Origin of the sequence: Photobacterium sp. WH24, from assembly GCF_019204055.1 — a bacterium.
GTDB classification, from domain to species: domain Bacteria; phylum Pseudomonadota; class Gammaproteobacteria; order Enterobacterales; family Vibrionaceae; genus Photobacterium; species Photobacterium arenosum.
Genome location: NZ_JAGSOZ010000008.1, coordinates 1 through 55389 on the forward strand (window position 1 = coordinate 1; position 55389 = coordinate 55389).

Annotated in this window: 66 protein-coding genes and 1 pseudogene (1 of these 67 only partly in view); 6 read left to right on the plus strand and 61 right to left on the minus strand. The window is 51.0% G+C overall.

Annotation, left to right across the window (positions count from 1 at the left end; genetic code table 11):
- Window positions 1-38: 38 nt before the first annotated feature.
- The 51 genes from KCG43_RS11125 to KCG43_RS11375 form a co-directional block, all read right to left on the minus strand.
- The gene (locus KCG43_RS11125; protein ID WP_218384834.1) at window positions 39-926 is read right to left on the minus strand and encodes a hypothetical protein; all 888 of its coding nucleotides are present in this window, start codon (window positions 924-926) and stop codon (window positions 39-41) included.
- Window positions 927-932: 6 nt separating this feature from the next.
- Complete coding sequence (locus KCG43_RS11130; protein ID WP_218384835.1) at window positions 933-4538, minus strand: toxin VasX; 3606 nt, start codon at window positions 4536-4538, stop codon at window positions 933-935.
- 224 nt (window positions 4539-4762) lie between these two features.
- Window positions 4763-5254 carry a methylated-DNA--[protein]-cysteine S-methyltransferase gene (locus tag KCG43_RS11135; protein ID WP_218384836.1) on the minus strand — a complete coding sequence of 164 codons (492 nt, stop codon included), beginning with the start codon at window positions 5252-5254 and terminating at the stop codon, window positions 4763-4765.
- Complete coding sequence (locus tag KCG43_RS11140) at window positions 5251-6657, minus strand: DNA-3-methyladenine glycosylase 2 family protein (RefSeq protein ID WP_218384837.1); 1407 nt, start codon at window positions 6655-6657, stop codon at window positions 5251-5253. The genes KCG43_RS11135 and KCG43_RS11140 overlap by 4 nt, the downstream gene beginning before the upstream one ends.
- Before the next feature lie 126 nt (window positions 6658-6783).
- Window positions 6784-7098, minus strand: a complete 315-nt coding sequence (locus KCG43_RS11145) for a YbjQ family protein (protein WP_046221044.1) — start codon at window positions 7096-7098, stop codon at window positions 6784-6786.
- Between the two features lie 78 nt (window positions 7099-7176).
- Window positions 7177-7929 (minus strand): dienelactone hydrolase family protein, encoded by a 753-nt coding sequence (locus tag KCG43_RS11150; RefSeq protein WP_218384838.1) that lies wholly within the window; start codon window positions 7927-7929, stop codon window positions 7177-7179.
- 440 nt (window positions 7930-8369) lie between these two features.
- On the minus strand, window positions 8370-8777 hold the full coding sequence (locus KCG43_RS11155; RefSeq protein WP_218384839.1) for a phage tail assembly chaperone: 408 nt from the start codon (window positions 8775-8777) through the stop codon (window positions 8370-8372).
- Window positions 8777-10156 (minus strand): hypothetical protein, encoded by a 1380-nt coding sequence (locus tag KCG43_RS11160; RefSeq protein ID WP_218384840.1) that lies wholly within the window; start codon window positions 10154-10156, stop codon window positions 8777-8779. The genes KCG43_RS11155 and KCG43_RS11160 overlap by 1 nt, the downstream gene beginning before the upstream one ends.
- Window positions 10156-10758 (minus strand): YmfQ family protein, encoded by a 603-nt coding sequence (locus KCG43_RS11165; RefSeq protein WP_218384842.1) that lies wholly within the window; start codon window positions 10756-10758, stop codon window positions 10156-10158. The genes KCG43_RS11160 and KCG43_RS11165 overlap by 1 nt, the downstream gene beginning before the upstream one ends.
- The gene (locus KCG43_RS11170) at window positions 10749-11825 is read right to left on the minus strand and encodes a baseplate J/gp47 family protein (RefSeq protein WP_218384844.1); all 1077 of its coding nucleotides are present in this window, start codon (window positions 11823-11825) and stop codon (window positions 10749-10751) included. The genes KCG43_RS11165 and KCG43_RS11170 overlap by 10 nt, the downstream gene beginning before the upstream one ends.
- On the minus strand, window positions 11815-12249 hold the full coding sequence (locus KCG43_RS11175; RefSeq protein WP_218384845.1) for a phage GP46 family protein: 435 nt from the start codon (window positions 12247-12249) through the stop codon (window positions 11815-11817). Before KCG43_RS11175 ends, KCG43_RS11170 begins: the two co-directional genes overlap by 11 nt.
- Window positions 12246-12830, minus strand: coding sequence for a phage baseplate assembly protein V (locus KCG43_RS11180; RefSeq protein ID WP_218384847.1), 585 nt, complete (start codon window positions 12828-12830; stop codon window positions 12246-12248). The genes KCG43_RS11175 and KCG43_RS11180 overlap by 4 nt, the downstream gene beginning before the upstream one ends.
- Window positions 12823-13875 (minus strand): phage baseplate assembly protein, encoded by a 1053-nt coding sequence (locus tag KCG43_RS11185; protein ID WP_218384850.1) that lies wholly within the window; start codon window positions 13873-13875, stop codon window positions 12823-12825. The genes KCG43_RS11180 and KCG43_RS11185 overlap by 8 nt, the downstream gene beginning before the upstream one ends.
- Window positions 13868-15091 carry a DNA circularization protein gene (locus KCG43_RS11190; RefSeq protein WP_218384853.1) on the minus strand — a complete coding sequence of 408 codons (1224 nt, stop codon included), beginning with the start codon at window positions 15089-15091 and terminating at the stop codon, window positions 13868-13870. The genes KCG43_RS11185 and KCG43_RS11190 overlap by 8 nt, the downstream gene beginning before the upstream one ends.
- A 10-nt stretch (window positions 15092-15101) precedes the next feature.
- Entirely contained in the window at window positions 15102-16982 is a 1881-nt protein-coding gene (locus KCG43_RS11195) for a phage tail tape measure protein (RefSeq protein ID WP_218384857.1), read from the minus strand.
- Window positions 16983-17092: 110 nt separating this feature from the next.
- Window positions 17093-17485 carry a phage tail assembly protein gene (locus KCG43_RS11200; protein ID WP_218384860.1) on the minus strand — a complete coding sequence of 131 codons (393 nt, stop codon included), beginning with the start codon at window positions 17483-17485 and terminating at the stop codon, window positions 17093-17095.
- 41 nt (window positions 17486-17526) lie between these two features.
- Window positions 17527-17880, minus strand: a complete 354-nt coding sequence (locus KCG43_RS11205; protein ID WP_218384863.1) for a phage tail tube protein — start codon at window positions 17878-17880, stop codon at window positions 17527-17529.
- A gap of 32 nt (window positions 17881-17912) precedes the next feature.
- Window positions 17913-19367, minus strand: a complete 1455-nt coding sequence (locus tag KCG43_RS11210; protein WP_218384866.1) for a phage tail sheath subtilisin-like domain-containing protein — start codon at window positions 19365-19367, stop codon at window positions 17913-17915.
- A gap of 3 nt (window positions 19368-19370) precedes the next feature.
- A complete protein-coding gene (locus KCG43_RS11215; RefSeq protein ID WP_218384868.1) occupies window positions 19371-19559 on the minus strand; it encodes a DUF2635 domain-containing protein in 189 nt (62 codons plus the stop codon).
- Window positions 19556-20161 carry a hypothetical protein gene (locus KCG43_RS11220; RefSeq protein ID WP_218384870.1) on the minus strand — a complete coding sequence of 202 codons (606 nt, stop codon included), beginning with the start codon at window positions 20159-20161 and terminating at the stop codon, window positions 19556-19558. The genes KCG43_RS11215 and KCG43_RS11220 overlap by 4 nt, the downstream gene beginning before the upstream one ends.
- Complete coding sequence (locus tag KCG43_RS11225) at window positions 20158-20697, minus strand: phage virion morphogenesis protein (RefSeq protein WP_218384873.1); 540 nt, start codon at window positions 20695-20697, stop codon at window positions 20158-20160. The genes KCG43_RS11220 and KCG43_RS11225 overlap by 4 nt, the downstream gene beginning before the upstream one ends.
- A complete protein-coding gene (locus KCG43_RS11230) occupies window positions 20697-21137 on the minus strand; it encodes a gp436 family protein (protein ID WP_218384875.1) in 441 nt (146 codons plus the stop codon). Before KCG43_RS11230 ends, KCG43_RS11225 begins: the two co-directional genes overlap by 1 nt.
- A gap of 3 nt (window positions 21138-21140) precedes the next feature.
- Complete coding sequence (locus KCG43_RS11235; protein ID WP_218384877.1) at window positions 21141-21566, minus strand: hypothetical protein; 426 nt, start codon at window positions 21564-21566, stop codon at window positions 21141-21143.
- A gap of 60 nt (window positions 21567-21626) precedes the next feature.
- Window positions 21627-22514, minus strand: a complete 888-nt coding sequence (locus KCG43_RS11240; protein WP_218384879.1) for a Mu-like prophage major head subunit gpT family protein — start codon at window positions 22512-22514, stop codon at window positions 21627-21629.
- 6 nt (window positions 22515-22520) lie between these two features.
- The gene (locus KCG43_RS11245) at window positions 22521-23480 is read right to left on the minus strand and encodes a phage protease (protein WP_218384882.1); all 960 of its coding nucleotides are present in this window, start codon (window positions 23478-23480) and stop codon (window positions 22521-22523) included.
- Between the two features lie 92 nt (window positions 23481-23572).
- Window positions 23573-24307 carry a type II toxin-antitoxin system death-on-curing family toxin gene (locus tag KCG43_RS11250; protein ID WP_218384884.1) on the minus strand — a complete coding sequence of 245 codons (735 nt, stop codon included), beginning with the start codon at window positions 24305-24307 and terminating at the stop codon, window positions 23573-23575.
- Window positions 24308-24609: 302 nt separating this feature from the next.
- Window positions 24610-25365 (minus strand): phage minor head protein, encoded by a 756-nt coding sequence (locus KCG43_RS11255; RefSeq protein ID WP_218384886.1) that lies wholly within the window; start codon window positions 25363-25365, stop codon window positions 24610-24612.
- Window positions 25358-26911, minus strand: a complete 1554-nt coding sequence (locus KCG43_RS11260; protein WP_218384889.1) for a DUF935 domain-containing protein — start codon at window positions 26909-26911, stop codon at window positions 25358-25360. The genes KCG43_RS11255 and KCG43_RS11260 overlap by 8 nt, the downstream gene beginning before the upstream one ends.
- 15 nt (window positions 26912-26926) lie before the next feature.
- Entirely contained in the window at window positions 26927-28513 is a 1587-nt protein-coding gene (locus KCG43_RS11265) for a hypothetical protein (RefSeq protein WP_255558006.1), read from the minus strand.
- Entirely contained in the window at window positions 28510-29088 is a 579-nt protein-coding gene (locus KCG43_RS11270; protein WP_218384891.1) for a DUF3486 family protein, read from the minus strand. The genes KCG43_RS11265 and KCG43_RS11270 overlap by 4 nt, the downstream gene beginning before the upstream one ends.
- Window positions 29085-29264: a hypothetical protein gene (locus tag KCG43_RS11275; protein WP_218384893.1), complete on the minus strand. Its 180-nt coding sequence runs from the start codon at window positions 29262-29264 to the stop codon at window positions 29085-29087. The genes KCG43_RS11270 and KCG43_RS11275 overlap by 4 nt, the downstream gene beginning before the upstream one ends.
- Window positions 29265-29274: 10 nt before the next feature.
- Window positions 29275-29571 (minus strand): ArsR family transcriptional regulator, encoded by a 297-nt coding sequence (locus tag KCG43_RS11280; RefSeq protein WP_218384895.1) that lies wholly within the window; start codon window positions 29569-29571, stop codon window positions 29275-29277.
- Entirely contained in the window at window positions 29571-29885 is a 315-nt protein-coding gene (locus KCG43_RS11285) for a DUF2730 family protein (protein WP_218384897.1), read from the minus strand. The genes KCG43_RS11280 and KCG43_RS11285 overlap by 1 nt, the downstream gene beginning before the upstream one ends.
- Window positions 29882-30103 carry a TraR/DksA C4-type zinc finger protein gene (locus KCG43_RS11290; RefSeq protein WP_218384899.1) on the minus strand — a complete coding sequence of 74 codons (222 nt, stop codon included), beginning with the start codon at window positions 30101-30103 and terminating at the stop codon, window positions 29882-29884. The genes KCG43_RS11285 and KCG43_RS11290 overlap by 4 nt, the downstream gene beginning before the upstream one ends.
- Window positions 30100-30732 carry a hypothetical protein gene (locus KCG43_RS11295; RefSeq protein ID WP_218384901.1) on the minus strand — a complete coding sequence of 211 codons (633 nt, stop codon included), beginning with the start codon at window positions 30730-30732 and terminating at the stop codon, window positions 30100-30102. Before KCG43_RS11295 ends, KCG43_RS11290 begins: the two co-directional genes overlap by 4 nt.
- Window positions 30732-30992 (minus strand): hypothetical protein, encoded by a 261-nt coding sequence (locus KCG43_RS11300; RefSeq protein WP_218384903.1) that lies wholly within the window; start codon window positions 30990-30992, stop codon window positions 30732-30734. Before KCG43_RS11300 ends, KCG43_RS11295 begins: the two co-directional genes overlap by 1 nt.
- Window positions 30992-31414 (minus strand): DUF5675 family protein, encoded by a 423-nt coding sequence (locus KCG43_RS11305; protein WP_218384905.1) that lies wholly within the window; start codon window positions 31412-31414, stop codon window positions 30992-30994. The genes KCG43_RS11300 and KCG43_RS11305 overlap by 1 nt, the downstream gene beginning before the upstream one ends.
- A gap of 139 nt (window positions 31415-31553) precedes the next feature.
- Window positions 31554-31838 carry a hypothetical protein gene (locus tag KCG43_RS11310; protein WP_218384907.1) on the minus strand — a complete coding sequence of 95 codons (285 nt, stop codon included), beginning with the start codon at window positions 31836-31838 and terminating at the stop codon, window positions 31554-31556.
- 9 nt (window positions 31839-31847) lie between these two features.
- On the minus strand, window positions 31848-32270 hold the full coding sequence (locus KCG43_RS11315; RefSeq protein WP_218384910.1) for a Mor transcription activator family protein: 423 nt from the start codon (window positions 32268-32270) through the stop codon (window positions 31848-31850).
- 125 nt (window positions 32271-32395) lie between these two features.
- On the minus strand, window positions 32396-33295 hold the full coding sequence (locus KCG43_RS11320) for a hypothetical protein (RefSeq protein ID WP_218384912.1): 900 nt from the start codon (window positions 33293-33295) through the stop codon (window positions 32396-32398).
- 220 nt (window positions 33296-33515) lie between these two features.
- Window positions 33516-34097, minus strand: coding sequence for a gp16 family protein (locus KCG43_RS11325; RefSeq protein WP_218384914.1), 582 nt, complete (start codon window positions 34095-34097; stop codon window positions 33516-33518).
- Window positions 34090-34533: a hypothetical protein gene (locus tag KCG43_RS11330; protein ID WP_218384917.1), complete on the minus strand. Its 444-nt coding sequence runs from the start codon at window positions 34531-34533 to the stop codon at window positions 34090-34092. The genes KCG43_RS11325 and KCG43_RS11330 overlap by 8 nt, the downstream gene beginning before the upstream one ends.
- Before the next feature lie 66 nt (window positions 34534-34599).
- On the minus strand, window positions 34600-34782 hold the full coding sequence (locus tag KCG43_RS11335) for a hypothetical protein (protein ID WP_218384919.1): 183 nt from the start codon (window positions 34780-34782) through the stop codon (window positions 34600-34602).
- Window positions 34779-35036, minus strand: a complete 258-nt coding sequence (locus tag KCG43_RS11340) for a hypothetical protein (RefSeq protein WP_218384921.1) — start codon at window positions 35034-35036, stop codon at window positions 34779-34781. Before KCG43_RS11340 ends, KCG43_RS11335 begins: the two co-directional genes overlap by 4 nt.
- Before the next feature lie 9 nt (window positions 35037-35045).
- Window positions 35046-35660 carry a DUF3164 family protein gene (locus KCG43_RS11345; RefSeq protein ID WP_218384923.1) on the minus strand — a complete coding sequence of 205 codons (615 nt, stop codon included), beginning with the start codon at window positions 35658-35660 and terminating at the stop codon, window positions 35046-35048.
- Window positions 35661-35897, minus strand: a complete 237-nt coding sequence (locus KCG43_RS11350; RefSeq protein WP_218384926.1) for a hypothetical protein — start codon at window positions 35895-35897, stop codon at window positions 35661-35663.
- 67 nt (window positions 35898-35964) lie between these two features.
- Window positions 35965-36486, minus strand: coding sequence for a helix-turn-helix transcriptional regulator (locus KCG43_RS11355; protein WP_218384927.1), 522 nt, complete (start codon window positions 36484-36486; stop codon window positions 35965-35967).
- Window positions 36483-37022: a hypothetical protein gene (locus tag KCG43_RS11360; protein ID WP_218384928.1), complete on the minus strand. Its 540-nt coding sequence runs from the start codon at window positions 37020-37022 to the stop codon at window positions 36483-36485. The genes KCG43_RS11355 and KCG43_RS11360 overlap by 4 nt, the downstream gene beginning before the upstream one ends.
- Window positions 37000-37701 carry an AAA family ATPase gene (locus KCG43_RS11365; RefSeq protein ID WP_218384929.1) on the minus strand — a complete coding sequence of 234 codons (702 nt, stop codon included), beginning with the start codon at window positions 37699-37701 and terminating at the stop codon, window positions 37000-37002. Before KCG43_RS11365 ends, KCG43_RS11360 begins: the two co-directional genes overlap by 23 nt.
- 69 nt (window positions 37702-37770) lie before the next feature.
- The gene (locus tag KCG43_RS11370) at window positions 37771-40002 is read right to left on the minus strand and encodes a DNA-binding protein (protein WP_218384930.1); all 2232 of its coding nucleotides are present in this window, start codon (window positions 40000-40002) and stop codon (window positions 37771-37773) included.
- Entirely contained in the window at window positions 39995-40222 is a 228-nt protein-coding gene (locus tag KCG43_RS11375; RefSeq protein WP_218384931.1) for a hypothetical protein, read from the minus strand. Before KCG43_RS11375 ends, KCG43_RS11370 begins: the two co-directional genes overlap by 8 nt.
- A gap of 248 nt (window positions 40223-40470) precedes the next feature.
- On the opposite strand from KCG43_RS11375, the gene KCG43_RS11380 reads away from it, so the two are divergent.
- The 4 genes and pseudogenes from KCG43_RS11380 to KCG43_RS11395 all read left to right on the plus strand — a co-directional run.
- Entirely contained in the window at window positions 40471-41283 is an 813-nt protein-coding gene (locus KCG43_RS11380) for a S24 family peptidase (RefSeq protein ID WP_218384932.1), read from the plus strand.
- A 292-nt stretch (window positions 41284-41575) separates the two neighbouring features.
- A complete protein-coding gene (locus KCG43_RS11385; protein ID WP_218384934.1) occupies window positions 41576-41908 on the plus strand; it encodes a YegP family protein in 333 nt (110 codons plus the stop codon).
- An 833-nt stretch (window positions 41909-42741) separates the two neighbouring features.
- Window positions 42742-43707 (plus strand): TDT family transporter, encoded by a 966-nt coding sequence (locus tag KCG43_RS11390; RefSeq protein WP_218385176.1) that lies wholly within the window; start codon window positions 42742-42744, stop codon window positions 43705-43707.
- Window positions 43708-43890: 183 nt separating this feature from the next.
- Window positions 43891-44092: pseudogene (locus tag KCG43_RS11395) on the plus strand (hypothetical protein); the annotation flags it as partial.
- Window positions 44093-44149: 57 nt separating this feature from the next.
- Here KCG43_RS11395 and KCG43_RS11400 read toward each other — a convergent pair.
- Entirely contained in the window at window positions 44150-45607 is a 1458-nt protein-coding gene (locus KCG43_RS11400; protein WP_218384937.1) for a sensor histidine kinase KdpD, read from the minus strand.
- Window positions 45585-46262, minus strand: coding sequence for a response regulator transcription factor (locus tag KCG43_RS11405; protein ID WP_218384940.1), 678 nt, complete (start codon window positions 46260-46262; stop codon window positions 45585-45587). Before KCG43_RS11405 ends, KCG43_RS11400 begins: the two co-directional genes overlap by 23 nt.
- A gap of 155 nt (window positions 46263-46417) precedes the next feature.
- Between KCG43_RS11405 and KCG43_RS11410 the strand changes: the two genes are divergently transcribed.
- The gene (locus KCG43_RS11410; RefSeq protein WP_192017239.1) at window positions 46418-46903 is read left to right on the plus strand and encodes a heme-binding protein; all 486 of its coding nucleotides are present in this window, start codon (window positions 46418-46420) and stop codon (window positions 46901-46903) included.
- Between the two features lie 103 nt (window positions 46904-47006).
- Here the strand turns inward: KCG43_RS11410 and KCG43_RS11415 are convergent, their stop codons facing one another.
- From KCG43_RS11415 to KCG43_RS11445, 7 genes are all read right to left on the minus strand, one after another.
- Window positions 47007-47756 (minus strand): carbonic anhydrase, encoded by a 750-nt coding sequence (locus KCG43_RS11415; protein ID WP_218384941.1) that lies wholly within the window; start codon window positions 47754-47756, stop codon window positions 47007-47009.
- Between the two features lie 270 nt (window positions 47757-48026).
- The gene (locus tag KCG43_RS11420) at window positions 48027-48626 is read right to left on the minus strand and encodes a pentapeptide repeat-containing protein (protein ID WP_192017241.1); all 600 of its coding nucleotides are present in this window, start codon (window positions 48624-48626) and stop codon (window positions 48027-48029) included.
- A gap of 20 nt (window positions 48627-48646) precedes the next feature.
- Window positions 48647-49075 carry a VOC family protein gene (locus KCG43_RS11425; RefSeq protein WP_218384942.1) on the minus strand — a complete coding sequence of 143 codons (429 nt, stop codon included), beginning with the start codon at window positions 49073-49075 and terminating at the stop codon, window positions 48647-48649.
- Window positions 49076-49319: 244 nt separating this feature from the next.
- Window positions 49320-50423, minus strand: coding sequence for an ABC transporter ATP-binding protein (locus KCG43_RS11430; protein WP_218384943.1), 1104 nt, complete (start codon window positions 50421-50423; stop codon window positions 49320-49322).
- A gap of 5 nt (window positions 50424-50428) precedes the next feature.
- Window positions 50429-51286 (minus strand): carbohydrate ABC transporter permease, encoded by an 858-nt coding sequence (locus KCG43_RS11435; protein ID WP_161458743.1) that lies wholly within the window; start codon window positions 51284-51286, stop codon window positions 50429-50431.
- Window positions 51286-52203, minus strand: coding sequence for a carbohydrate ABC transporter permease (locus KCG43_RS11440; RefSeq protein WP_218384944.1), 918 nt, complete (start codon window positions 52201-52203; stop codon window positions 51286-51288). Before KCG43_RS11440 ends, KCG43_RS11435 begins: the two co-directional genes overlap by 1 nt.
- Before the next feature lie 143 nt (window positions 52204-52346).
- Window positions 52347-53567, minus strand: coding sequence for an ABC transporter substrate-binding protein (locus tag KCG43_RS11445; protein WP_370630686.1), 1221 nt, complete (start codon window positions 53565-53567; stop codon window positions 52347-52349).
- A gap of 1070 nt (window positions 53568-54637) precedes the next feature.
- Here KCG43_RS11445 and KCG43_RS11450 point away from each other — a divergent pair.
- On the plus strand, window positions 54638-54880 hold the full coding sequence (locus KCG43_RS11450; protein ID WP_218384946.1) for a hypothetical protein: 243 nt from the start codon (window positions 54638-54640) through the stop codon (window positions 54878-54880).
- 41 nt (window positions 54881-54921) lie between these two features.
- Here the strand turns inward: KCG43_RS11450 and KCG43_RS11455 are convergent, their stop codons facing one another.
- Window positions 54922-55389: the 3' portion of an AAA family ATPase gene (locus KCG43_RS11455; RefSeq protein WP_192017247.1), read on the minus strand. Its footprint extends 1296 nt past the window's final position; the window shows 468 of its 1764 coding nt (coding positions 1297-1764); its start codon lies off the right edge, out of view — the gene reads right to left on this strand; the stop codon is at window positions 54922-54924.

The window sequence follows — 55389 nt, forward strand, 5'->3', positions numbered from 1 at the left end:
CCTGGTAACTGCATCCATACTCAGTCCCTATCCTTCAATTAACTGCATTGCTCAGCATTATCAAGATGTGGTGAGGTTTGTGCGACTATGTCTTTAATCTCCTGAGGCGGCACATATTCATACAGTTCATCAAAAACATCTTTTTTATCACTCGGTATCTGACCATAAGGATAGAAACCATTAATCATAGAGATAATTTTATCTTTGTCCCCTTGTTGACAATATATTGATGTAGAAAAAAAATCATAATCTTCTATTTCAATATTATTCTCATCTTCTTTATAATTTGTATAGCGATGAAATAACAAAAACAAATCCCTTGGTTCATCAGAATCATCATGCTCTCTTAAAAAAAAGATATCATCATAGGTACTGATACGCTGTGACAACATATACTTATCTAAATTCGTTCCGCTCAATACCAGCCAGGTCACGCCCAGCCCGGCAAAACCCGCTAACGCCGACGGACCAATAATAAACACCGCCGCCAGCGAGCCAACAGCGGCAACAGCCAGCAACTTTCTTAGAATTGCGTTGCCTGTTTTTGATGAATGAACATGATCTTCAGTAATCAGACCATAACGGCTCAAGATGTAGTGATGACGAAACCTGGGAAATAAAGTGATCTTTCCAAGGGTGAGGCTTGCAAAAATCACAATACCATACATCGGCCAAGTAAATGGTTCAGTAATTGCAGCGATAACATTAAATTCAAATGCAATCAAAAGTATGAGAAATGAAAACAGCACAGATATTAACGTCATCAACATCACATAATATTTACGCCGACTCGGATAAGGTTGCTGAAAGGCTATGACTTCCCATTCAATTTTATCCGGATCCGAGTTTATTTTTTCATATAGATCTTTAACTTCCATTTCTGTTGGTACCTTAGCTTTTGTCAATGGCCTGCTAACCTGTTCCATTTCTTGTTAACCTTCTATAAAAATACGATTGTCTGGCGTAAAAGCAGGCAATAACCCACTATATTTTTGTTCCAGCTCTGTTTTTGTCAGTTTTTTGGCGATCAGTTGTCCATTTCGAACCCCGAAACTAAAATGATAGAGTTGTGTGTTCTGACTTTCATCACTGTGCATGGACTTACAATAGCCCAATACAAGCGACATCTCTCTCTGATTCTCATCCAGCGGCAGATAGCACTGGTAACTCATCCGGCCGGTTGATTCATCCTGTTTCCACAGCCCACCTTCTAAACTTTCAGTGACAAGGAATTGATAGTTGCTTCTTTCTTCAAACATCACTCCGAGAGTGTTACCCCCGGCATATGGCGGCACGGAGAAGTTCAGATAGACGCCTTTCAAAACCTGGCTGATTGAATTTCGGTTGGTATAGGTTTCAGTCTCCGGATATTCCTCAGTAAGATGAGGGATGACTTCAATCTCAGGCTGCAGCTGAATATGTTTCAGCTCATTGAATGCCAGAAGGGATGCGTGACTCTTGGCTTCTGGTGTCGTTAATGTGAGCCACTTGGGCGATTTTTCAACGCCCCAGGCACCATTAAACAACCATTGCTGGTAATCATTCTTCTCATGATAACTGATGAGTCCATTGATTATCATCACCACAAAATTTGAAAGAAATATCCCAGCCAACACCCAAGGGTTAAATGCCAATGGGACAACACCCCGTAAGAGCGTAACATTAAAAAGTTGCCAACCTCCAGCGACTGATTGAGTTAAAGTAATCGCTCCTTTCGCAGCATATAACTTTTTCAATTCGCCGTTATTAGCCAAAGCAGCATTAACGGCCAAAATAGTATCTGTTACAGAAGCCACAATCGTAAAGGTTGCCGCATACCTTGTGATATTTACAAACCGCATACCCGCCTTCACCTGAGCTGTAGACATTAGGGTTGGATCGGGCGATTTCGCTAAGCCTTTCAATCTTTTTAAACTCAGATTCTTTGTTTTATCCGTTACCTCAAACACACTCCATGCGGGAGCCTGGAATACTGCGGCCAGACTTGCTCCGGTGGCTGACATGCGCTGGACAGCACCCAGAGTTTCATCAAAAGTGAGGACATTATTGGATTTCAGACTGTCCATATAATCCAGCAGGTCGTTTAGTGTGACAATAACCACCAGTAAATCCACACTGCTGGATGCCACCACAGAGCCGGCTTTCTTTGCCGCCTGGTTGATGTTTTCCGTGACAACCCTGATGCCTTCGTCTTTCAGGTGCCTGGCTCTGATTTGAACGCTGTTTGGCTTTTTATCAAAATGGGCCTCTTTTTCCCTTGCCAGCTGTATTCGCTCTTTTAACAGAGTGTCAGTTTCATCTGTCATACTTTCAATTGGCTGGCCTGTCCGTCTGGCCATCAGAACATGGTGAGCTTGATTGAGCTTATTGGCTTTTGCCGCATAGATTCTGTCGGTTGCCCGAAGTTTTTTGTTGATGTTACTCAGCTCATCCTGCCAGTCATTCAGTTTGTTCCTGTATTTTGTGTCAACCTCAATGTCTGTGTCAGTGGCAAAGCTTTCAGCCAGCATGGCGGTCTCAAGTGCCCGTTTGGTAAAGGCGGTTCCACCCACCAAAGAAAGCGTAGCGGTAATACCATGCGCAACACCACTGACTGTTTGCGTCGCGCCCGCTTTTAGTGGCGCACTGATCACTTGGGTGAAACTGTCATGGATCTGGCTCAACTGTGTGGCGAGTTTGCCAAGTACCTTATGGGATTGCGCGCCGGGATCGTGAATAAAAGCCTGGAAAGCGGCGTAACTGACGGTGAAATCTTTCCCCGGAGTGGCACCGCTTTCTTCTAACGCTAACTCATCTTTGGAGATCAGTGAAAAGTCCCCGCCGCTTCTGAGGTACAGATGATATGTGTCATACAGTTCGCTGCTGAATCCGGCGAAACGCAGCGGTATCATTGTGGTGGGTTGTTCAAACTCTCTGGCTAGCCATTCACGCTGTGGCGCCGTCATCGGACACAAGACGAGCGGCGTTTCAATACTGGCATAAATGTCTGCCAGATATAGCTGTACCGGGACCGAATAAATGTCGGCAAAGCCCTTTCTGATGAAGTCTTTCCCGAACACTTGCAGCATTTTCAGTGCGATGTCTCTGTGCCTTTCCACTGCCGGGTAGCGTTTTTCTTCCTGTTCAAGATAAGCAATATTGTCTTCATACAGCTTTTCAAGATCGACCATCCGGCGGTTTTTACTCAGCTTATTCCAGTCCTCGAAATACTTTCTGTAAGCGATGCTGCCGTGTTTTTTCCTAAATGCCTGTTCGGCTTGCGACAATCGGGCAAACGAGCCAGCCCCTGCGGTGATCCCCGAAGAGTTCGCTTTATCATTTTCGTGGATTCGTCTTAATTCAAAGAGTTCGTTGATTTCCTGATACACGGCAACCTGCTCACTGCGCGGCATGTCATCCAACAGGTACGGATAGCGAATGTCCAGATCCTGAGGAATGTCTGTTGCAGTCAGTTGCATTACAGCGTCCATCAGCTGTTTGGGCGCGGCTTCATATTCAAACCAGTCTTGCCATTCACCCACCACATGCGAAAAACGAAACCCCATTTCCGCAATATCGCTTAAGGGGTCATTGATAGCCACAATATAAGCGGCCTCATTGGCTGGCATTTGATTTTTTATTTCACCTGCTTCAGCGACGGGTTTGATCTCATGTTCTAACTGAACAGTTATCTTTTCCTGACGATCCGGGTCTTCAACTTCAACCGTGGTTTCTTCCGGTGTTTTGGTATGTACCAAGCCTGAAAAGCGTTCGATTTCACCGCCCTGCTGATCAATGTCGGCAACTTGCTCGAGTAAATCCAGGCTCGCAACATGCTCATCAGGATGACTGGCTAAACTTGAACACCGCACATGACGAGCATAAAAACGGGCGAGCGGGCTGGTCGCAAACTGATAAAACATTGGCCAGGACCAACGCTGTTTGCTCCAGACGATACGGATGGAGGCATCGCTGTTATAAGTGAGAAAAGGTTTGCTGCTGCCGGGCTGACCACGTTCTGTCGGACCATCCATCTCATCCAATGCGCGAAAATCATAGGCCTCCTGCTCGTATTTCGTCAGGGTGATACCATTGAACTCGTACTCATCCAGTGTTTTGTCTGTCTCGTTATAGACATACAGCCAGCCATCACGCAGTTGGCGCAAGGTGTTGTGATAAGGCGCAATTGCCTGACCAAAGAAAAAACCTTTGCCGCGCCAACCTTCAGGCAGACCATGTTTAGGTTTTTCGTTTTCATCATTCTCATCCAGGGCGTAGCGCACCGGGAACAGGTGACAAGACGTCACCGGCTTCTTTTTACGTTTCTTCACCGGCGTTTTGGGTTCGAGTGGCTCCTGCTTCAGTTGTTCATCATGCCACATCATAGAACGTTCCGGTGGCTTGGTCCTTGGCTGGCCGCCGTTCGCTTCCAGATTCACAGGACGTGAATGAGGTACTGTTCCCTGTTCATACAAGGCTTTTGCTTCATCGTAGGTGTACTGGTGGTCATCCCAGAACATGGAATGCCGGGGTGGGTAAGGAAAAATGGGATCTGCCATACTGACGCTCATCTTGATTTAATGCTGTTTAATTCAGGGATTCCAGCAATTTTCGCGCCAATAACCAGCGCTTTATAAATCAGTATGTTACCGGATTGGCAAGACCAAACTTGCCAAGAAGTTGGAAAATTTTCTCGTTTTTTGAACCAGACATGCAGTTCATTGAATAAAAAGCCGCGTAAAAACAACATAAGGGGCGAGCACCGCCCCATTTACATTGTAAATTACGCCTTGATACTTAATCCTTCATGCTCAAGCAGCCAGCGTTTTTTATCCAACCCGCCGGCATAGCCGGTCAGGGTGCCGGAGCGGCCGATAATCCGGTGGCAAGGCACCACGATAGGGATTGGATTCTTGCCATTTGCGGCGCCCACGGCCCGGACGGCTTTAGGCCGGGCGATTTGTAGTGCAACATCTGAATAAGAGCAGGTGACACCAAAAGGCACATCCGTGAGTGCCTGCCAGACCTCGCGCTGAAAAGCGGTGCCCGGCATGGAAAGAGGTAAGTCAAAGTGCTTGCGCTGACCGGCGAAATACTCGTTCAGTTGCTGCACACCCAATTCGGTGACGGCGTTACTGACATCATCAGGGGCGGGCTGTGCGTCGAACTCAATGGTCGTGATGGCCTGATGATCGGCCACCACGGCCAGCCAGCCAATGGGGGTATCAATCCGTTGCCGGAATCGCTGGATAGTGCGCGTCGTGGTTGAGGTCATAACAAACTCCATAAATACAAAGTGAGGTAACTGCGCCAGGGTGCGGCGGCGGTTTCATCAACCGGATTATCCAGTGCCGCCAGCGCTTTCTTCACACCTAAATCACCTGAAAGAAAGATATCCGGGTCGCTGTGACCCCGCATACGCATGTAATGTACCGTCCAGGGGCCAATCCCGGGCAGCGCCAGCATTTCTTTCTCAGGGGCGTCCATACCGAGCGGGTGTGTCTGGGCAAAACCGGCCAGATTTTTCAGGGTCTCCCTGCGTTTCTGTGGCATACCAAGTTGTTGTAAATCCATCTCAAGCACCTGAGCTGGCGTGGGGAAATACTTGAGATCCTCGCCGCTGTCCGGATTCAGCGTGACCAGTTTTTCCACCAGGTTCCGCGCCGCTTTCACCGATACCTGTTGCCCCAATACCGCACGCATACCGGCTTCAAACGGACTCCAGATACCGGGCAGGCGTATTCCTGCATCCGGTTGTGAGGCAGGCATGGACAGGGTCGCCTGACAAATCGCGTTTGCGATACGCTCACTGTCTGCGTCCAGGTCCAGGCAGCGACGGATGTTTCGGATCACAGGTATCAGCCCACTGAGGTTATCAATCTGAAGATCTACATCGAAACCGCATTTTTCAGGGCAGTGAGTTGCAGTAAAGTGTCCCTGATAATGTCTCGTCGCATCACCTGTACGCGAATAAAAAGTGCGGCCGTAGCTGTTTTCTGTTTGCCACTCCAGCCCGGGAATAAGCCGGGCGGCATAAAAACCCTGCACCTGTCGCCAGTCGTAAGGCGGCCGGTAGGCCAGTTGCAGACGAATGCCCTGCCCCGCCCCTTGTTCGGCTCTACCCTGTTTACGCAATTGGGAAGGTGAAAGCGAAAACTGCTTCTGAAAACAGTCGTTGAACCGGCGCACGCTGTGAAAACCACTGGCAAACGCCACTTCTGTGACGGGCAACCGGGTTTCATGCAGGAGTTTTTTTGCCATCAGGCATTGCTGATACAGGCTGTAAGCTTTGGGAGAAAGCCCAGTGGCCTGAGTCACCAACTGACGCAGATAACGGTCGGTCACGCCCAGACGAGCCGCAAGATGCTCGGTGGACTGAGACATCAATGCCCCTTCATCCAGCAGTGACAAAGCACGCTGCACTGTCGCCCCGGTTCCCAGCCATGCCGGGGAACCAGGAGCACTGTCCGGACGGCAGCGCAGGCAAGGGCGGTAGCCAGCCTGAGCCGCTTCTATAGCGGTGCGGTAGTATTCCACATTCTCTTCTTTCGGTGCAGGCGCAGGGCATACCGAACGGCAGTATATGCCGGTGGTTTTCACCGCAGTAAAAAACAGCCCGTCATAGCGGGGATCTTTGGCCAGTCTGGCCTGCTGACACTGGGTTGGCGATAAACTCATACACTCAGCCTGTTTGCACAGACGTAACTTTGCTAATCACGTCTCTCTTCATTCATGCGCTAAGTGTACGCCTCTGGCCGGGCAAAACTAGCCAGAATCGGAACTCAATAGGAAGGTAAAACGAGATCAGCTCAGCCTGACCGCTGTGCCGTACACCAGAATCTCAGATGCCCCTTGCATGATAGTGCTGGTTGTAAAGCGCATATTCACAATGGCATCCGCTCCCATATGTTCAGCCTCAGCGATGGCTCTGTGCATGGCTTCTTCACGGGCTTCCACCAGCATTTGAGTATAACCACGGATTTCCCCACCAAAAATGGATTTGAAGCCCGCCATAATATCGCGGCCGACATGCTTGGATTGCACTACGCTGCCACTGACAGTCCCCAGTACTTCTTTAATGGGGCGATGTGCCACATCCGGTGTTGTTACACATAACATAGAAAGCCCTCAATCGGCGGGGCAGAACATTCTGCCCCATTATTGTTATTTCACAGAAATTAATTTAAGAGCAATAAGTTACCGCTGTTCACTCAGGTATTCCAGAAAACGTTGCCAGGATTTTTTATCGGCGTCTTCACGGTAACGTTCCGATCCGAAAACAGTGAAAGCATGAGGTGCTCCGCTGTAAACTATCATCTCATTGTCAATGCCTGCGCCTTCGAGCGTTTTATTCAAATTGACAAAATCCTCCATAGTCACCGAGGTGTCGGCCGCGCCATGGAACACCAGTACATTGCCTTTCGTCTGGCTGTAATTCTGGCCTTCCGGTGTATCGAGGCCACCGTGGAAACTGACAAAGCCTTTCATGTCTGCCCCGGAGCGGGCCAGCTCTAATACTGCGGCGCCACCGAAACAATATCCCATTGCCACCGCATTGGCGGTATTGCCGCCAATCTGCCTGGCTTGTGCAATCGCCCCTTGCATCAGACTGCGCATTTTATCGCGGTTCTGATATAGCTCGCCGGTCAGCTTCCTCCGGTCTTCCACTTTCTCCGGACGAACACCGGCACCAAACAAGTCAGCCGCGAACACCGCATACCCTTTATCTGCCAGCATCTGCGCCCGTTTGACTTCATAATCGGTCAGGCCATCCCAATCGTGGATCATCAATACCAGCGGCGCATCTTTGGCCGGTGAAATGTAGTAACCCTCGTACTCAGCGCCATCTACTTTATAACGCACTGCTTTGCCTTCATCGGCAACCGCAACCGGTGCCATCAGTACACCTGCCAGTATCGCTGCGGTTCCCAGCACTGCCGTCAATTTCATGCGACTATCCTCATCTTGTTGAAAAACGACTGATTACAAGTGTAGGACAAGTATAAAAACCCGCTAATCGATACACTTAGAGAACCGGAAAAGCCAATATTACGCTTACCCTCAATCCCCTTACTCAACCGATGAAATAATCGCCGACTACGGCACCCGTCATCCCCAAAGTTACCCACTGTTTTTGTGGATAAACTTTTTTCTTCTTTCCAAAACAGTCGTTTAAAAAATGCAAATGCCTTTTACGTCAAAATTATGAATCTTTTTTTGCCGGAGAATGTACTAAAGAGTATCGGCTTCAGCGATCCTGTAGCGCGCCGCGGTGCGTGAAAAACGAAACCGCCTGAAATGAAAACTGGGGATTTTTCAAAAAAGGCGATTTTTGTCATTTGAGGCGGTGTAGGGAACTGTATATAAACGGGTGTTAATGGAGAATCTAATTACTTACCAGTAAAGCTTCCTGGTTGAGTTGGCCAATCCACATTACTTGGGAATCCTGCCTGCTCGGGTAAATTTCGAAGACTTACACGGTACGATCTCCATTGTGATGCATCATCACCCACATCTTCTAGCCTGTTAATTTCACGCGTGACCCTATCAATTAGTGCATCCCGTTTCGCACGTACTTGAACACTCATCTCAACTTCAGTCAGATCTGGAGGTGTTAAATCTACCCACGACAGCCTGGCTTCTGAAACACCAACACGTTTCCCACTTGGAGCTAGACCACTAAACTCTGTGTGTTGCAATTCCGAAATGCTAATCTCACCCTGCAACGGTTCATATCCAATGGGAATGTTCACTCCTTCGACCAAAAAACCTTTTGTTACGGAAAAATATCTTTGCATTAGATTTCACCTACCGCGATAAAATTCAGAGTTTGGCTATTGCTTTTAGTGAATGTATACCCTGTCGATGAAACTGTATTTAGCCATTGGTTATTGTATTGATATTCAGTGGTCGTTTGGCTCGCTAACCCCTGTAACATAACAAAAGGTGGCGATTTAAAGGCTAGTTCAAACGTATAGCTACTATGACCCGCCGGAGCTGGTAATTTACCAACTACAATCATGGTTCCGTTAGGGTAAATCATCGTCTGAGTGTTCTCCGTTCGTATCAACTGGCAATTTTTAGTATCAAACAGCCTCAACAGATCGTGTGAAACACCATTTTCAACGCGTTTGAGTGAAACACCTTGAGTTTCACTTGATGAAGAGATGAAGAGATCAATGTAATTACTGGAGTCCTTCCTGTATCTGTTGATGAAACCTTGAGCCTCTTCAAAGTCTTCCAATGCATCCAATAGGTAGTAGAAGCCTGATTTAGCAATGTCGTTATATGTGTCAACATGAAGACTTTGCCCACCGACACCCAATGCTCCTTCGAAGAGAGGCGTGCTCCAAGGTGAGGCAATACCATCTTTAACATAGCGCTCTTTTTTGAGGCCAGAAGTAGTTCCTATTGCTACTTGATAAACATTCTTACCTGTTCCTCTTGAGATATACACCAATATCCCAGCCTCACCAAGAGGGTTGTTGGTCGTACTGGCCTGAAGCTGATAAGTTTTTGTTTGCAGAGTAAAATCGTTAACATTCGAAATCACTGGTAACTGCTTTCCTGTTCCTTCTCCAACACCAAGGCCGTAATCCATTAGATTGATGTTGCTAATTCCCTTTTCCCACGAGGTAAGAGAACCATTTTCAGCACCCCGCCAGAGTACTTCACCTGGTTTATGACCCAGAGCCAGTTGAAAAATGTTTCGTCCAGACCCTCGGGATAGATAAATCAAAACTCCATAATCATTCAATGGATTATTAGGTGTTGTTGGGTCCAATCGATAAAATTTTGTCGGAAGATCAAGATTATCTACATCTGAAATTGCAGGTAATCCAATTACCGTACCTTGGCCAACACCCAACCCATACGTCATCAACCTTTTATCATTCAGATATTGACTGTGCGGGTCAGGCGATTTCTCTGGGTCGCTGTGTTCGGCAATATTCGCCGAAATCGCCCGTTTCAGGTGATCAAACTTGTTTGGCTCAAACGTCAGTCCAGCGGCCTGGTAAACACTTTTGAACTCTTCAATAACCGCATTGAACCAGTCTGCGCCTGGATAACTTGGTGCCGTACCTTCGCCGCCTTCGGTGAAATAACCGACGGGACCGACTTTGGGTTTTGCTGCGGGTTTAACTTCAACTTGTGAGCCGTTCTGTAACGGATGCATTAATTCGCCTCCTGTTGTTCGTAGATGAATTCGTAGTATTTACCCGCCAGCTTGTAGCGGTTGAGGGTACATTCCAAAATGCCCGCGTTATTGCTGACCAGTGGTGTTAAGACGTGATCCAGGCATGTCATGCGGGCATTGGGCAGGTTGTGGACCGTCACCCTTAAAACATGGCGATAACGCTCAGGGTGCAGCGGATACATACAGTCGCGCAGGCAATGGTGTGGAAAGATTTCTTCGACGGTGACATCAAAGCCCAGGTCTGCAGCCAACTGTTCAATCTGCCAGGTGGCCAGTCCGCCTTTGCGACGGTCTTTCATGACTACGGCTTGGCGGCGGTCGGTAATTGTCTCACTGGCGTTTTCACACTCAGGCAAGCCCAGGTACTGCTCATAGTCTTCCAGTAAAGTCTGAGTTTGATTGGGCAGCATTTCGCGGGCCATGCTGTCACAACTGGTATCTAGTTCAGCCAGGTGTTTGGCTAACGCACGTAACAGTTTGGTCTGGTTCGCGTCGTTATCTCTTGACCAGGCCATCCCCTGCGGCATCAGTTGCTGCAGCACATCCAGCCAGGCGTCACGAGATTGGGCGCTTACAACCATGCAGGCACCCCGAATGTGATCAGTTCATCCTGTGCGCTGGTAATGTCAGCATTGAGCGTGCATTGATAATCCGTGACACCCTGCGCTGTGCCGATGGCCGTGCGGACCTGAGACAATAAAATCGTGCTGCCTGGCTTGGCATAGGCCCGTTCCAGACCTTTCAATTGTGCTACCACTGCAGCACGGGTTTCGCCTGTATCCGGTGTGAGGTCAATGGATAACTGAATCGTCTTTAAACGCAGTTTAAACAGGATGAGTTCAATGCCACCGGGACGGCCAACCAGTTCACCCGTTGCCGGGTCTGCGTGACGGTAAATATAGGTATCGACTTCGGTTATCTTATTGTCGGTTGGAATGATGTCAGGTTCGCCGTCGCACACGAACGTCAGCCCAACGGTTGAACCGCCCTGGTACATGTCATATGACCATGCACGGGTGACACCGCCGACTTCCGTGGCCCAGGCAATATAATCGTGCAGAGCGCCCCCCATGGGCGGATTCTGTTTACGAAAATAAAGACGCCCCAGCAACTCGGAAACCGGCTCTAAGTCAGACCCGCCTGAAATATCGCCTGCCGTGGCTTTCGCTTCTACGCCTGGCACGGGACTCACCAGGGTCAGCACTTCACCTGCAGCCAGGTTGCCCGCGCTGCCAGCCTGTTCTGCCAACACCATAAAGGTGATCGCGCCGTTTTCCGGCAGCTGCGCTTCCGTGACCACATACCGCTGACCACTATCAGATTTGAGCACCGCATCTAATGGCATCACCGCAGCAGCGGATGCGGGAATACTGGCAGGCCCGGACGCTTTCTTGGCCAGCTTGCGGGGCACGCCTTCGTAAGCGGCTTTCTCGACGATTGTCTGTTCATCGGATTCTGAGCTGGGCACAATCTGCTTTGCCAGCCAGTCGATATGATCGTGAATATCACGCTTGGCGGCACCGACGGCAAAGGCAATGGCCCGTTCACTGCAGATGAAGGGCAATTCAGATTCCAGGCCCAGCTCCAGAGCAATGTCACCTTCCAGCTGGCGAATCGATTCTGCCATTGATGGGGCGTTATACGGCATAGGTCGCCTCCCACATCATGCTGATACCATAGTCGATGGTGCTGTTGTCCGGTTTGGTGAGATGAATATCCAGACGCAGCCAGCCACGACGGGGACGACTGACTGCCACGCGGTAACTTTTCACGTACCCTTTAAGCAATGGGGTCAGGGCTTCCGTTGCAAAATCTTTCGCCTTCAGGACGACCTGGCTAGTCAACTTCTCACGGCGCAGCAGCCATAAACGAGATCCCCACGGAGATTGTGCAAAGCTGTCACCGGGCCAGCCTCTGCGGTCAGCGTGTGGTGGCAGTTCATCGCTGTCTTTGGCGCGGGCGTCGGTCATCAGCATCATGAACACCAACGTATTCAGGCCATCATCGTTGGCGAGATGGCCATGCTCAATGCTGTAATCCGCACCGTACTGGTGCCAGGTTAATCCAATCATTTCTTCGGTGGGTCCGTCAGGTTGTCTTTACCGTTTTCTTTGTGTTGATGGCTTTCCGCTTTCACGCCAGCAAAGGTGCCGCCTTGCTGACCAGTGACTGTTCCGATTACATTGCAGTTACCTCCGATTTCAACATCGCTTGAAAAGCTTGCTTTAGGGGTGGTTATATCAACCGACTCTTCAGCGGTGATATTCACCCGCTTCACTACGATATTCAGCTCATCACCGATAAGCTCAGCGACACCGCCTTTGGTCAGCTTGAGGTAATGGCCTTCCAGGTGATACAGCGCGGAATCGCCAGCTTCCAGTCCCTTCAGGCGCACTGCTTTATCTTCAGCGCATATCACAACCAGCTTGGAGCGGTTCCCGTTCAATGCCAGGGTGATGGCCTCTGAGCCTTCCGGTGGTACGCTGGTGTGGCCATAGTTCTGCCAACGCTCCACATCGCTGGCGGTTTCCCCGGCCAGGGTCTGTATTTGCAACCGCTGGCGCTTCGCTTCATCGTTAATCAGGCGTAATACCGCTCTGTCCACCATCAGCTGTAAACGGCGTTTAATCGGGTTTAAAAGTTGATTAACCAAGACTGAGCCATCCTGTGTCATCTTTCGGTTTTGCCTTCTCTGGCGGAATATCCATGGCCTCTGGCGGCACCACATTCAGTACGGTGACGCGGCCATTATCATCTTCAATAAAAGTCACTGTGCTGATGAGCATTTCGTGATTCAGTTCCTGGATTGGGCAGACGACATCGACCCGACGATTCAATGGCCATAGCTGCCCGTCAGGCATCTGCCAGCCCTGTACAGTAATTTCCGAGCTGAACGACTGACCTATAGCGCGCTGGCGTTGCCACTGGCCCCGACGGCTGGCACCTTCAGCGGTAAATACTTCTTCAGTGATAATGATTTTCGGGCGGTATCGCTGCACCAGGTCATCTTTGATCACGACCTGATTACCGCTGACCTGGCTGGGTTCCCAGCCGTCGAGCGCGTCCGCGACACCTTTGACGATGTACTGATTGAATCGGCTATCTTCACTGAACCGGCCACGGGCCGCGAGAATGTTCTTACCCAGCTCCAGGCGGGTGGCCAGCTTGGTCTTGCTGCCACGGGTCAGCACCAGGTTGCCGTTTGCATCTGAGGTCAGCAGCACACCACGCTGGCGGCTCAGGCGTTCCAGCAACTCAAAACCACTTTCCCCTTGCTCCAGGCGGATGGTTGTAAATGCAGCGCCAATATCGGTTTCCACAACCACGCCAATGCCATAGGGGGCGCAAATTTCGTTGGCCATCGCCTGCAGGTTGATGTCTTTCCATTCACCGGAGGCATGCAGGACGGACGACTCAACCAGATCTTTGGTTTTATCGCGGCAAGTGATTTCGTAGTTGATAGACTTACCGTCGTAACTGGGCAGACGCTCAGCCACATAGCCGGTGGCCAGTACCTCGCTGCCAATCATGACCTGTGCCGCCATGCCTTCCTTGATGGGTAAACGTTCGGCATCGCGCCATTTCTGGGTCAGGCTGATACGATATTCCCCGGTGACTGCGCCCAGGGAACGGGTGATATTCACACTTTGCCAGCCTTGCCACCGGCGATTGCCAATACTCAGCGTGACCTTATCCATTGCGTTCCTCCAGAATCTCGACCGTATCCGTCACAAAGGCCGGGCGGCTGAGTCGGTTCCGCTTCACGATATCATCCCGATTGGCTGCGTTACCGGTGTGCTGGTACGCCAGCAGTGCAACCGGCATCGGTCTGTCAGGTGTGACCTGCTTCATGCGAGGTAATTGGCGGGAGCGTTCGCGGATATCTGCGGCCACAGTAATACGCAGCTGCCGCAAAATGCGCCAGCCTGCACGGTTGCCCGCATCCACAGCCAACACAGCGTAATCGGTCAGCGAATGCGAAAGCGATTGGCCAATGGTTTCGGCCTGCTGGACACTGGTCAGGGTGCCACCGGCCAAGGCGTTAACTGAGGCTGTCACGGTGGCAGTCTGGGCCATGTCATACATAGCGGCTTTCGTCTGTGCGGTCTGCTTTTCTCTCTGGCTGGCACTGCTGTTGCTGCTGAGTGTCGGGTTTAATTCCTCACGCAAACCACGCCACTTGTATTCCACCTGGCTGTACACATTCAGGGCCAGCGGCATTTCGGTGACCAGGTCTTTGATGTCGAAAATCAGGTTAGTGAGCTCGTTGGCCAGCTCGCCCGGATAAGCCACCAGGCGAGACACCGACCACTTCAGATGATCCAGCCGGTCGACCCAATCAGCCAGGGCATCCGGCAAGCCGGGCAAGCCGTTTACCAGGCTGTCTAAATCTGCCAGCATCCCGTCCAGTGTCTGCCCTAATGTTTGCAGAGTGCTGCTGTCCGGTACGCCCATCTGGTCGGTGAAGAACGCCGTATTGGCATCCGCCGCCGCCTTTGCCTGTTCACTCATCAGGTTGGCGGTATCCGGTTTGTCTGCAGGAAACAGATTGTCGGTGGCGGCAAACACCTTGAACGACAGCACGCATAAGTCGCGTTCGTTGTTGTCCCACTCGTAATCCACTTCACCAATCTGGATCTGGCGAATCCCCCAGTACGGGTGTACCAGTTCACCAGGGCCGGGCATGTTCAGCGCGTTTAACAGCTGTTCAAACTGCTGCTCGGCATCCGGGCCAACCAGCTTGGCTTTGATGGTTTCGCTGTTGAGCACACCGCCGTTATCTTCCGCCCAGCCAATATCCCGTTTCGGGTAATCGTGAGCTATGGCACGGCGTCCGGTTTTGCCACGCAAGGTATCCAGCAGAAAAGTCACACCACGAAAGGAGGCATCCCGACGGTCAGACCAGGGTTCCATCACAGTCTCCTTAATCTGCCATGCTCAGGCCGTTCTGATAGCCGAGCTGGATGGGTTGATTGGTGGTTGCACGGCGTACTTTGACCCGCTCGTCATGTACTTCGATGTCAATTTTGCCCTGAAGTTGGGCGGGGTAAGACGAGCTGCCCGTTTGAGAAGATGACCCCGTTAAATATCCGGGATGACCTTCAGCCTGAATATTGGTGCCACGATGAGACAAAAAGTCTGTCAATTCTTTCCAGGCATCCTGAAATGACGGCGCAGCAGGCATTGTGTCCGGGACTTCAATTTGAGTATGGGGGGAAACATTATTTCTGACCCAGTCACCGGCACCTGAACCGTTATAAAGGAGATCAGCAGCAAAGTCGGCACCTTCAACCATGCTGTAAGCATAAGCACCGCCTGAAAGGATTTTTCCTAGCCCAGGCCAACGACCGGAAGAACGAGGGGAATGGGTTCTTGGGTTGTTGTTCCGCCCATCACCGATAGGCACTACATCACCAGAGCCGGTTCCGGGTAAACTGCCAGGCATATTGACCACGTATACCGGTGTTACCCCGCCAAAGAGGTCATTGATTCCCGTATCGCTGTTTTTGCTACTTTTCCCGCCTTTATTATTTTTACCAAACACGTCCTTAATATCGCGGGCAACGCCTAAGGCTTTCCTGGCAACCAATAAAGTCCCGGCCACATAGGCAATGTTTTTTCCAAGTGTTAACCAGCGGTCTAATGTTTCGGAGTCCAAACCATTCACTGCATCGGCGATATCCTGGAACGGATCGGCCAATTCACGCCGCATCAGGTTATTGACGGCTGTCGATATCTTCTCAATACCGGCCGCATAGTCTTGTGCAACTTTATTGGCATCCGCCATGGTGACGCTGCCATCACCGACAATATTAACGAAAGTATCGAACCCATTTATTTCGCCAGATTTCTTTAATTCGGCATTTAAAGAGGTAAATGCGCGTTTGGCTTCATCTCCGAAATTAAAAAACTTCCAGCGACGACTATTACCATTCGCAGCTTCACTGATTTCCTGCATTAATTCAGGCAGAGGGCGTAATATTTCAATACCGTTTTTTAATTGTTCCGGGTCAAAAACTTCAATACCAGCCTGTTTTAATTTAGCGGTACGGGTCGGGTCGGTTAATTCTGTCATTAGCCGTTCATAGGCTGTAACAGCCTGGTCATCTGAACCAACGCCTTTTCGAATCACCTGCATAGCAGCACCCAATTCACGCACCGCCGCAACACCTTTACGGCCAGTGGCCGCATACGCAGCCAGTAATCGTTCACCATTTGCTGCAAAAGCATTGAGGGTGAAGCTGCCACTTTTACCCTGAACATTCAGGGTATCCATTGCCGCCATCACCTCAGCCTGCGTTTCAACCGACAAGGTTTTTAACTGGGTCAGTACCGCGCCGACATCGCCACCATTTGCTCCCGTGGCCTGAGCGATAATGGCGATATTCCCGATGTTGTCCTTTGCCATTTTGATATCACCAATCTTCTCCATGATGACTTCAAAACCGGCTAAGGTCTCAGAAGGATCAAACCCGACTTTGACCGACTCACTTTCGATATCCTCATACAGTGCTGTCACTTCTTCTTTCGTCATATCTGCAGCGACGGATAGGCGGGATAAACGGCGGTCAAGCGCAACCAAGCGATTAGCCACAGCACCACCGGCAACGGTAGCAACCAATGCGGTATAGCGGTTCTCCATTGCATCCAGTCCGCGATTCACTCCAGTTGCAGCAATTCGAAAACCCTGTGCCATTCGGCTATTGCTTTGGGCAAAATCATTCATAGCACCCGAATATTGCCGGGCTTTATTCATCAAATTACCAGAGAGGTTAATGACAATTTCACTGTTTAGACTGCTCATGCCTTCTCGCCTTTAATGACAATAAGTGATCGAATAACCAGGTCAGGGGTTTATCCAGAAAGTAGTGAGTCGGAGTGGAATATCGGTTGGCCAGCGCCAGCACAACGTCTTCAATCTGTTGTGCCCGGCCTTTCCAATCGCCCCCGTTTAGCAGCCACCTCCACGGCAGCATCCAGCTTTTCAGCGTTTAGATTCAAAAGCTGGAAATCATCCAGATGCAACTGATGAATCTGCTTCATGGTCAGTGGTCCCTGAATATCTCCAATTCGGGCGACCTGGCGGCGCAACAACTCCAGGCCCATATTCACTTCAGAAACAACTGTGATAGCCTTCTCTGTATGAGTTTCAGGATCAGGAACGAAAATGACTTTCTCTGCAGCAGTGCGGGCATCGATGACATCTTTGGTGGTCAGCTCCCTGAGCGTCACGTCATATTGCATTTCAGCATCTTTGCCACGACCAAAGGGCAGACCGTGTTCTAGTTCGAATTCCATCTTTGCCATGGGTCAACCTTGTTTAAATGGGGTTTAAAAGGGGGCGTTCGTTAAATCTTCTTGCAGACCCGGCCAATCCAGCGGCCTGAGATATCACCGCTGTCTTCGTCCAGTTCGGCGGGATTCTCCAGCGCAGCGCCGGTGATCATGTAAGTCAGGCCGTTATCCCCTTCAAAGGTGATGGTGACCTCTTCCATGTTGTTCAGTTCGATGATGTCGACGTCTTCATCTGCCGCGAGTTTGAAATCCAGCGCCGGGGCTTCGAACTTCTTCGAGTTACCCCAGACTTTGCCGCCACCCCCGTGGGAGGTGCGGCTGTAACCGCCGGGATTCAGCTTGGCCCCGCCTTTTGTTTTGAGCTCTACGCCATTACCGCGAATGACGGCAAAACCTAAAATCGCCATGTTTGTTTTCCTTTAGTCTGAAATTAAAAGGCTTAGAGATAGAACTGCACCTGGTGCGCCATCACCCGCAGGCCATTAATCAGGTCAGGGGAACACACCACATTCAGCCGGTTGGCGTTGCTGCTGTCCCGGAAAACCTCCAGCTCGGCTGCGTACTGCTCGAAGTTCTCGACCAACCCTTTTTGCTGCAGCTGCAGAAACAGATCCAGCATGTCGACGCGGGCAATCTTGGGTGTAATCACCGGTTGTCCTGGCTCCAGGTTCTCCAGCACCGAATCATCTGCCAGCTTGTGGCGCGGGTACTTCTGAGTGAAATGCGCTTTATGAACAAAGCGGAAATAACCCAGGGTCGCCGGTGTGGTGATGTCGAGGTAAGACGGGTCCGGGCTGCCGAACGCATTGGTCTGATAGGTGCTGATTTCCCGTTCAATCAATACCTGGTTCCCGGCATCGACGTTGTAGGTGGCCACACCGTCCCATAGCAGTAAATTACGCTCAACCATGTCCCAGCGGTCACGCTTAGCGGGCGGCACAATACCAACCAGCGGCAGTGTCTGCAGCGGTCGGGCCGGGTCAATGGCCAGGTGATACGCTCCTTGCGCGGCATAAGCGGCCGCCCATTCCCAGGTCGGGTTAGGTGCCAGGTTGGTGCCCATGCAGGTGATGAGGTGATCATTCCGGTTGCCGCCCCAGGTGCCGGTGGCAGCATGGTTGCCGCGATAAGCGGTATAGCAAATCGCCTCCATCATCCGCAGCGGCCCCCAACGGTCGTTCAGCTCAATGCGCAGCCCGTCGAGAAATGCCTGGTCGTTGTACGGACACACCAGATGATTGAACCATTCATCACCCATGGCCCCAATCACAACTGTGGGGTCAATCGTGCCTGCACCGCCGCTCAGGGTGTTACAGACGACAGCCAGTCCAGCCGGTGTCTGGTCAGTGTCGTAATAGTTCAGACGCACATCAATGTCGTTGCCGGTTAACCCTTTCCATTTCGCAGTCAGGGTGACGGTCCCGGCATTGGCGCTGGCAGACACAGGCATCGTAGCCACTGCATTGATGGCAGACGCAATCGACGTTGCAACCGCTGCAGCCGCATCGCCCTGACTGACACCCACATGGACCCGTTGCCCGGCCACCATCAGGGCCAGAGTGCCCGCCTGCGCGGCAGAGCCGGTGACAGTCAGAGTGGCAGTGGCTGCTGCACCGCCTGTCGGTTCGGCCACCGGCATGGCCCACAGCTCGGTATAGTTATTGCTCTGGCGCAATTTGAGCACCATCGCGGCCAGCATGGAATCAGCGCCGAACAGGGCTTTGGCCTGGTCATCGTTGGTGATGCGGTACTGTTCCAGCGCTGTGGCCGTGCCGGTTGTCATCTGCCCGAAGGCCAAAATTTTATGTTGCTGGGTCGCAATGCCTTTGTTGGCGTTGGAGTTATCGAACTCCATATAAAACAAGGGCACGCGAATGTCATTCGGGATGGCCATGAATTACTGCTCCTGTGGTTTGGCCGCTTTCTTAGCCGGTTCCGGTTGGGTTTCCACCACTGAGCCGTCATACAGGCGACGTCGCCAGTAGCTGTTGATGGTGACGGCTTCACCTGCTTCGTTCAGGTGGCTGCCGTCCGGTTTACGTACTTTCACATCCGCTGCAGCGGGCTTGAGAATTACCTGATTCATTGTCTTACCTTGATGTCTGCGTTCAGTTCGGGAGCCTGTTCCTGGTCAGAGGTATGTGCGGTCAGGCCCAGCGTCAGGAAGTCATCCAGCGAGTTGATATCCACCGGCACATTCAAACGGCATTCCTGCTGCCAGCTCACCGACCAGATCGCCACGCCAACCTCATCCAGGGCGTCAGTGCACAGGTTCTGGCTGGTGATGCGGTCGGCCTGTTTATAGGCCACGCGGCCCATCACCCCCGGCCAGTCTTTGCGGACAATGGTCAGGGCCAACTGGCTGGCGATCACTTCTGCCCGAATGTCGCGGTGATAGCCGTAGTGGTCATTGGTCATCACAAATGCCACCAGGCTCACTGTGCCGATGATGCTGCCTGCCTCTTTGCGCACGTTGTCGACCCGCAGCGCCGTCACCCGGATTGCACCCTGTCCGGTCACTTCAGATTTCACCGCTGCCGGTGAGGCAAAGCGGCCCTGATGGCGGCTGATGTTGGTGACTTTGCCGATGTCGATATCCGCCCCTTTAAACGACGTCAGGGCTTCAATGACGGCCTGCGTCACCCCGACGGTGGAGCCAGACAGATCAAATTGAGGACGCTGGTTCATCGCAAAATATCTCCATAAAAATCACCAATCAGTGCCTGCAGGTCGTGCTGGTTCTCGGTCGAGAGGCCCAGGTATTCGCGCTGCGGGGTCTGCATCTGGCGGGTATGGGGTTTCACCGTCTGCCACACCGGGCTTTTCAGCGCTTTGCCGAATGCCTGGCGAATAAGCCGGTTATGGGCCGAGATGTTCACCGCACCGTCAAAGCCTTCCTGGTGCACGGCGGCATAGGCAAGCGGCGAACCCACATGTACCTTCTTGCCTCGCACCAGGTACTGGATGGAATCGTCCAGCTCGCCGCCGCCCATCAGCAGCGATTGATTACCATGGCGGGTGGCGGCATAGCTTGCGCTCCATTCCGGCCAGGCACTGCCGTCCGGGGCGGTTTTCTCATCCCGAATGCGGCGGTGGGTCTGGGACTCCACTTCCGCACCGATGAGATCCAGCAACCGTTCACGGCTCGCGGGGTCATTGAGCTTTTGAATGTGGGCGAGAATGCCCTGCAGCTCTGCGCCCTGTATGTCGACTGAAATGCCCATTACAGCAGGTCTCCAATACCGTTTCGGATGGACGAACGATAAGCCTGAATGACTTCTGCTTTACCGCTGGCGGTCTCAGCGGGTTTATCAGTTTCCGGTAAGCCCAGATTACGGCGCCCCGCCTGGATGTCCTTCAGCGTGGTGATGGCATCGTCATAGCGTTTCTGTACCAGCTCGGTCACACTGCTGTCGCGGTCGGCCAGCCAGTAGAAGGCCAGCGAAATGCAGGCGCGATTGACGACACGCGGCACAACCGACAGCGGCAACTGATAACGTGTCAGGAAAGAATTGATCTCTTCCGTGGCATCACTCAGAGCAGCATCAATGGCGACATCATTCAGCGCGTCCGGGTTATCGGCCTGCGCTGCTACCGTCCACATGAAAGATGCATCCCGGTCCAGCAAATCTTGCCTGGTGGCGTATACCTGCGTGTCGGCCATGGCTTACTCCTTATCGGGTTCCTGGTCGGGCTTCAGCTCTGCCGTAGCTTCCAGTTCGGTGACGATCAACTTTGGCTCTGCCTGCAGACGCAAAAAGGTGGCTTCATCGATGAAGAGGCCAACACCGTCGTTTTCCGCCAGCGCATCCTCCGGGTCATCGACGGCAAAGGCATGGACTTCAGTGTTTGGCCAAAACACCCCGCAACGCCAGAAACCGGCTTTAGGCTTGGCCTTGATAGCCAGGGCGATCACGTCTTTCGCTGTTTCAGTTAGATCCGGCTTCAACGTGTCTGGCTGGCTATCCGGTTTCGACGCCTTAAGGGGAGTTTCAGCAGTCCCCGCTGCACCGTTTTTCGTTGCTTCTGGCGCAGTAACAGCCGGGTTTTTCTGGGTGCCTTTTCCCGCGCTTTGTGATATTGCATTGGTCACTTTCTTCTCCTGATGATTGAGAGTGGTTTACGCCCCGTTTAAACAGGGCGTAAACGCCGGTTAAGCCACGAACTCGGAGACGATGAGTTCAAATTTTTTGTACAGCACGTTGGTGGTGCCGTTGATTTCAGCCGTCAGGATCAGCTTTTCTGCAGCCGCTTCATTGTCACCGCCGACAACCAGGGTGGTGGCCTTTGAACCGAGCGGCGTGCCGTTGTCTTTCTGGAATGAACGCAGCAGCTTACGGGCCTTGTTGATGTTCTCTTCGGTCAGCGGCGCTTTCGAACCGATCGCCATCTGCCAGAAGCCGAACCCGGCATTACAGCGGCCATCCGTCGCATAGATGAACTCGTCTTTCAGCACCACATGGTCACTGTTCATGTCATCCAGCGCCTTGAACTCGAATGCCCGGCGGTTCTGGAACACCACTGGTTTCAGCGGGCGGGAGCAGTCGAGCAGGAACCAGGGTTCGCCGGTATCCGTTGCCGGGTCGCCGATCACATTCGTTGCAACGCCTGCGGCCATAGGGTGGTCAGTGTCAAAAAAATACTGGCCGTCATAGCATTCGGTGCTGAAGCCCAGCGGCAGCAGGCTGTACGTGAGCTTGTCCGGAAACAGCGCGGTATCCTGGCCGATGGTTTCTGCCATCAGGCCGTACTGGCCGATTTGATCGTCCTCCACCTTGTCTTTTTCGACTTTAATGGACGCTTCAAACTTCTTGTTGACGATGGTGTACCCGTGCTGGGTCAGCGCGGCCAACTGGCGGTCACCAATCCATTCTTTGATTTCCGGCCAGCTGCCCAGGAAGCCGTAATCTTCGGCACTGGTGCTGGAAGGCAGCACAGTGGCAATCTTGGTGTATTGCGGGGTGGCAGCTCCCAGCCCCTTTTGGTAGGCCGCTGACAGGCCCGTGGTCATATTACGTAGTTGTTCTGCAGATACAGGCATGCCTGATTACTCCTGAGTAGTGGGTTTAGCGGCCAGGTACTGCTCCTGAGTCAGGCCCAGGCTGCGGCACATGGCCAGTTCGCCGTCGGTGAGTTTGTTGCCATCTGCGCCCGGTTTCTTTTCATGGCGGGATTCCGTACTGGCGATCACCGGCGCGGTTTTGATAAAGGCTTCGAACTGCTCCCGGCCACCTTCTGCGCGGCAGGTTGCCAGGTACATATCTTTGTTGGCTGGCGCGATTTTGCCTGCCTTGATGGCACCATCGACCAGGGCGTTAATTTCCGCATCGGCAATGTCGGCCAGTTTCTGCTCGGCGGTCTGGGCGCGGTTCAGTGCCAGATCGTGGGTTTCTTTCGGAACGAACTTGGCCAGGTCCGGGTTTGCCGCCCGGTTCAGGGCCAGTTGCTTGTCGTTCTTCAGTTGCTCGATGGCCGTGACGGCCTCGACATCGGTGGCGGTTTCAGCGTTAAGCGACAACGCCGCCGCAATTGCAGCAGAGAGTTTCATTAGGGTTTGCTCCTGGTTAAGTGCCGGAAGATCAAGGTTGGGTTTGTTGGTCAGCCCCACACTGGAGATGCCCAAAATATTGCCGTGGGCGTCGTGGTAAAACGCCGGGCTGATATAGCGGTAGTTTTTGCCGGAGATGAGTTTGCTGCCGTCTGCATTGAAATCGATTTTCCCCCAGATTTCTCCATTGCGGATTTCCAGGGTATTGAACCAGCCTTGTGCCGGTGCAGGTTCGCCAGCCGGACCTTTGATTTCGGTCGCGTGTTCAATATCCAGCGCAATGTCCCGGCCATCTGCAGTGAAGAACTGCAGCACGGTTTCAGGGAAAGCATTCACGAAGCGACGACCATCATGGCCCGTCATCTCGCCTGCAGGCAGCAGTTTCAGCCATTGCGGCAGGTCGCCGTCAGCAAAGCTGGGAATTTCAAAGCAGAGTGAGAGGTATTTTTTGAGGCTCATGTCTGGCATCCACGGTTAACGTTGGATGCCAGATTAAGGGGGATGGATTAGGGGGTGAGATTCACATGAAGGATTGGTTCAATCTAACTGCTTTAAATTTTTGCAAGTTCGCGCATAACCTTGTCTCTCATTCTCATGTATTTCGACAATGTGTCCGAAAATCCCTTGTTTCCGTAAAACTCGTAGCTGTCAACACCATACTCAGGCGTAAGCTTCAATTGTCGTCTTAATTTACGTATATATTTTTTGTCATAATTTTCTTTGCCTTTTGAACCTTTCTGCAGGATGGAGGTAACAAATATCCCATTCTTGGTGATATCAATCGTACGTCCATCAACACGATCACTTAGTTCATAGCCAAATCCGTACAATATCTCGCGGAGATCTCTGAGTGTAAGTTGATGCTCTCCAGCTTGTCGCCTGCGAGTATTAACCTGGAAGTAGTTAGCGATGATGCCCAATTCATCATTTCTGTCTTGTGCTAGTTCATGAGCAGCGGCTTTTCTTGTAAATTCAAATAACTCTTCATCTTCTGGGATGGTGATCCACCAACCGTTGTCACCCAAGTAAACTAGGCTTGAAAGCAAAGCTGCACGTTTGTTTCCATTATGAAAACAATGGTTATTAATAACTGAATGGAAAAGTGCTGCGGCTTTGTTAAATACCCCAACATAGGCATCATTCCCACCAGCACTCATAAATGGTCGAGTAACAGCCGATTCTAAAAGCTCTTCATTTTTGATCCCTGGAGGAGACACTGGATCTTCTGAATGCCGGAAATACTCCACCAAATATTCATGTATAAATTTAATCTGCTCAATCTTCATTTCAGCCTCGATAATAGATGAACATTACTTAATGTATAGACATAGACTATCAATGTTTGTGAGCAATTTTGTCGGTTATACCACTACACCTGTGATGGGAAACCAACAAAGCTAAGATCTAACCACAAGCATCTGAGCTGATTAAACATTATTACCTCAGCTTCTCCAATTCTAAGCTTATGAAACGTTACCATTGTCACTCTATTCATATCAGATTGCGTTTAAACCCCGTTTAAATCGCTCGTAGCGCGTTTAACCCCTGTTCGGGAGTCCAACGCTACTGCTTAATCCCTCAGAGGCGCTTAGAGCGCGTCTGAGGATTTCTTCGCGAGTTGGGCATCCAATGCCTTTTGCCTGTCACCGGGGCGGTAGTTCCAACCCGGATCAATCCCATCCGGCACCCGTTCAACTTCTCCCGTCCGCTTGTTGGTCCATTCTTTGAATTTCATGGGTGGGGCTTTAATGATAATGCCTCCCTGCTTCAGCAGGCGTTCGGCTTCACGGCGGCTGATCTGGCGCACCCGGCATTTACAGCCCCAGCCGTTGGGCGGGAAGTGGGTTTCCCACCACGGGTCATCAGCAGGCAGCATAATCCCCCGCCAGCTCATGTGCTGCAGCCGGTGTTCGCGGCTTGGCCCCAGTTCATACACCAGGAAGGGGTGCGTCGCCTGGTTGCGTTCAATGCGCTCCCACTGGCCAGCGGCGCGGGCGGTGCGCATGTTGGTACGGTAAATGGTTTTTAAACGGGCATCGCTGCCAAGCTGAACAGTCTTCTGTTCTTTGGTGAGAGGGTCTTCCATTAGCTGCTCGCCCCACCAACCCCGTTTAACCAGGTAAGGTTTCAGGCTCTCGGCGAACTGCTGGAAAGTCTGGCCTTCCTCGAGAGCCACCGTCAGCGCTTCCTGCACATCGGCCAATATGTCCAGCTCTAACATCTTGGCCACGGTGAAGGCGGCATTGTGTTCCTGCCGCCATATGTCTCTGTGGTCGAAGCCCGGTTTAACCGCCTTGGCTTTCAGATAGGCCAGGGCTTCTTTGGGAATGATCTCATCAGCCATCGGTCACATCTCCCAGGGCGCGAGCCTGCCAGCACAACCGGGTCAGCTGTTCGATGAATGCCTGGCTGTCCATTTGGTTTGTCAGCTCAGGCAAGCGGGCGCTGAATTCCTCAAAGCTATTGACCGAGCGGACCAGATCCAGCACCGGATTCAGCATTGGCGCGCTGACTGCCTGCCAGTCGTTTAACCCGCTGTTCACCAGCTCGTTGATTTCCTGCTCGGTGTCGATATCCCGCAAGGCACGGTTCATCGCCAACTGATGATTCAGGGCGGGCGCTGCTGGAGTAAAGAATCCTTCAGGGTGAAGCAGTTCCGCATCTTTGTCCGGGTCGCCTAGCCCCAAACGATCGCGCACATCCGATGCCTGCACCTTCAGGCCACGGTCAATCAAAGGGGTTAACGCTTCCACCCAGGCTTTGGTGTCTTCCGCTTCTTCCAGGTTCAGCTCTATGCGTGGGTATTGCTCCTGCGCCCCGAAGTTCATGTCGATGAAGGGTTTCACCAGGAACTCATTCAACGTGTTGGCCAGCTGACGGGCATCCCACTTGATGATGTCTTTGCGCACCTCGTTATGTACTTGCGCTTGAGACTGGCTGGAGCCGTCATCTGTGGTCATGGTTTGGCCCAAAACCGCTTTGGATATCTGACGGTCGGCCCATTCGGCCATGTTCTCAAACAGGGTATCACCGCCGTTGCCCTTGGCGGTTTCAACCATGTCGATTTGCATGGATTCAGGAATGGCAGCACCAGCATCGCTGGCAATGGTGGCAATGGCATTGACCAGGGTGCGGATGTCTTCAGGACTGGCATTGTTGTGGTACTTACCGACGCGAATTGGCATGCCGAACACTTCCGCGAAGGCCCACCAGTCTCGCACTGTGTAGCTTTTCAGCATGTACATCACGGCCACCAGACGTGCCAGGCCGTTCCGCAGCCAGTGGCCGGATTTCATGCGTGGCATGTGGCACAGGTAGCCGCATGGCTTGAGCGGTTCGCCTTCGGTCTGGTTTTCATCAGTCACCAGGCGCACTTCGCTTAACGTCTCTTTGTCCAGGCGGATAAAGCGCGGGTCGACCCACTTGAACTGGCGGGGCAACCAGGGCACGGTCTCGGTGTGCCAGAGGATTTCAACCAGGCCAATGCCTTTGCCCAGGCCGTCCAGCAGATCAAACATACATTCCGGCAATTGCGGATGGCGCAGCAACTGGCGTACAGCCTCCGCCAACTCCAGGTCTTTTGCCTCATCGCTGGCAGCTTCTACCGTGGGTTCAATGCTGGTGACGGCCAGCTTGCGGGTGGAAAGCACACTGCGGTAATGCAGGTCTCGCTCTTCCATCTCTTCAGCCAGAATAAAATAGTCTTCCGCCGAACCGTTGGCCGCGTTCTTGAGGGTACTGGCCAGTTTGCTGGGCGTTAAGCCGGTAGCAATGGATTTACTGGACGACGGCGTGCGCACCCCTGTGGTGTACGCCTTGCTCTGGTGCTCGGTCAGCGCGGTCTTTTCTTCTGCTGAAAAGGGCTTGTTGGTTTTCGGATTGATGATCATGTTCTACTTCAGTCCTCAGAGTAGTCCGCCTTTCATGGCTTTGAAACCACGGGTCAGCTTCATTTGTCGGCGGCTGGCATCGCCCTGGCCGTTGGATGCTTTGATGCGGTGCACTTCATAGCGGCGGCATTCTTCTTTTGATGCCAGATACGCCAGGAAGATGGCAATGGCCGAGTCACCATGGCGCTGGCCACCGCTGGCAGATTTGGTGCGGGTGTCGTCAATCGATGGCACGCCCCGGATGATTTGAATCGACGAAAAATCATTGATCACATCCTCGTTCTTGGGCATCCGCAGTTCATCATCTTCAAAGGCCGCTTTGAATCGCGGCATGTTCTCGCGGTAATAGGCGGTGGAGAGCATCACCTTTTCCACCTCTGCGCCGTATCTGTAGACCGCCTGTTCAGCCAGGTACTCACCGTTGCCCCGGCCGTCGAGCTTGATACCATCCCGACGCGGCAGTCGATCGGCAATGAAATACAGCACCTGCTCCTGCTGTTTAAAGGGCGTGTTAAACAGTTCGACCAGGAACGGAATATCGCGGCGGGTATCTGGCTGCACGGTGCAGGGGGCGAATACAGTCAGATCTCCGCTGCGGGCAAAGTCTTCCCCCAGGGTATGGCGCTTGGTCTTGGGGAGCGCATCCAACAGCGATTGGACATTCAGTTCCAGCCATTCTTTCATTTCCAGTTCGCGCAGGCGTTCTGGCAGGGCATTGAATTCAGCCGTGCCGTTAAAACGCACCACCTGATTCTTTTCTGGATCAACCAGCACCGCTGCACGCTCGCGATATGAGCGCGGGATATACACCCCGGAGCCGGACTTTGGCACACAGAAGTATTCTTCCAGGGCGTCTTCTTCGGTAGCAGTGGCTTTGAGCAACCCGGCAACCCAGGCATCCTCTGCTTCCTGACTCCACACCTGACCACTGACCTGGCAAATCCGCTTGTACAAACCATCTTTGCAGGCATCGGCCAGGGTGATGGTGTGTATGCTGTAATCTTTCTTGCCGGCGCGGCTTTGCTGGATCAATTCATTGAACAGATTTTCCGCGCCGTTGTGGGTGGAAATCAGGCGAACCTTGCAGCCCCACATGGTCAAAGCCAGGGCCGCTTTCAGTACCTCAGCCAAGCGTTCATGGAATGCTGCTTCGTCGATAGTGACATTACCCTGCATCCCGCGCAGGTTGGACGGGTTCGAACTGAGCGCCTGCACCTTGAAGCCAGAGGCGAAGTAAATGACATAGGTGAGTATGTCCTTGTCTTCGTCTTCGACCACCTCTTCACAAATCTCGCCAGCCACCTTATCGAACGCCTTGGCCCACATGGCCACGGCGTCAATAAACTCGCGCGCCATCTCCTTGTTAGAGCCGACATAAAAGTGATGACAGCCGCCGTGGCCCTTGCTTTTCGATGTGGTCAGCGCAGCGTCGCAGGCTTCCGCCCAGGTGATACCGGTCCGGCGGGATTTTTCCGCCAGCTTGAGCTGGGAATCATCTTCAATCCAGTATTTCTGATACGGCAGCAACACCTCGTCCGGGTCGTACTGGTAATGCAGATGTGACACTGTCTTGGCGATGGGAGAGCGTTCCGTGTTCATCATGACGACAGCCCCAAAATTTGGTTGCGGATGGTCTTCGCCCCTTCGCTGGTCAGTCCCAGGCTTTTGGCGGTCTGCTCTGCAGTGGTAGCAGCTTCTTCCATGGCCTGCTTGCGGATCTCTTTCTCCAGTTTCACGCTGCCGGTCTGCGCTTCCTGCAGGCGTTTGATGGCTAACGCCAGATGCCCCATGGTTTTAGGGTCCAGCGTTTCATCCTCTTCCAGGGCTTTCATCTGGAAATCAAAAATCTGACTCTTGCCGATTTCAATCAGTGCGCGGGCAATGTCGGTTTGCGGCATTTCGCCAAACTGTTGCACCCATTGTTGGGTGAGTTGCTGCGCCTGCTGATAATGGGCCATGCGGTCATGAAAGGTTTGGCTATAGCGACTTAGTCCGTTACGGCTTAACTTGGCATCATCCGGCAGGCCGTATTCATCAATCAGTGCATTAATTTGCGCCCGGATGTCCTGTTGGGTCATCCGGCCCTCGCGCAGCAGAATGTTAAGCTGAGTTTTGATGTCATCCGGCAACTGGTCGACTTTGGACGGTCGGCGCTTAGTATGCTTTTGCTCGGTCATAGAAAACGCTCCCGCCACCAGACAATCACGCGGCGGTGGCAACGACGCCAGCGCACCAGCCAGCGCTTACACCAGGAACGGCGACGGACATCCTGCTGCGAGCACACCACAGTGCAGGCCAACCAGAACAGAAACAGATCCAGCAGTGCCCAAACCACGAGAAAGAGATATTTCATGCAGTGCTCCTTATTCGCCAGGGCGTGGGCGTTTCACTCCCGGATGGGTCGCCTGGCCAGTGGCCACATCGATACCGCGCTGGGTAATTTTGGCAACGACCGTGCTGGCGACATCGCGCAAGGTGATCAGTCCCTGTTCCTGCAGCCAGTACAGTTCCGCACGGACTAAGTCGCGGCTGACGTTATGGCCATAGGCACCCAGGCCGGAATCTAAGATGGAGTCGTTCGACTCATAGCCCGGTGACTCGTTTAAGATGCGCAGCACCACCAGGCGGCGGTCTTGCTGCAGAAGTTCCTGTAGTGCCATCAGTTCTTTTCCTTCAGTTCGTTTTCAAGCAGTAAGTTGCTGATGCGATCGAGCCCATCCAACTTGGGGCGAATCTCCTTGATGTCGCCCCGGAGCCGTTCAATGCTAAGTTTGAGATCGGCAACTTCTTCATGGTCTGGCAGGTTGGCCACCTTCTGCACCAGGGATTCGTGATCACGGCGTAAGATGTCGATATCGTCTTTTCGGGCGTAGGTCTTTTTGAAAACGAACACCACAACCAGCCAAAGCAAAGAGAACAAGGCCAGCATCCAAGGGGTAAACGTTCGGATTAATTCCAACGTGTTTTCACTCATCGCTGTGCCTCCTTCAGCTGCTGGCAGTCGATACAGCGCACACAGGCTGGCACAACTGCCACCCGCTGCGGCGGGATTAACACGCCACAGCTCAGGCAATAGCGGTTTCCGTTTTCGTCCTGGTCCGGTTGTTCGGCGGGTTTCTTCTGGTGGGTAGATAACGCTGCTTGCCAGAACAGCTCGCTGGTTTCTGCAGCACGGTCGCACACATCGGTCATCGGTTACCCCGCACGGCACCAGGCAGGGTTTTCAGGGTGTTTAAACCCTGTTTAACCGCACCTTGAATGGTAAGCTGTGTGCCGTATTTGGCCTGAGTTCGTTTGCCCAACTCACGCCAGCCCATGTAAGTAAGGAACGGGGCAATCAACATGCCTGCGATTTCAAAATTAGCGCCTGTCCCTTTATCAAAAGCGCTCAACAGATCGAACAGAAACACGTAACCAATGGAGGCATAGAGCGAGACACGCGCCCCTTTGGGACGGGTCTGGCGCACGTATTCATCTTCTGCGACATCACCGGCACGAATAGTGGTTTGGGTTTCGTGGTGCTCGGCCTGCGCATCGTTGAGCTGCAGTTCCAGGCGGCGGTTGTGTTCGCGCTCCAACTCGACCTTGATTGTCTCCAGCTCGACCAGTGCCTCTGGCGGGAGTTGGCTGACCAACTGCTGGATTTTCTGCTCTTTCTGGGCCGGGTCTTTGATGCTGTTCTCAACATGCTCGACCACGTTCGCCAGGTCGAGGGCGACATCTTGGGTTTTACCGCCAAACAGCGAGCCGATGCCCCGCAGCACGGCAGGTCCAAACTCAGCGGCCAGGGTGGCAACAGTTGCAATAGTGGCAAGGGCCATCAGGCATCTCCTTTGATTTCTTGAATCCGGGCGTTGAGCTGCCGGTTTCGTTTTTGGCGCTGGTATTCCACGTCGACTGGAGTGACGCTTCGCCAGCCCTTTTCAAACAAGCTTTGATAGGTGGCATCGTGGCTGAACAACGGCAGCTGACTGGGCATAGCCTGTGCCAGTTCAGCCTTAATGCGTGTTGCCCGGCCTTCCATAAAAATGGATTTCCAGCGCTTGTTCTTGAGTTCCGGGTATTGGGCGATAAACGACATCAGTCTTTCACGATTTCCAGGCGGGCTTCTTCGCCGTCCAGATAGTCCATCAGCACAGTGAACGCAGCGCGGGAATCCAGCACGCCCCATTGGCCATTGACCACACCAAATTCAGAGCCAGGTGCCAGGCAGCCTTCCAGTTCTGAAACCGTGTTGGCCGGGTGAATGAGAATGTGGGTACGCTGGCTGGGGCCGTAGCGGGTTACGCCGAGGGACGGCATTTCCAGGGCATAGCACTCACCAAAGCGAGGGCTGTTGTGGGGCAGCAGATCGTAAGTGCCTTCAGGAATGCAACTGACACGAGGCTGGTTGTTCAGCCAGGCGCGTTCAATGACATCACAAATGGGATGGCCGCTATCGTCATGCAGGGTTGAAAAAACACCATGTGAGAAGTAGCGGCGGCGAAGCGTGAGCGTTTTCATAATGACAGAAACCTTGTGTTGTGGATTTCTGTCAGGGTATGGGGATTAGGTGATTGGGGCGGATTTACGGGAGTTACTGTTTCTAAATAGAAGTCATTAAAAAAGCCCCGGTGGCGGGGCTTCTAACGGTAAATTGAGCTTAGGATAACCATTGGTTTTTATTGTGCTCTTTCTCTTCTTCCGAGAGCGCGTAAGGTGACGGTGGTTCTTCATGCTTTTTACGATTCACAATTTTATAGATCACCCAGGCAATACAACCAACAATCAGAATGACTTTTCCTGCACCAGCTGCAAACTGCCACACATCCCAATTGAAACCATTAAACATACCCCAAATAAAGAAAGTTAGGCACAGCCAGAAAGCCATGCCTAATAAACCGATCAGTAATTTCAGTGTTACTTCTACAGCCTGCCCGAATGTCATCGTCCCTCCCTAACCAAACAAATCCGGTTGTCGTTTAGCAATTTCTAGCTTACGCATCTTAGCACATACTTCGTAAATGGTTTTTTCGGTTACGTCATATTTACGAGCCAGGGTTTTAACGTTGCGGCCATTGAATTCATTCCATATTTTCATGTCGCGAATCTGCAGGCGCAGGCGGTCGCCACGGGGCAGATATACCTGCATGCCGCCCATGTACTCACCAATATCCAGTACGGTTTCCAGAGCCAGTTCCGGGGCGTCAATACCGCGTTTCTTCAGGCGCTCTAAAATCACACCATGGAGCTCAAGCAGGATGGTAGGCCAGGCATGGGCTTCTTCGGGTAAATGGGAAAGATGATCCAGCAACGCTGGGTCGAGAGCATCATTACTGAACATGTCGGTTTGCTGCGCGGCTGGCATGGCTGGCTCCATAAGCTGATCTTTTATACAGCTAATTTCAAACCAGCCAGAGATCCCTGTCAATTTTTCATTTCCCACTTTGGGTGGGAAATGGCCTTGAGGCCAGGTGGGGCAAGGGTTGTAGGTGTTTAATGTGCTTAAAAGAATGAGGGAGGCGTTGCATGCAACTTCCGAACGACAGTATTCGGATGCTTAAGCATATCTACGATAGATGTAATCTTCATACCAATAGTCGCAATATTTGTATTGAGATCTGCAGCATCAACATTTTCAGAAAATGCAAAAAGAGCCAAATACCAATCGATGGAAAAGTACAATATGCGCAACTGATCTTCTAAACTCCATGAAAGTGGACTTTTATTATTGTCAATAATCACACTTTCTGACAAGCAAAGAAAACGGAGTAAGGAATTAACATTTTCGTTATGACTGGCAAGAAGCTTAAGATATTGTTCTCTAACTTCTATATGACTTACACTATCTTCATCAACCTTTGTAGATTCTATAGCTATAAGCAAACTAGATGCAGTAGTTTCTATTTGGCTCATAAGGCCTTTTAAAAACTTATATTCGCTTCCATTAACACCATTTCTGATACTAGAACCTGGGTACATTTTATGATAGAGAGATATTTGTAATATCCTCCATTTATTACGATCCAGATTATGTTTATCAAGAATGAACTCTTCATTCTTTTCTACAAAGTTGCAAAAATACCCATAATGGGATAGGAACAGCTTTATTTTGTTATCTTGCATCGTTTCAGCTATCTGCTTGGCTGTCTGCTTAGTACCATGCATTCGTGCAACTAATACACCTAACGGAATAGATAACGCTGCAATACCTAACGGAAGTTTACTAAGTTCAAGAAAATAATTATATGCCTTTGCATTAAAGGTCAGTTCGTAATCAACCCAGATTGGTAAACTGAACCCAGCCGCCGCAGCTATGGGTGCTAGTATAGCTATCCAAAACAGTATTTGACTACCCAATCCCGACTCTGGGTTAAGCGCTAGAAAACGTAAAACCTTCCTCATGACCAAATCTCAGCTTGCTTCAATTAAAATGAGAATATAGAAATTTAAAGCATAAAAAAACCGCCCGGAGGCGGTTAAACATCAAAGTAGGAACTATGTAATCATCAAGGTTCATTTCCCTGATGTGTCGGATGCAGATTGCTCGCAAAAGTAACTAACCGCAACCAACCCATTAAACATCAGAGACTTAATGCGGTACGCATCGAATCAACTGACCGGTTTATTGATTCATTTCAGAAAGTTTGCGAGTCATAAACTGAAACGCTTCCAGTACTGCATCATAGCCCGCAGTGTCAGTACCAGCCTTGTTCATCGGCACCGTCCAGCCTTTGGCTTTCAATTGCTCAATCATTTCGCGCCGGTGCCAGGATTTCAACGACTCCAGCACCTGATATGCCTGGTCGTGACTACACCAAGCAACGGTATCCACACCTTGCCCCTTATTGCGGTTTGTCATACGGCGTACGTAGGCGTCCAGCGCAGTTTCAGAACCATCGCGGACGATGCCATGTTTGGCCATGGTGATCCACATTGCACGAATCACATCAATTTCACCGTGTTTTGCACGCCCGGCTTTAGGACTTAAACGCTTTTTAAACGTGGTTTGCTTACCGTTTACCTGGCGTTTAAAGCCCTGCTTCTCCATGCTGGCCAGCACCAACTCCAGTTGCTGAATGTTCATCTTGCTGCAGCTGGTTTTGCCCGTAACGTTTTCCAGCATGGCGCGGTAGGTATCGTCATCCAGGCCCAGTTCGCGCTTGCCGACGTGGATGAGTTGAATCAGACGGTTGCGGTTATTCATTTACCACCTCACTCGATGCAATTTCCGGCCTTTTCTCCATCAGCTTCAGACCTTTTAATTTTTTGAATTGCCGCACCAGGATTGATGCTTTAGGAAAATAGGGTTCGTGCCAGGAGTATCGTTCATGTAAGTTCGGAAGGTATTTCTTTGCCTGCTTTTTACCAAAATCCTTTTCAATTTTTTTCACTTTCGCTGGCGAATAATATGCTTTTGAGCGAACACGCCATACGTCTGGAACGATGTATGGTCTCCCCTCATTCTCTGTTGCCCAACTGGCTTTGATGACATCATCGATATACACAGTCAAAACCAGCTTACCTTCACCATGTCGTTCCCGAACAACAGACAATTTGAAGCCCTGATATTCAAATTCAGTTTGTACCCAAATCTGGGCCAGCTCTTCCTCAATTTTTTGCCACGTTTCTTTACTTATCATGTGGGGTTTTCCCTGAAATCAGGTGTAAAAAAGGCCCCACTTGGGGGCCGTGGTGATTCATTGCGGTTACAGGGTGATATCCGCAGGTGGCGGAATTCGACCCTGAACCCAGAGCAGCGCATCAATGATGCCTTGTTCGTAGCTCTGGTCCTGGTTGGCGGTGCCCATCATGCTGATGATGGTTTCGGCCTTGTCGATTTCCTGGTCGATAGCGTCCAGCGAGTGTGGGCTGACGTATTGCCTTGTCATTTCGCACCTCCCGGCGGAACGTTCGACATTCCCAGCAGATACTGCATGGATTCGATGATGCCCTGGCTGTGCAGCCGGTTGGCTTCATCGCTGTACCGCTGAGCGGTGTGCAGCATTTCCAGCAATCGCTCCGGGGTGCAGCGCTCCATTACACTGCGCTCAAAGAAGGCCATTCGGTCTTCGCTGGTTTCGATATCGACCTTTTTCAGTTTTCCCCTGTGAAGTGCTGGGGCGACTTTGTGCGTGATATCCATATCTCCCCCTCACAGCTTGCTGATGTCTAAAGGTATTTGCTTATAACTGCCGTCTGGCTGGCGCTCGTACAAACGCAGATACGCACTGGTGCCGGTGACTTGAATCGAATCAGCAATGGCATCCATGGCTTCCACCCAGTCTGAATCGTCGATGTCCAACTGACGCAAGCCCAGCACCTGGTTCACGTCAATCCGGCCCTGCTTGTTCACGCGAAATGCATGATCAACCAGCGCCTTTATCTGGTCGGTGGAACCTTCAGACCAGCGAGCGATACATTCATCAATCTTGGCTTTCGCAGCCTGAATGCGCTCATCGAAGATGCGGTGTTCACCTTTGGCACGAATCAGCTTATAACGGCCATCGAAGCTGGTGAGGGTGACGTTTCCTTTGGTGCCGCCGTATTCAACGCCATACTCTTCGGCTGACAGGTCAACAAAGTCCGTCACCTGGTTCATGGCGCTGACTTTGAATGTAGACAGACGCTGTTGCTCCTCACGGGCAGCAGAAATAATGTCTTTCACCAGGTCATCGCGCAGCTTGTCGATGTCGCGAATCTGGCTTTCAGGCACCATGTGGCCCTGAGCGTTTAAACGGTAACCCGTCGGAATAGTTTGCTGTTCCATTTATGCCTCCCACATAATGCAGCAACCTGAAATACGGGCGGCACGAATACGGCGCTGCAACCCATTCACTTTTTCAGTTATTTCGATACTGTGTCGCGCCAGCTCTGGTGTTGGCGCATCAATGTGAACCATTAATGCGTTCGGTTTCTCTGTGGTTTTCAGCACTTTGCAGTTCAGGCGTTGTAATTTACTGAGCAGGCGCTGGGCCTGGTATTTCGGATTCAAATGTTGTTTCATGAGAATTCCTCCGTCCGTGATGCAGCCAGTGTCTTCCTTTATTTACCTGGCTGCCGATTCACAGGGGTTATTGTTTGCTGTTGTTTTTAGCCCACAGCAACTGGTTATATTTCACAGCCAAACGTTCGAGTTCTTTGTCATACAGAGCCAACTTCTTTTCCAAATCGCCACCAGAAGCACGATTGATAAAGGCACGCTGTTCATCCAGCGCGTAATACTGCACTTCGACCTGCTGTACTTCGATTCGCTGACCTTGTTGTTTATTTGTCAGCGACGAATGCGGGCAACCGCTTCGACACGCCCGGTAAAGACGAACTCTTTCACGGTTTGCTGAAGAAAAAGGCTGCTTTTGAAAGGCTTTACAGACATCAACTGCAATCTCACCCTTAATTGGGCAGACAACTGTTTTCGCCATGTACTTACCTTCAACCGCGATTTTTAAGTCCTCAACCTGGCCAGGGTAAATACCTCTTAACACCTGGCTAAGCTTTGAAGAACTCACCCCCAATTCCAACGCAACCTGATTTTGGGAACGTCCTGGCTTGGCAATCTCTTGCTTCAGCGCTTCAATCCAATCCTCAGAGCTCATTTATCCTCCTGATAAGGGTAAAATTTCTCCTTGTTCTGGCAGCGCATTCCTCCCTTAACCGGAATTGGATGAAGCCGTCCCAAGTCGACATTCAGACGAAAAAACTCACCATCTTCTGACTTCAATTGCCGGATAATTCGAGACCGAACTAAACAGCGAACAAAGCGACGTGTTGTTGATTCACCCGCCTCTGCCAATGCTCGCAATTCGAAGTAACTAAAATTGCGGGTCATACGGCATACATTCCAGAGGCGTTGCTGAACGCGCGGGCGCTTGCTTTTGGGCCTTTTCCCCGTTGGCAAAGGTGTGTCATCGATGATGCGATAGAGTGATTCAAGCATATTATTCCGCTTCTCTATGACCTCAATCCTTTGATTTTCCAACAACATTCGTAGTAAACGTCTGACCCCAGTACCATTCAAGCCAGCCCCTTCAATCAACTGATTTCCGGTAAACTTTTTGAACTGGCACGCATAAGTCCACGCTCTATGGCATTTAGTCATCTGGCCCCCGTCAGAAGCCGTGGAAAGGTTCATTGCCCCAGTCTTTAGAGGTAACGAGATCTAACTCATTGACCTTGGCCAGATTATGGATTTTGTTAATCCCGATAACGATACGGCGCATTTCGCCATGGGCTGACTTTCGCAGTCGATCCAGCAGCTCTTCTTCCAATACGATTTCATCGCCAATCATGGACTTAGCAACAACCTTGACGTCTTCCAGATCTGCTGGCTTAAACTCCACCCACTCTGAAATACGGTTAAAGAATTGCCGATTTGATTGAATGCGGCGGGCAATCTGATCCATACCAATCAAAATCATGGGTACTTCAGTGGCATCATAAATATCCCGGACCGTATTCAGCATTTCTTTTTTGTCCATCAGATAATCTGCTTCATCAATGAACAGAGGCAGCTCGTTCATGCTGAGATGTTCAATGACGTATTCGATGTTTTTATTCTTGGCGTAGCGCGGCTGGCCACCGCACTCTTCGACCAGACGACGCATCAAACTCGCTACACTGTCTGCATCCCTGACGCTGACATAAACACCGTGAATCTGGTTATAGACATAGGTTGCAGTGGTACTTTTGCCTCGGCCAGAATCACCGTGCCAGAGACCCATTGCAGGTACGCCCATTGGGCGGGAAAGAAGACGATTGAACGAGATTTGCGCCTTCATCACATTTTTAACAGGTGCAACAATTGGGTTCATGCTAAGATTTCCTTTATGTTTACGGTTTTACGTTAATACAGTTCATAATTCGTAGGCATTGATGGCGCGTTATGCTTGGCGGCGACGCGCCATTATTTCTTCCACCCGCTGCCTACTAAACGGGTTACTGTCCATATAGTTCTCCAGGAATTCAGTCTCCTTCTCTGTTAGCTCTCGTGTATTTGATTGTTCAGCCAAATAAGTCGCTTTTTCGTGCTCATCCCGAATAAGCAAACCTTTTCGCTCATTTAGCGATGCTTGTTGAGTTTCCAGCGCTAATCGCGCTTGTTCCAGTTCTGCCAATTGCTCTGGGGTATAGCTAACCTCAGTATTTTTCCGGCCTGCATTAGCTAGTGCATTCAGCGCCTGGTTGTCAGTCAGCTCTGTTTTCAATGTCAGATTCTGCAAGTTATCTGCTGCTTTTTTCGCAGCCAGTTGTTCAGCGGCCAACGTTTCAATGCCAAACTCTTCCTGCAGCTTTCTCGCACTTCGGCGGAAGTCAGAAAGCGTTTTAGTCTGCTGCTTCCTTGCCTCTCGGAACTTAGCCGGATCAATTTCCTGACCAACCAGATTTATATTGATAGCTTCAACGTACTGCCCCCAATCTGTCTCAGGGTAAAGGGTGCAGCGTCCTACATCTGTCGGGTCGATAAATACCCGCACCTTGCGCCCATTCCATTCAGGGTTCATCAATGCTGGTGCGCTGTATTTAATACCCAGGTTAGATACCTGACCGCGCACAACCGTCTTCATTCCTGCATAATTCAGCAAATAATCAAAAGCATGGTCATCATTTACCAACCGCGGCTTGTAACCTGAGTTGGCAAACTTTTCGAAAGGTGTAGCGCCGTTCATCCCCTCCCCTGAATGAGATCGATGGTTGTAATCGTGCTCAATCCAATCATTGATAATGGTTTCAAGTTCATCGGGGGAAAACGCCAGCTCAATCGCTTCTTTTTCAGCCTGCTTTTTCCCTGCGCCAATGCGTTTCGCAAACGCTCTGGCTGCTTCAATTTTTTGCCTGTCAGACACGTTATGGCCGATATAACCAGGCAGTAATTCGAACAACCCTTCACTTAACGTTCTGAAAAAACGTTCTATATAGGGCTTCTCCCAACCACTGAAAGCATTAGCTCGTTGTGCATCAATGTTGAGCATGTTGAAAATGGCTGTGACTCGCTTGGATACATAATCCGAGCCGTTATCTGTTCGAGCTACACCATTCTCATTAAGTACCCCCCACTCTTTCAGACATTTACGCAGAAGTAAGCAGATCGCCTCTGAATCCGATGTTGGTGACAAAATAAATTTCACTCTTCGGGTATACACATCTATCGCTGCAACAACGCTATAACGTGTGAGTTTGCCATTGACTCTCAACTGCACATCCGTTGGTGTACTGTCGAATTCCCAACAATCATTGGGTTGTGTCAGCCACGGATACATACGGGCGTATAACGGACGGTGTTTGCTGTTATAACCGTCTGGATCTGTCAAATAAGCAAATGCAGCACCGTTCTGGTTTAGCCACTGTTTAAGCCATCTGCCAATAGAAGACGGGCTGGGTATATCCCACTCAGGAAATTTACTGGCCTGACTCTTCAACATGTCGTGCAACCTGTTTGGTTTACTGGCGAAATGCGGCTTCTTAGTGATCACCGCAATCAGAAAGTTTTGGATGCCTGTCTGTTGTTCAATTTTGCTCGGCACACTTTTCTTACCAACGTGACCCACAAGCCCTAACATGCCCTGTTCATCCAGTGCCTTTTTCCAGCGCCTTAAAGACGGCCAGCTGATCTGCTTCACCTGCTGATAAACTGAGGCATCAAACTGCAAAATGCCCTGGTTGTATTGCTGCACAAACTGGCGTTCTGCTTCGGTCAGCGATCCCGTCCCTTTAAATGGAGCAAGAAATGCGTCCATCGCCTGGACAATCACAGCCTTTGAATGCGCTTTAGCTTGTTTGTTCTCTGGCAATGCAGCGAACCTCGTCATATTAGACAGCTTCGAACTTGCCTTTTTGTTTGACTCCTGATGTGTTATTGACGCTTCTTTCTGCATCAAATGATGTGCTTTTGCGGTTACATCATCAGAAAATGACTCAGATTTAAGCGCTTTTGCGCGGATTTGAGCCTGGATTAATGGCTCAAAACTTGAGATGTGGTACTCAAATCCTTTACCTGTCTCTCTCTTCCTCGACGTCCAGGATTCCTTTTGCGCTTTACGCCGAATCGAAAATGGTGATGAAGGCATACCTTCCACTTCTGTCAGTTCTTGCGCAGTAAACCATTCCTTATTCATCAGACCCTCTCAGCAAATCAACACCTAAAGTGTTTGATAAATCTCGCATTATTTTGATAGAAAGTTCCCTCTGAGGTGTCCGCTTATTCTCAGGAGCAAAAGCATTGATACAATGCAAAACCGTTCTGGGGTTGTACCCATGTGCTAATGCCCAGGAGCGGACAGTCCAAGCTTTAGCGCGTAAAGCGCCTTGCAACTCATATGCTGTCTCTATTTCCATTTTTGGCTCCGTGGTAACATAGTGTCGCATTAGGCATGTTTCCCGTTGCGACAAAAAGAAGGATATTCCAAACAATTAGACAGTTAAAGCTCATTTGAGTGCTGTTTTTCAATTTTTATGAATTCAGTCGCACTTTTGTTTGGTTTAATAAGACAAATAAAAACACATGTGATGTGCTTTCCTTGAGTGGGCACTGAATAAATGAAATTAAATAAAGTCTAACAATAACAAAGGCTTACTTCGAATCTATGACTGATAAGAAGCAAAACACACAAAGTGCTTTTTACGATGAGGGAATCGCACAGTTTCCAGATCGTCTTTTAGAATTGATAGGGGATGAATCCAAGCTGAGTTTTGGCCGTAAAGTCGGTATCACCGATAGTGGGCTGCGTAAGTACCTGCCTCCAGGCGGAACTTCCATGCCAACCCTGGAGAAACTGGTAGCGATTGCACGTTATAAGAAAGTAAACCTGGAATGGCTGGCTACAGGGAAAGGACCGAAGGACGTTTTTCCATCCTCAGTTTATGACCCAACATGTGGATCAGGGGGATTTCTCAACATTAGCTCAGAACTTGCTATCGTTGATGAAGAGAACCAACACACTCTTACCCAAGAACCCGTATGCAGTGTGGCGCTCTCTGACTTAGATGAAGAGTATGTGTTAATTCCTGGCTACCATGCACAGATACCGTCAAGTTCTGACTTGTCTGAGTTGCCAGTAAAACGCCATATGGCCTTCAGAAGAAAGTATTTGAGCTACCGACGCTTGAATCCTTGTCATCTTGTTGTGTTGTTCAACAAAGGCGATGCGATGGAAGGTACTATCAATGATAATGATTCTGTATTGGTAGATATCAGCAAACGTGACCTTATAGACGGGAAGATTTTTGTCGTGCGCTTGGGCAATGAACTGTACCCCAAACGTATCCAGAAAAGTTTCGACGGTTCTGTCGTTATCATCAGTGATAATAAAGAGTACCAATCAATAACCATCCCGGCAGAAAAAGTAGATCAGCTTTACGTATTTGGCAGAGTTGTAAACGTTTCGTCTGATTTATAGAAGTGCTTTTATCACGATAGGCGGATTTTCATTTAAAGCGGTTCCGCCTTTTCAACCTTTCAGTTTTTATCAAAACACCCGATTTAAGCCACCAGCCGCCTCAAACCTTAACGAGTCCAGACACAGCAAGGCTTCCCGCCTAATCCCAAGCATTCCTACTTAATCCCTGTCTTTTTCATATCTAGTGGTTCTCTACAAATTCGAAACGGACTTGTTTACGACAAATATCACTCTTTTTTGTGAAAACAGGACTAATCTTTATCTAAATTCACGACACAACAAGGAGTTGGACATGGGCAGTTATGAGCTGAAAAAAGCAAAAAATGATCAGATTTATTTTGTACTGAAGGCGGCGAATGGCGAGGTTATCCTCAAAAGTGAAATGTATACCACCAAGGCGGCAGCCAATAACGGGATCAAGTCTGTTCAGACGAATTCTCCCAATGCTGAGCAGTACGAACTAAAAGAAGCCGCAAACGGTCAATTCCACTTCAATCTCAAGGCCAAAAACCACCAGGTTATTGGCAGCAGTGAGATGTACAAATCCAAGTCCGGTGCTGACAACGGTATAAAGTCGGTACAGAAGAATGGGCCAAGCGACAAGATCAAAGATCTCACTGTCTGAACCCCGAAGATCTGGGACTTCACTCCGTCATCTCCATTGGCGGGTGCGAATGGAGATGACCCTTTCCGTGGCTTTGGCACGACACTTTTTCATTTTTTTCTGTTCGCCCGCGCCTGCTGCCACCAGCATCGTGACATTTCAAGAACTGCGATTTCTCGCCTATAGTGCGCATGGCCCGCGCGACTCATTGTGTTCTTGTTTGAAGACAAGTGAAAACAGGTATTTGATGGCAATTTCCAGCCATAACGCGCAAAAGAAAAGCCGCACGTTGCGTGCGGCTTGTGTACTCTTTTACTACCTTCAGTCTACCTACTCAGCACACTGAGGGCCTTTCTTAACGCGGGCTTCGCCACTCATTACGTTGAGTATGCCGTACTCGATAATCGTCATTCATTTCAATCGAGCATTCTGGTTATTTGGCGAAGAAGTACTAATTGTCTTGTGTTGTTGCATTCCAAATTGTAACACTAAGTTTTCACCGTCTTAGTGTCTTGGTGCTTTAGCGGTTGCGTCCTCTGAAGCCGGAAACAACCAAGAAGCAGGAACATGAGAGTATCGAAGAACAGCTTAATCCTCCAGAAGCTAGAGCATGAAACTCTCTCACTTCACACGCTTCACTATTACTATGGGATCAAATCCTGTATTTCGCAACTTTTGCAGCAATTTTCGGATAAATTTTCCTGACAAGTATCCGCTTTTCACAGGCAGCCCAAACGACTGGCAAACCGCTCAATAACAGTCAGCAAGCAGCATCCTTTTTTCACTATATAGTGTAGAATCCTCCGCTTAACTTCAGGGTCAACACCTGCTAGCAGGACAGAAAAAGAGGAGAAATTGTGGCACTCGGCAAAGCATTTATTCAGGTCCCCACCGCCCAGGCAGCTCTGGCGTTAGCCATTACAGGCACCGGGCTTGCCTGGTCACTGTTTTATCCTGAATTCGGTATCCATGTCCGCTCTGTTTGTGCGCTGATCGGCGCCTGCCTGCTCATTCCTGTGGTGATGAAATACCTGCTCAATCCCAAGCTGTTCTTTTCAGATTTGCACCATCCGCTGTACGGCAGCCTGATGGCGCCTATGTCGATGACAATGCTGGTGCTGGCCGATTATCTGGCAGGTGTTCACCCTGCCAGCGCCCGTATTCTGTGGTATCCGGCACTGGTATTGCACCTCACCATGATGATGTTGTTTTTCAGTTTTCAGATTAATAAATTCCGCATGATACATTTGTATCCGAGCTGGTTCCTTTATCCCGTTGGCGCTATCAGTGGCACGCTGGCAGGCTCACAACTCGGTCACGCTGAGTTTTCCATTTTTATGACCAATGTCTGTGTGGCAATTTACTTCTTTATGCTGCCCGTGGTGCTGTACCGCTTGTGCTTTGCCGGTCGCCTGCCCCGGGTCGCTCGCCCCACTCTGACCATTATGGCCGCCCCGGTGAACCTGTCGCTGACGGCGTACCTGACGAATCTGGCAAGCCCCGATCCTATTCTTACCGGTGCGCTGGCAGGCATTGGCATCACGATGACGATCTTCGTCTACCTGTGCTATATCGACATCCTCAAATACAGGTTCCAGCCTTCTATGGCAGCGATTACCTTTCCTTCGGTGATCAGCGCCGTGGCTATGCACCGACTGACAGAGTGGCTGCCGGATGATCATGCGTTGTCAAAATACCTCAACCTGGCAGGCGTGATCGAAATCAGCGTCGCGACCCTGCTGATGTGCTGGGTTGGTGCTAACTATGCGCTGTATTACTGGAATTCCTATTTCAGAGAGCCATCAAAAGCCAGCCACTAAACGCGTAAAGGCCCATAATGGGCCTTGTTTTTAAACGTAAGCTACTGTTTTAACTTGACTAAAACTAGTGTGCGTCCACATTGTGGCCACGGGTTTTAATATGACTGCTTTTGGATTAGGCCCTGGGGATCGTCACTCCCCAAGCAAAAAAACGTTTAGGTAATCCCTTAAAGTCCTCGCTGCTTTCAGCGTGTCAGGAACAGCTTCGGGATTGAGGATTGGCGTTACCACGACTTACGACGGGAAGATGCAAGCCACTTGTTTGAGAGGGGCTACAGTATTGAGGATATGGCACAGGTGACAGCACCGAAACCTGAACGTTTCTGGATCTTATTGCAGAAAAGCTCTGTCTCTCTCGAAGACTATTGCGAAGCAAATTCACTGACGCTGAACGCCACCGATCTTGCCGATATCGCTGCTCTGGATCGCGGTCATCGTGTGGCTAATCCGGATTGTTCTCCTGAGCGGGACTGATAGCTCCAGCTGCCAGCGCTTTGGGCAGCCGGACGGTAAAGCGGCTGCCTTTGCCCGGCGCTGAATCCAGTGTGATATGTCCCTGCAAGGTCTTAACCATAGCCGATACGAACGGCAAACCCAGACCGTAGCCGGGCTGATGACGGCTCGCTTCAACCCGGTACAGGCGCTGGAAAATCAGGCTCTGATGCGCTGGTGCAATCCCGATCCCCTGATCCCGGACACTGAACCACACCGCATCATCCTCTTCGCCGCACAGCAGAGTGATTTCACCGCCAGGCTGACTGTATTTCAGACTGTTATCCAGCAAGTTAACGGCGATTTGTGTCAGGCGTTTAGGATCGGACTGCAGTAGCACTGGCTGAAGGGCCGACGCATTCAGCGTCATACCGGCATCTTCGGCCACTTCCTCATACCAGGCGGCGACTTCGGCCAGTAACGATGCCAGATTAACCGACGCCAACTGGCAGGGATGACGGCCGACCTGCTCATCATGAATACGCATCAGGGTAGTGAGCATCTGACTGGCTTTCTGTGCTGATTCCGCACAGTCTGATAACGCGGCGGCCAGTTTATGTTGTGACTGCTCACTCTCCTGTTTGCCGCTGTGTTCGCTGAGCGCGGCTTCTGTGGTCAGTATGATACGGGATAGCGGTGTTCTGACATCATGAGCAATCGCATCCACGGTATTATCCATTCCCCGGACGGCCTCCTTCAGGCGATTCATCACCTGTTGCACGCTCCGGCTGAGCTGCCCGAACTGCCCTTTGGCTTCAGGAGGCGGCAGATCAGTATCCAGCATGGCATCCAAAGAGCCGTTGCTGATCTGATCCACGCTTTTGGCCAGATTATGCAAAGGCAAGAGTGTGCGACTCAGTAACTGCCAGACCACCAGTGACATCACAGCAACCATAACAGCCAGCGCCACAATCAGCCAACTGCCCTGCCTGAGTAACTGACTGCGCCGCGGGCCACCATCCATCACCAGCCAGTAGCGGGCCGGTTTACCGCTGAGTTCAAGAGTAAGATAAGGGGCATCACTGAATAAGTGATACCACAAACGATTCGCTAACCGGTAGGCCGAGGGCCCGTCTGGCAATACTGTCAGCTCTGCGCCGCTGACCCATTCAAGCTGACCCGTAATCGTCTCTTTTGATACACTGACGGCGTTTTCAATCAGTCGGTTGGGATTACTGACCACCACGTGCTCGAATTTAGTATCTGACTCAAAAGTGAGGATGCGCTGGTATTCCTGCCCGTACGATTCGAGCAGCTTCCTTTCCTGATAATCCAGCTGACAAGTCAGCACCAGCGCCATCACAGTCACTATCAGCAAAAAGCAGACCAACAATGTCAGCAAAAAACGGCGGAACAGTGCACGCTGGGCACCACGTGTAGCCTGTTCAGCCCTGATGTCTGAGCACATAACCCACTCCGCGAATTGTGTGCAGCAGCGGCGTCGCATAGCCTTTGTCGATTTTTCTGCGCAGACGGCAGATAAGTACATCCACCACATTGGTCTGCGGGTCGAACTGAAAGCCCCAGACCTGCTCCAGAATCACGGTTTTTGATAGCACCCGCCCCGGCTGGGTCATCAGCAATTTCAGCAAAGAAAACTCCCTGGGTTTCAATGCAATCAGCACGCCGTCCCGCCGGGCTTCCCGCGACAATAAGTCCAGCGTCAGCCCCTGATAACTGAGGACATCCGTACCTGAAGCCGCGCTCTGACGCCTGAGCAAAGTCTGACAGCGAGCCGCCAGCTCGGCAAACGCGAATGGCTTGACCAGATAATCATCGGCACCGGACTGTAACCCCAGCACCCGTTCATCGACCGAATGGCGGGCACTGAGAATAAGCACCGGGGTTGAATGCCCTTCGCCCCGTAATTGCCGCAAAATCGCCATGCCATCCATGACGGGCAGCATCAAATCAAGAATGATCAAATCATAACTTTCCTGGCTGGCAAGCTGATACCCCAGCTTGCCATCGGCGCACACTGTGACCTGAAAATCCAGCTCTTCCAGCCCCTGCCGTACAAACTCACGAATAGAGGGTTCGTCTTCTATCACCAAGATATGCATGCTTATTCCTGAGTGCGCCCGTGTTAGCCAAACCACAGATAATACCATGACGGATCATGGCCTGATGATTACAGTTTGGTAATCTTCGGGCAAGTCTGCGGCAATTGAGACCCAGTAAAGTAGCGTCATTCCCCCATCCCATCAAAGGATATGACATGAAAACTCTCGCACCTCAGCTTTGTCTGGCATTCTCTGTCTTCGCCGCGTCTGCATCCGCAGCAACCACAGTTACCGAGACCCAGCTTGCGTCCGGCACCGCTTTTGAACTGGCACAAGCCGCTGTTGCGCAGTGCGCCAAAGATAACTATGCCGTCACTGCCACTGTGGTTGACCGATCAGGCCGGGTACTGGCACAACTGCGCCAGAATAATGCCGGACCGCACACCCTGGACAGCTCGCGCAAGAAAGCCTTCACTGCGGTCAGCATGAAGCAACCGACGGCGAACCTGATGACGCTGGTGAACGATAAGCCGCTGATGGCACCGCTGAAAGACATGGATGACAATTTACTGTTCCTGGCTGGCGGCCTGCCCGTTAATGTCAATAATCAGGTCGTCGCAGCCATTGGAGTAGGTGGCGCGCCTGGTGGTCATCTGGATGTAGCCTGCGCCGAAGCGGCGATCAAAGCTGTACTCAAATAATCACAGCAACAAGCCCTACCGATAACGATTTACCTCTGACAATAACCGGTTCATCTGGCCGGTTATTGTCACTTTTATCCGTCTCCAGACCAGAAATGCTAATTTATGAAGCCACCACCACACGGCCATTCAGCGGCTGCACAGGACGGTTATTGCTGTGCTTCATGATTTTCATCAGCTCGGTTATCTGACTGGCCGATAGTGACTGAGGCGCTTTCATCACCAGCCAGCGCACCCCTTCCGAGCAGGGCGGTGTGGTCAGCGAGCCGCTGAAGCGATAATAATCCTGTTGTGCGGGAAGAAGCTGGCTGGCATCGACTGGCTGTTTCAGCGCCGCCGTTGCCCCAACCTGTGCCGGAATGTGCGGCCAGATCGAAGCCAGTGCGTGATTGGCGTTGCCTTCTTTAAACATCACCGCAATCACAGCCAGGCTGCCGTTTTTATCAGCATGGACAAAATGCCCTTCCAACGGAAAAGACTCACCCCGGATCAGATTTTCACTGGGGGTGTGAAAGTGAAACTGCTTCAGCTCAAACGGCTCGCCATCAAGCGTGATATAGCTGCCGGTCTGATAATTGACCTGCACTGTGTGACCTTCATTGATTACACTGGCACCAGAAGGCCGGTAACTGATTTCCAGCGGCGCTAGGGCGCCTGCAACGGCAGCGGTTACATCAATCGGGGACTGATTTTTGCCAGTGGCACAGACCTTAAATTCAGGATCCAGTGTCGACCAATGCTTGGGGCCATCGTGCCCGCTATAGCTCCAGTGTGGATTCTCAGCTGCGAGAACCGAACCGGCCTGAAGTGCTGCAATCAAACATGACATAGTTAAAACAAGGTGCTTTTTCATTTTCTCTCCAAACTTTCATCAAAAAAACAAACGTCAGACGATGAACCACGGCCGACATGTCCGGTGTCAGCCAGATAACGTTCAACCACCCTCAAAGGCGGTACATGATAAAAGCGAAGAAAAAAACACATTGTCATAAAAGCGTCATAATGCATCCATTTTCATATCTGCATCGACAAACCTGATTGCAATAACTTTTGTTACATTAAAATGTGAACAGTTTGTCTCATTTCATCTAATCAGTGGATTGAAAATCGCCCTCAAGCCAGGCTAGTCCACCAGCTCGATGCCCAAGCTTTCCAGCAGATGTAACGCTTCAAAACGGGAGAATTTGGCACCTTCAACCTGATTGTCGAGCACGTGAATGTTGTAATGGGTGGATTCAGTGAAATCGACCCGTCGTAAATCGGAACGCATAAACAGGCTGTGGGTAAAATCGCAGAAGGTCATGACAGAGTCTTTATAGTCGCCTTCCCTGAAGTCGACATCGTGCAGCTTGCAATCGTCCAGCCTGAGCTCATTCAATGTCAGGCCGAAAAAGGAAGCGTCATTGAGAATGCATTTCCGGAACCGCAATTCATGATCGATATTAAACGAGGGCCAGTTGGCCTGTGTCCAGTCGATACCTACCAGTTTGCATTCCAGAAAACTAACGTCGAAAAAACGTGTGTGCGGGATCTTCAGCAAACTCAGGTTACATTGATGAAACTGGCAATTGATGAACTTACAGTTTTTGAATACGGCTTCGGTAAAATTACAGTCGTTGAATTCGCAGTCTTCAAATTCAACGTCTGCAAACTCATATAAAGAAAGCGACAGCTTATCGAAGGTTTGATTGTAGTACTGCTCATCATTATCGATGTGTTTCACGGGTATATCCTTGGTTATCGTTATACTTCTTCATCTGGCAGAAAATGCGGATTCCACACCACTTCCCACACATGCTGGTCCGGATCCTGAAAATAGCCGGCGTAGCCGCCCCAGAAAGTATCCTGCGCGGTTTTGATCACAGTGGCACCGGCAGATTCAGCTTGTTTCATGACACTGTCGACCTCAGCTTTCGAACCGACATTGTGCCCCAGCGTAAACCCTGTGGGTGAAGACTCTGACTGAGGCAAGCCGGTATCCTGTGCGATACTGCTGCGCGGCCAGAGCGCCAGCCTGAGCCCCGACTGCAAATCGAAAAAGGCTACCGCACCGTGCTCAAATTCCTGGCCGACAATGCCGTCTGTGTGTAAGCCCAGACCATCCTGGTAAAAACTGACCGCTTGTTCCAGATCATCCACACCGAGTGTCAGGACACTGATTCGGGGTTTCATACTCTGTGCTCCTTATTTGACTCTGTCTGCTTGCTCTGTTTTGTTTGTTCTATCTGCTTTACCTCAATCAGCGAGGCTAACAGATTCCTTATCAATCTGCTCAGGCAGACGTTGAAAATATGAATGCCATGTGCCGTGCGGTGTTTCTCTGTCTTTCGTTTTCAACACTGATGTCAGACAAAAAAGCCCGCTCTGGCGCAGACCAGTGCGGGCAAAACAGCTCAAGTGAGCCTTCCCCAAAAAATCAGATGATGCGTTGCTGGGATTGCGCGTCGAAAAACACCGCTTTTGACAGATCGATGTGGAAAGGCATGGTTTCGCCGACCTTAGCCTCATAGTCCGGTGAAATGCGGCACGCCACTTCCTGACCGTTCATGGTGACCATGGCAATGGTGTCCGGGCCTGTCGGTTCCAGCACATCCACCGTCAGCGGCAGCGTGGTACAGCCCTCGCCTTCCACCAGCTGCTCAGTGATGTTTTCCGGACGCAGCCCGATCACAATCGACTGGCCATCGCGTTCACGCAGCGCGGCGGGCAGGGCAAGCAGGTGCGGCTCTCCCGCCACTGTCACGCTAGCAACCGGCTTGTTCTGGGCGTCGAGCTCCACTTTGGCCTGAATAAAATTCATTGACGGCGAGCCCATAAAACCGGCGACAAACATGTTATTGGGCTGGTTGTAGATTTCTTTAGGGGTGCCCAGTTGCTGCAGTTCGCCGTCTTTCATCACCGCAATGCGATCGGCCAGGGTCATGGCTTCTATCTGATCGTGGGTCACATACACTATGGTGGTGCCCAGTTGCTGATGCAGACGTTTGATCTGGGTGCGCATTTCAACCCGCAGCTTGGCGTCCAGGTTCGACAACGGCTCATCGAACAGATACAGCTTAGGCTGACGCGCCAGTGCCCGCCCCATCGCCACACGCTGGCGCTGGCCGCCTGACAGTTGCGCCGGTTTGCGATCCAGCAGGTGATCAATCTGCAGCATAGCGGCGACCCGATCCACTTCCTGCGCAATTCTGGCTTTGTCCAGCTTGCGGATTTTGAGACCAAAAGCGATGTTGTCCCGCACCGTCATATTGGGATACAGGGCATAAGACTGGAACACCATGGCGATATCGCGGTCTTTCGGTTCCACCTGAGCGACATCAACACCATCAATCAGAATCTCGCCGGAGGAGATATCTTCCAGCCCGGCAATGGTATTCATCAGGGTGGATTTGCCGCAGCCGGAAGGGCCAACCAGGATCAGGAATTCACCGGAATCAATGCTGATATCAATCCCTTTCAAGGTCTCAATCTCGGCGTTGCGGTACGTTTTACGAATCTGTTTTAAAGCGAGTGTAGCCATGCTTGTTATCCTTTCACTGATCCCGCGGTCAGACCGCGGACAAAATACTTCCCTGCCAGCACGTACACCAGAAGCGTTGGCAATGCGGCAATAATGGCGGCGGCCATGTCGACGTTGTACTCTTTCACCCCGGTGCTGGTATTGACCAGGTTATTGAGCGCCACCGTGATCGGCTGGGTTTCCGCCCCCGAATACACCACGCCGAACAGGAAATCGTTCCAGATGGCGGTGAACTGCCAGATCACTGTCACCATGAAGATAGGCGTCGACAGCGGCAGCAGAATACGGAAGAAAATAGTAAAGAAACCGGCTCCGTCCAGCTTGGCGGCTTTAACCAGCTCATCGGGTACGCCAACGTAAAAGTTACGGAAAAACAGTGTGGTAAACGCCAGACCGTAAATCACGTGCACCGTCACCAGACCGGCGGTGGTGTTGGCCAGCCCCAGCATGCCCAGCAAGGCAGCCATGGGTAACAAAATGACCTGAAACGGAATAAAGCAGCCGAACAGCAGCAAGCTGAAAAACAGCTGAGAGCCGCGAAAACGCCACTTGCTGATCACATAGCCATTAAAGGCCCCCAGCAGGGTTGAAATCGCCACCGCCGGGATCACCATCTGGAAAGAATTCCAGAAATAGCCTTTGATACCGTCGCAGCTCACGCCGGTACAGGCACCGGACCAGGCTTTATGCCAGGCATAGCCCACCCACTCCTGCGGCAAGGACATCAGATTGCCGCTTTTAATATCGGGCAGGGTTTTGAACGAGGTAATGACCATCACAAACAGCGGCATCAGGTACACGACGCAGAAAAAGAGCAGTCCGCTGTAAATCGCCATCCGGCCCAGAGTGAAATGCTTATTCATTATTTCTTCTCCCGCAATTCGGAATAGAGATAAGGCACCAGAATGGCCAGCACGCCCGCCAGCATCATGATGGCACTCGCCGCACCCAGACCCACCTGTCCACGGGTAAAGGAGTGCGCGTACATAAAGAGCGCAGGCAAATCGGAGGAATAGCCCGGACCACCTGCGGTGAGCGCGGTGACCAGATCAAAGCTCTTAATGGCAATGTGCGAAGTGATAATCACGGCACTGAAAAAGACCGGACGCAGGCACGGCAGGACAATTTTCCAGTAAATGACAGGCATGCTGGCGCCGTCGATCTGGGCCGCTTTGATGATCGATGAATCGATACCGCGCAGCCCCGCCAGGAACATCGCCATGACAAACCCCGACGACTGCCACACCGCGGCGATCACCAGGGTGTAAATCGACATGTCCTGATCCACCAGCCAGTTGAATTCAAAGCCGGTAAATCCCCAGTCATGCATCAGTTTTTCGATCCCCAGGCCGGGGTTCAGAATCCACTTCCAGGCCGTACCGGTCACAATGAAGGACAGCGCCATGGGATAGAGATAAATCGTCCGGATTGCGCCTTCCTGGCGGATATTCTGATCCAGCAAAATCGCCAGACCAACCCCCAGCACAATCGCAATCAGCATAAACATCAGGCCAAAAATACCAAGATTGGTCACCGAGGTGATCCAGCGGTCGTTGTCCATCAGCTTTTCGTATTGCATCAGACCGGCAAAATTAAAGCTGGGCAGAAAGCGCGAGTTGGTCAGCGACAAATAAAATGTCCAAAACATAAAGCCATAAATACAGATCACAGTGACCAGCATGGTCGGCGCCAGCACGATTTTCGGCAGCCATTTCTGTAATCTGTCCGCCAGGCTGGGCCGGGCCGCTTTCTGTTTGGTGAGCGACAAGGTTTGCTCCATAGTGCGTCCTTGATTCTGGTTGCGTCTCAATGATCACCTCTCAGGCACACGCGTGCCCCGGCATGAATCGTCATATTCATTTGCCGCAGAGGTAAAAAAGCATAGGTGAACCGGCGGGCTGAGCTCCCAGCCCGCCGACAGGGTTACATGGCTGCTTTTACTGCACGAGCCAGCTGTTGCGCGGCTTGTTTAGGATCGGCAGATGTATCGTTGAAGAAGTTGGTCACCACGTCGTAGACCGCACCCTGCACATAGCTGGTCGTGGCCAGGCCATGGGCCATACTTGGGACCAGATCGCCCGTTTGCGCCGAGGCTTTGAAGGTGGCCATTGAATCCAGCGCACACTTGTCGAACTTGTCCATGTTCATGTCCAGACGCACAGGGATCGAGCCTTTATTGAGGTTAAACACTTCCTGGAAGTCTTTATTCAAAATGGTTTTGGCCAGATGTTTCTGGGCCTCTTCGTTGTCTTTGTTGCTCAGTTTGAAGAAGGCAAAGCTGTCAATGTTGAAGGTAAACTGGTTTGCTGTGCCCGGCGCGGGTGCGCAGATGTAATCTTTGCCCGGCTGTTTACCGGCCGCGGCAAATTCACCTTTCGCCCAGTCGCCCATGATCTGCATGGCAGCCTCGCCATTGATCACCATAGAGGTGGCGATATTCCAGTCACGACCCGGCGAGTTATCGTCAATGTAGTCATGCATACGCTGGAAAGTCGCGAAGGTTTCGACCATTTTCGGACCGGACAGCACGTCCATATCAAGATCAACGAACGCTTTGTTATAGTCCTGCGAACCTAATACATCCAGCGCGATAGCTTCAAACAGGGTCGCGTCCTGCCAAGGCTGGCCGCCGTGCGCCAGAGGAATAAAGCCTGCGGCTTTTATCTTCTCGGCCGCGGCAAAAAACTCGTCCATGTTGGCAGGCACTGTCGCACCGGCTTTCTTGAACACTTCTGGGTTAGCCCACAGCCAGTTCACCCGGTGCACGTTCACCGGCACAGCCACGTAGTCGCCGTTATATTTCATGACTTTAGTCACCACCGCTGGCAGCACCTTATCCCATTGACCGGCTTCTGCCACATCATCCAGTGAAGTCAGAAAGCCCAGATCGCCCCACTCCTGAATGTCATGACCTTTGATTTGCGCCGCAGACGGCGGGTTGCCCGACACCGCACGGGTTTTCAGTACTGTCATCGCACTTTCACCGCCGCCACCGGCCACAGCGAAGTCTTTCCAGCTGTCGCCCTGCTTTTCCAGCATTTGCTTGAGCACAGCGGCCGATTTGGCCTCACCGCCCGATGTCCACCAGTGCAGCACTTCCACTTCACCGGCATTCGCCACGGAACTGGCTGCCGCGAATGTCATAGCGATCAGCGATTTTTTCAGAGTAAAGGTACGTTGCTTTGTCATTATTATGCTCTTCCTTGTTTATAAGGGTGATGACTGGCGTGTAGGGTACAGATCGCCAGTTGGTTAGAGTCTACCCAAGCAAGAAAAGCGCACTGTAACAAAAGGAAACCCGAACGTAACACACGCGTAACATTTAGTTGTGTTTGATTATTTATCAGGGGGTTAGGGTGTTAAATAGATGCTAAAAAGTGTGATGTCAGTAAGGGGGATACGTGAACGTTTTCAGCCAGGCTGCAGGTATGTCGCGCATGAGATCGGTGTATCTCTCGGCATTGTGTGACGCGCGCCAGTTACTCTTTGCTGGCACAAACAGTAACCAGAAATGCCTTTTTGTTCTTTGGCTTGGGCCGGGACGATTGTAGGCGCTCCCGGCGCCGACAACCTAAAAATTCGTCCTGAATTTTTCCCTGCTGTTGTGTCACCAATACACATGCTCAAGCCGTCATTCCCGCGACAGGCGGGAATCCATACAGCGAGTAGATTTCTAAGGCTGGGTAAAGTATGTCGCGCTTAAGTCTGGTGCATCTCTCGGCATTGTGTGACGCGCGCCAGTTACTCTTTGCTGGCACAAACAGTAACCAGAAATGCCTTTTTGTTCTTTGCTGTGGGCCGGGACGGTTGTAGGCGCTCCCGGCGCCGACAACCTAAAAATTCGTCCTGAATTTTTCCCTAATTTTGTATCATCCTTGTGCATTGTCACGCCGTCATTCCCGCGTCAGGCGGGAATCCATACAGCGAGTGCGATTTTTAAGGCTAGGTGAGTATGTCGCGCTTGAGTTCAGTGTATCTCTCGGCATTGTGTGATGCGCGCCAGGTACTCTTTGCTGGCACGAAGAGTACCCAGAAATGCCTTTTTGTTCTTTGCTGTGATCCGGGACGGTTGTAGGCGCTCCCGGCGCCGACAACCTAAAAATTCGTCCTGAATTTTTCCCTAATTTTGTACCATCAATGTACATTCTCAAGCCGTCATTCCCGCGTCAGGCGGGAATCCATACAGCGAGTAGATTTCTAAGGCTGGATAAAGTATGTCGCGCTTAAGTCTGGTGCATTTCTCGGCATTGTGTGACGCGCGCCAGACACTCTTTGTCGGGCCAAAGAGTGCCCAGAAAAGCCCTTTGGGTTCTTTGCTGTTGTCCGGGCCGGTTGTAGATGCTCCCGGCGCCGACAACCTAAAAATTCGTCCTGAATTTTTCCCTGTGGTTGTGCTACCAATGTACATTCTCAAGCCGTCATACCCGAAAAAGGAGAAGTGGGCAATTGGGTCATAGATAAACGTAATAAGTAAATTTTATTTTATCAAAGAAGCAAATCAGATTGCCGTAATATCAATTGTTTCTTCATAAATTTCTTGATAATCATCGAGTGACTGAGAAAGAAATCCACGTTCGATTTTGCCGTTACCAATGTAAAAAAGTTTTGAGCTCTCTGGAAAGTAAGACTCTATAACATCTTTAACTCGCACTCTCTCTATAGGTTTTACTTCCAACTCTTCTTGATCAGAGTCTTTGACATGTTCGGACATAGATACAAATGTTTGGGTATCTCTAGGTAAGTTATTACCAACGAATGACAGAATATTCTCTAGGTTTGTCTCATCTATATCTTCTTTGAGAATGGCATCAAGTAAAAACGGAAATCGGTGTGCTGTATCAGATTTTCCTATCATTGCGTTTAACGCAAAATGATACGCCATTACAGTTTTATGTAATTCAACGCCTTGACGAGGAAATGAGTGAATCTTATACAAATCCAAGTACCTTGAGTCGTTCAACGGCTT

Bases quoted from the DNA above. Each gene is read 5' to 3' on its own strand.
- KCG43_RS11125 (WP_218384834.1), bottom strand. From the start codon at position 926: ATGGAACAGGTTAGCAGGCCATTGACAAAAGCTAAGGTACCAACAGAA.
- KCG43_RS11130 (WP_218384835.1), bottom strand. From the start codon at position 4,538: ATGGCAGATCCCATTTTTCCTTACCCACCCCGGCATTCCATGTTCTGG.
- KCG43_RS11135 (WP_218384836.1), bottom strand. From the start codon at position 5,254: ATGACCTCAACCACGACGCGCACTATCCAGCGATTCCGGCAACGGATT.
- KCG43_RS11140 (WP_218384837.1), bottom strand. From the start codon at position 6,657: ATGAGTTTATCGCCAACCCAGTGTCAGCAGGCCAGACTGGCCAAAGAT.
- KCG43_RS11145 (WP_046221044.1), bottom strand. From the start codon at position 7,098: ATGTTATGTGTAACAACACCGGATGTGGCACATCGCCCCATTAAAGAA.
- KCG43_RS11150 (WP_218384838.1), bottom strand. From the start codon at position 7,929: ATGAAATTGACGGCAGTGCTGGGAACCGCAGCGATACTGGCAGGTGTA.
- KCG43_RS11155 (WP_218384839.1), bottom strand. From the start codon at position 8,777: ATGCAAAGATATTTTTCCGTAACAAAAGGTTTTTTGGTCGAAGGAGTG.
- KCG43_RS11160 (WP_218384840.1), bottom strand. From the start codon at position 10,156: ATGCATCCGTTACAGAACGGCTCACAAGTTGAAGTTAAACCCGCAGCA.
- KCG43_RS11165 (WP_218384842.1), bottom strand. From the start codon at position 10,758: ATGGTTGTAAGCGCCCAATCTCGTGACGCCTGGCTGGATGTGCTGCAG.
- KCG43_RS11170 (WP_218384844.1), bottom strand. From the start codon at position 11,825: ATGCCGTATAACGCCCCATCAATGGCAGAATCGATTCGCCAGCTGGAA.
- KCG43_RS11175 (WP_218384845.1), bottom strand. From the start codon at position 12,249: ATGATTGGATTAACCTGGCACCAGTACGGTGCGGATTACAGCATTGAG.
- KCG43_RS11185 (WP_218384850.1), bottom strand. From the start codon at position 13,875: ATGGATAAGGTCACGCTGAGTATTGGCAATCGCCGGTGGCAAGGCTGG.
- KCG43_RS11190 (WP_218384853.1), bottom strand. From the start codon at position 15,091: ATGGAACCCTGGTCTGACCGTCGGGATGCCTCCTTTCGTGGTGTGACT.
- KCG43_RS11195 (WP_218384857.1), bottom strand. From the start codon at position 16,982: ATGAGCAGTCTAAACAGTGAAATTGTCATTAACCTCTCTGGTAATTTG.
- KCG43_RS11200 (WP_218384860.1), bottom strand. From the start codon at position 17,485: ATGGCAAAGATGGAATTCGAACTAGAACACGGTCTGCCCTTTGGTCGT.
- KCG43_RS11205 (WP_218384863.1), bottom strand. From the start codon at position 17,880: ATGGCGATTTTAGGTTTTGCCGTCATTCGCGGTAATGGCGTAGAGCTC.
- KCG43_RS11210 (WP_218384866.1), bottom strand. From the start codon at position 19,367: ATGGCCATCCCGAATGACATTCGCGTGCCCTTGTTTTATATGGAGTTC.
- KCG43_RS11215 (WP_218384868.1), bottom strand. From the start codon at position 19,559: ATGAATCAGGTAATTCTCAAGCCCGCTGCAGCGGATGTGAAAGTACGT.
- KCG43_RS11220 (WP_218384870.1), bottom strand. From the start codon at position 20,161: ATGAACCAGCGTCCTCAATTTGATCTGTCTGGCTCCACCGTCGGGGTG.
- KCG43_RS11225 (WP_218384873.1), bottom strand. From the start codon at position 20,697: ATGGGCATTTCAGTCGACATACAGGGCGCAGAGCTGCAGGGCATTCTC.
- KCG43_RS11230 (WP_218384875.1), bottom strand. From the start codon at position 21,137: ATGGCCGACACGCAGGTATACGCCACCAGGCAAGATTTGCTGGACCGG.
- KCG43_RS11240 (WP_218384879.1), bottom strand. From the start codon at position 22,514: ATGCCTGTATCTGCAGAACAACTACGTAATATGACCACGGGCCTGTCA.
- KCG43_RS11245 (WP_218384882.1), bottom strand. From the start codon at position 23,480: ATGAGCCTCAAAAAATACCTCTCACTCTGCTTTGAAATTCCCAGCTTT.
- KCG43_RS11250 (WP_218384884.1), bottom strand. From the start codon at position 24,307: ATGAAGATTGAGCAGATTAAATTTATACATGAATATTTGGTGGAGTAT.
- KCG43_RS11255 (WP_218384886.1), bottom strand. From the start codon at position 25,365: ATGGCTGATGAGATCATTCCCAAAGAAGCCCTGGCCTATCTGAAAGCC.
- KCG43_RS11260 (WP_218384889.1), bottom strand. From the start codon at position 26,911: ATGATCATCAATCCGAAAACCAACAAGCCCTTTTCAGCAGAAGAAAAG.
- KCG43_RS11265 (WP_255558006.1), bottom strand. From the start codon at position 28,513: ATGATGAACACGGAACGCTCTCCCATCGCCAAGACAGTGTCACATCTG.
- KCG43_RS11270 (WP_218384891.1), bottom strand. From the start codon at position 29,088: ATGACCGAGCAAAAGCATACTAAGCGCCGACCGTCCAAAGTCGACCAG.
- KCG43_RS11275 (WP_218384893.1), bottom strand. From the start codon at position 29,264: ATGAAATATCTCTTTCTCGTGGTTTGGGCACTGCTGGATCTGTTTCTG.
- KCG43_RS11280 (WP_218384895.1), bottom strand. From the start codon at position 29,571: ATGGCACTACAGGAACTTCTGCAGCAAGACCGCCGCCTGGTGGTGCTG.
- KCG43_RS11285 (WP_218384897.1), bottom strand. From the start codon at position 29,885: ATGAGTGAAAACACGTTGGAATTAATCCGAACGTTTACCCCTTGGATG.
- KCG43_RS11290 (WP_218384899.1), bottom strand. From the start codon at position 30,103: ATGACCGATGTGTGCGACCGTGCTGCAGAAACCAGCGAGCTGTTCTGG.
- KCG43_RS11295 (WP_218384901.1), bottom strand. From the start codon at position 30,732: ATGGCCCTTGCCACTATTGCAACTGTTGCCACCCTGGCCGCTGAGTTT.
- KCG43_RS11300 (WP_218384903.1), bottom strand. From the start codon at position 30,992: ATGTCGTTTATCGCCCAATACCCGGAACTCAAGAACAAGCGCTGGAAA.
- KCG43_RS11305 (WP_218384905.1), bottom strand. From the start codon at position 31,414: ATGAAAACGCTCACGCTTCGCCGCCGCTACTTCTCACATGGTGTTTTT.
- KCG43_RS11310 (WP_218384907.1), bottom strand. From the start codon at position 31,838: ATGACATTCGGGCAGGCTGTAGAAGTAACACTGAAATTACTGATCGGT.
- KCG43_RS11315 (WP_218384910.1), bottom strand. From the start codon at position 32,270: ATGGAGCCAGCCATGCCAGCCGCGCAGCAAACCGACATGTTCAGTAAT.
- KCG43_RS11320 (WP_218384912.1), bottom strand. From the start codon at position 33,295: ATGAGGAAGGTTTTACGTTTTCTAGCGCTTAACCCAGAGTCGGGATTG.
- KCG43_RS11325 (WP_218384914.1), bottom strand. From the start codon at position 34,097: ATGAATAACCGCAACCGTCTGATTCAACTCATCCACGTCGGCAAGCGC.
- KCG43_RS11330 (WP_218384917.1), bottom strand. From the start codon at position 34,533: ATGATAAGTAAAGAAACGTGGCAAAAAATTGAGGAAGAGCTGGCCCAG.
- KCG43_RS11335 (WP_218384919.1), bottom strand. From the start codon at position 34,782: ATGACAAGGCAATACGTCAGCCCACACTCGCTGGACGCTATCGACCAG.
- KCG43_RS11340 (WP_218384921.1), bottom strand. From the start codon at position 35,036: ATGGATATCACGCACAAAGTCGCCCCAGCACTTCACAGGGGAAAACTG.
- KCG43_RS11345 (WP_218384923.1), bottom strand. From the start codon at position 35,660: ATGGAACAGCAAACTATTCCGACGGGTTACCGTTTAAACGCTCAGGGC.
- KCG43_RS11350 (WP_218384926.1), bottom strand. From the start codon at position 35,897: ATGAAACAACATTTGAATCCGAAATACCAGGCCCAGCGCCTGCTCAGT.
- KCG43_RS11355 (WP_218384927.1), bottom strand. From the start codon at position 36,486: ATGAGCTCTGAGGATTGGATTGAAGCGCTGAAGCAAGAGATTGCCAAG.
- KCG43_RS11360 (WP_218384928.1), bottom strand. From the start codon at position 37,022: ATGAACCTTTCCACGGCTTCTGACGGGGGCCAGATGACTAAATGCCAT.
- KCG43_RS11365 (WP_218384929.1), bottom strand. From the start codon at position 37,701: ATGAACCCAATTGTTGCACCTGTTAAAAATGTGATGAAGGCGCAAATC.
- KCG43_RS11370 (WP_218384930.1), bottom strand. From the start codon at position 40,002: ATGAATAAGGAATGGTTTACTGCGCAAGAACTGACAGAAGTGGAAGGT.
- KCG43_RS11375 (WP_218384931.1), bottom strand. From the start codon at position 40,222: ATGGAAATAGAGACAGCATATGAGTTGCAAGGCGCTTTACGCGCTAAA.
- KCG43_RS11380 (WP_218384932.1), top strand. From the start codon at position 40,471: ATGACTGATAAGAAGCAAAACACACAAAGTGCTTTTTACGATGAGGGA.
- KCG43_RS11385 (WP_218384934.1), top strand. From the start codon at position 41,576: ATGGGCAGTTATGAGCTGAAAAAAGCAAAAAATGATCAGATTTATTTT.
- KCG43_RS11400 (WP_218384937.1), bottom strand. From the start codon at position 45,607: ATGTGCTCAGACATCAGGGCTGAACAGGCTACACGTGGTGCCCAGCGT.
- KCG43_RS11405 (WP_218384940.1), bottom strand. From the start codon at position 46,262: ATGCATATCTTGGTGATAGAAGACGAACCCTCTATTCGTGAGTTTGTA.
- KCG43_RS11410 (WP_192017239.1), top strand. From the start codon at position 46,418: ATGAAAACTCTCGCACCTCAGCTTTGTCTGGCATTCTCTGTCTTCGCC.
- KCG43_RS11415 (WP_218384941.1), bottom strand. From the start codon at position 47,756: ATGAAAAAGCACCTTGTTTTAACTATGTCATGTTTGATTGCAGCACTT.
- KCG43_RS11425 (WP_218384942.1), bottom strand. From the start codon at position 49,075: ATGAAACCCCGAATCAGTGTCCTGACACTCGGTGTGGATGATCTGGAA.
- KCG43_RS11430 (WP_218384943.1), bottom strand. From the start codon at position 50,423: ATGGCTACACTCGCTTTAAAACAGATTCGTAAAACGTACCGCAACGCC.
- KCG43_RS11435 (WP_161458743.1), bottom strand. From the start codon at position 51,286: ATGAATAAGCATTTCACTCTGGGCCGGATGGCGATTTACAGCGGACTG.
- KCG43_RS11440 (WP_218384944.1), bottom strand. From the start codon at position 52,203: ATGGAGCAAACCTTGTCGCTCACCAAACAGAAAGCGGCCCGGCCCAGC.
- KCG43_RS11445 (WP_370630686.1), bottom strand. From the start codon at position 53,567: ATGACATTCGCGGCAGCCAGTTCCGTGGCGAATGCCGGTGAAGTGGAA.
- KCG43_RS11450 (WP_218384946.1), top strand. From the start codon at position 54,638: ATGTCGCGCTTAAGTCTGGTGCATTTCTCGGCATTGTGTGACGCGCGC.